The 54,614-nt window shown below is 63.8% G+C and carries 56 protein-coding genes, 1 tRNA gene and 2 pseudogenes (1 of these 59 running past the window's edge); 30 read left to right on the top strand and 29 right to left on the bottom strand.

Going from position 1 to position 54,614, the window contains the following annotated elements:
- Positions 1 to 79, top strand: the 3' portion of a protein-coding gene (locus tag HY852_RS24345) for a globin-coupled sensor protein (RefSeq protein WP_291607450.1). 1,271 nt of this gene lie to the left of the window's left edge; the window shows 79 of its 1,350 coding nt (coding positions 1,272-1,350); its start codon lies off the left edge, out of view; its stop codon occupies positions 77 to 79.
- A gap of 8 nt (positions 80 to 87) precedes the next feature.
- Here HY852_RS24345 and HY852_RS24340 read toward each other — a convergent pair whose 3' ends face one another.
- The 3 genes from HY852_RS24340 to HY852_RS24330 form a co-directional block, all read right to left on the bottom strand.
- Positions 88 to 1,347: an arsenic transporter gene (locus HY852_RS24340; RefSeq protein ID WP_291607449.1), complete on the bottom strand. Its 1,260-nt coding sequence runs from the start codon at positions 1,345 to 1,347 to the stop codon at positions 88 to 90.
- A 90-nt stretch (positions 1,348 to 1,437) separates the two neighbouring features.
- A complete protein-coding gene (locus tag HY852_RS24335; RefSeq protein ID WP_291607448.1) occupies positions 1,438 to 3,897 on the bottom strand; it encodes a PAS domain S-box protein in 2,460 nt (819 codons plus the stop codon).
- Positions 3,894 to 4,031 (bottom strand): hypothetical protein, encoded by a 138-nt coding sequence (locus HY852_RS24330; protein WP_291607447.1) that lies wholly within the window; start codon positions 4,029 to 4,031, stop codon positions 3,894 to 3,896. The genes HY852_RS24335 and HY852_RS24330 overlap by 4 nt, the downstream gene beginning before the upstream one ends.
- A gap of 394 nt (positions 4,032 to 4,425) precedes the next feature.
- Here HY852_RS24330 and HY852_RS24325 point away from each other — a divergent pair, with 394 nt between their 5' ends.
- The 3 genes from HY852_RS24325 to HY852_RS24315 all read left to right on the top strand — a co-directional run bounded on the left by HY852_RS24325 (position 4,426) and on the right by HY852_RS24315 (position 7,726).
- On the top strand, positions 4,426 to 6,441 hold the full coding sequence (locus HY852_RS24325) for an acetyl/propionyl/methylcrotonyl-CoA carboxylase subunit alpha (RefSeq protein ID WP_291607446.1): 2,016 nt from the start codon (positions 4,426 to 4,428) through the stop codon (positions 6,439 to 6,441).
- A gap of 122 nt (positions 6,442 to 6,563) precedes the next feature.
- Positions 6,564 to 7,430 (top strand): isocitrate lyase/PEP mutase family protein, encoded by an 867-nt coding sequence (locus HY852_RS24320; RefSeq protein WP_291607445.1) that lies wholly within the window; start codon positions 6,564 to 6,566, stop codon positions 7,428 to 7,430.
- Positions 7,427 to 7,726, top strand: coding sequence for an acylphosphatase (locus tag HY852_RS24315; protein ID WP_291607444.1), 300 nt, complete (start codon positions 7,427 to 7,429; stop codon positions 7,724 to 7,726). Before HY852_RS24320 ends, HY852_RS24315 begins: the two co-directional genes overlap by 4 nt.
- A gap of 7 nt (positions 7,727 to 7,733) precedes the next feature.
- Here the strand turns inward: HY852_RS24315 and HY852_RS24310 are convergent, their stop codons facing one another.
- Entirely contained in the window at positions 7,734 to 9,254 is a 1,521-nt protein-coding gene (locus tag HY852_RS24310) for a PAS domain-containing sensor histidine kinase (RefSeq protein ID WP_291607443.1), read from the bottom strand.
- Between the two features lie 396 nt (positions 9,255 to 9,650).
- Positions 9,651 to 10,397, bottom strand: coding sequence for a lipoyl(octanoyl) transferase LipB (lipB, locus tag HY852_RS24305; protein ID WP_291607442.1), 747 nt, complete (start codon positions 10,395 to 10,397; stop codon positions 9,651 to 9,653).
- A gap of 64 nt (positions 10,398 to 10,461) precedes the next feature.
- Between lipB and HY852_RS24300 the strand changes: the two genes are divergently transcribed.
- Positions 10,462 to 10,704 (top strand): FliM/FliN family flagellar motor switch protein, encoded by a 243-nt coding sequence (locus tag HY852_RS24300; RefSeq protein ID WP_291607441.1) that lies wholly within the window; start codon positions 10,462 to 10,464, stop codon positions 10,702 to 10,704.
- Between the two features lie 124 nt (positions 10,705 to 10,828).
- Positions 10,829 to 10,913 (top strand) — tRNA-Leu (locus HY852_RS24295).
- A gap of 54 nt (positions 10,914 to 10,967) precedes the next feature.
- Here HY852_RS24295 and HY852_RS24290 read toward each other — a convergent pair.
- The gene (locus tag HY852_RS24290) at positions 10,968 to 11,225 is read right to left on the bottom strand and encodes a hypothetical protein (protein ID WP_291607440.1); all 258 of its coding nucleotides are present in this window, start codon (positions 11,223 to 11,225) and stop codon (positions 10,968 to 10,970) included.
- 326 nt (positions 11,226 to 11,551) lie between these two features.
- On the opposite strand from HY852_RS24290, the gene HY852_RS24285 reads away from it, so the two are divergent.
- The gene (locus HY852_RS24285; RefSeq protein ID WP_291607439.1) at positions 11,552 to 11,926 is read left to right on the top strand and encodes a hypothetical protein; all 375 of its coding nucleotides are present in this window, start codon (positions 11,552 to 11,554) and stop codon (positions 11,924 to 11,926) included.
- Here HY852_RS24285 and HY852_RS24280 read toward each other — a convergent pair.
- The gene (locus tag HY852_RS24280) at positions 11,907 to 13,313 is read right to left on the bottom strand and encodes a polysaccharide deacetylase family protein (RefSeq protein ID WP_291607438.1); all 1,407 of its coding nucleotides are present in this window, start codon (positions 13,311 to 13,313) and stop codon (positions 11,907 to 11,909) included. The genes HY852_RS24285 and HY852_RS24280 overlap by 20 nt on opposite strands.
- Before the next feature lie 168 nt (positions 13,314 to 13,481).
- On the bottom strand, positions 13,482 to 14,279 hold the full coding sequence (locus HY852_RS24275) for a polysaccharide deacetylase family protein (RefSeq protein WP_291607437.1): 798 nt from the start codon (positions 14,277 to 14,279) through the stop codon (positions 13,482 to 13,484).
- 83 nt (positions 14,280 to 14,362) lie between these two features.
- On the opposite strand from HY852_RS24275, the gene mgtE reads away from it, so the two are divergent.
- The 4 genes from mgtE to HY852_RS24255 all read left to right on the top strand — a co-directional run bounded on the left by mgtE (position 14,363) and on the right by HY852_RS24255 (position 17,904).
- Positions 14,363 to 15,784, top strand: coding sequence for a magnesium transporter (gene mgtE, locus HY852_RS24270; RefSeq protein ID WP_291607436.1), 1,422 nt, complete (start codon positions 14,363 to 14,365; stop codon positions 15,782 to 15,784).
- Positions 15,785 to 15,847: 63 nt separating this feature from the next.
- Complete coding sequence (locus HY852_RS24265) at positions 15,848 to 16,147, top strand: helix-turn-helix domain-containing protein (RefSeq protein WP_291607435.1); 300 nt, start codon at positions 15,848 to 15,850, stop codon at positions 16,145 to 16,147.
- An 86-nt stretch (positions 16,148 to 16,233) separates the two neighbouring features.
- Positions 16,234 to 17,052: an aldo/keto reductase gene (locus tag HY852_RS24260; RefSeq protein ID WP_291607434.1), complete on the top strand. Its 819-nt coding sequence runs from the start codon at positions 16,234 to 16,236 to the stop codon at positions 17,050 to 17,052.
- A 51-nt stretch (positions 17,053 to 17,103) separates the two neighbouring features.
- Entirely contained in the window at positions 17,104 to 17,904 is an 801-nt protein-coding gene (locus HY852_RS24255; RefSeq protein WP_291607433.1) for a hypothetical protein, read from the top strand.
- 64 nt (positions 17,905 to 17,968) lie between these two features.
- Here HY852_RS24255 and HY852_RS24250 read toward each other — a convergent pair whose 3' ends face one another.
- Complete coding sequence (locus HY852_RS24250) at positions 17,969 to 18,646, bottom strand: DUF599 domain-containing protein (protein ID WP_291607432.1); 678 nt, start codon at positions 18,644 to 18,646, stop codon at positions 17,969 to 17,971.
- 120 nt (positions 18,647 to 18,766) lie between these two features.
- On the opposite strand from HY852_RS24250, the gene HY852_RS24245 reads away from it, so the two are divergent.
- From HY852_RS24245 to HY852_RS24230, 4 genes are all read left to right on the top strand, one after another.
- The gene (locus HY852_RS24245) at positions 18,767 to 19,426 is read left to right on the top strand and encodes a glutathione S-transferase family protein (protein WP_291607431.1); all 660 of its coding nucleotides are present in this window, start codon (positions 18,767 to 18,769) and stop codon (positions 19,424 to 19,426) included.
- Positions 19,427 to 19,863: 437 nt separating this feature from the next.
- Positions 19,864 to 20,055, top strand: coding sequence for a hypothetical protein (locus tag HY852_RS24240; RefSeq protein ID WP_291607430.1), 192 nt, complete (start codon positions 19,864 to 19,866; stop codon positions 20,053 to 20,055).
- 154 nt (positions 20,056 to 20,209) lie between these two features.
- Positions 20,210 to 21,196 carry a hypothetical protein gene (locus HY852_RS24235; protein WP_291607429.1) on the top strand — a complete coding sequence of 329 codons (987 nt, stop codon included), beginning with the start codon at positions 20,210 to 20,212 and terminating at the stop codon, positions 21,194 to 21,196.
- Between the two features lie 39 nt (positions 21,197 to 21,235).
- Complete coding sequence (locus tag HY852_RS24230; RefSeq protein ID WP_291607428.1) at positions 21,236 to 21,676, top strand: DUF1489 domain-containing protein; 441 nt, start codon at positions 21,236 to 21,238, stop codon at positions 21,674 to 21,676.
- On the opposite strand, the gene panC is transcribed toward HY852_RS24230, so the two are convergent.
- Positions 21,673 to 22,524, bottom strand: a complete 852-nt coding sequence (gene panC, locus HY852_RS24225) for a pantoate--beta-alanine ligase (protein ID WP_291607427.1) — start codon at positions 22,522 to 22,524, stop codon at positions 21,673 to 21,675. The genes HY852_RS24230 and panC overlap by 4 nt on opposite strands.
- Before the next feature lie 397 nt (positions 22,525 to 22,921).
- On the opposite strand from panC, the gene HY852_RS24220 reads away from it, so the two are divergent.
- From HY852_RS24220 to HY852_RS24205, 4 genes are all read left to right on the top strand, one after another.
- Positions 22,922 to 23,845 (top strand): division plane positioning ATPase MipZ, encoded by a 924-nt coding sequence (locus HY852_RS24220; protein ID WP_291607426.1) that lies wholly within the window; start codon positions 22,922 to 22,924, stop codon positions 23,843 to 23,845.
- A gap of 293 nt (positions 23,846 to 24,138) precedes the next feature.
- Positions 24,139 to 24,999 carry an alpha/beta fold hydrolase gene (locus HY852_RS24215; protein ID WP_291607425.1) on the top strand — a complete coding sequence of 287 codons (861 nt, stop codon included), beginning with the start codon at positions 24,139 to 24,141 and terminating at the stop codon, positions 24,997 to 24,999.
- Between the two features lie 117 nt (positions 25,000 to 25,116).
- Positions 25,117 to 25,875 (top strand): VWA domain-containing protein, encoded by a 759-nt coding sequence (locus HY852_RS24210; RefSeq protein WP_291607424.1) that lies wholly within the window; start codon positions 25,117 to 25,119, stop codon positions 25,873 to 25,875.
- A 293-nt stretch (positions 25,876 to 26,168) separates the two neighbouring features.
- Positions 26,169 to 26,894, top strand: a complete 726-nt coding sequence (locus HY852_RS24205) for a DnaJ domain-containing protein (protein WP_291607423.1) — start codon at positions 26,169 to 26,171, stop codon at positions 26,892 to 26,894.
- Between the two features lie 223 nt (positions 26,895 to 27,117).
- Here the strand turns inward: HY852_RS24205 and HY852_RS24200 are convergent, their stop codons facing one another.
- Complete coding sequence (locus HY852_RS24200) at positions 27,118 to 28,917, bottom strand: serine hydrolase (protein WP_291607422.1); 1,800 nt, start codon at positions 28,915 to 28,917, stop codon at positions 27,118 to 27,120.
- A 393-nt stretch (positions 28,918 to 29,310) separates the two neighbouring features.
- Here HY852_RS24200 and HY852_RS24195 point away from each other — a divergent pair, with 393 nt between their 5' ends.
- On the top strand, positions 29,311 to 29,655 hold the full coding sequence (locus HY852_RS24195; protein ID WP_291607421.1) for a phasin family protein: 345 nt from the start codon (positions 29,311 to 29,313) through the stop codon (positions 29,653 to 29,655).
- Positions 29,656 to 29,739: 84 nt separating this feature from the next.
- Here the strand turns inward: HY852_RS24195 and HY852_RS24190 are convergent, their stop codons facing one another.
- Both HY852_RS24190 and HY852_RS24185 read right to left on the bottom strand, forming a co-directional pair.
- Entirely contained in the window at positions 29,740 to 31,395 is a 1,656-nt protein-coding gene (locus HY852_RS24190; RefSeq protein WP_291607420.1) for a TadE/TadG family type IV pilus assembly protein, read from the bottom strand.
- A gap of 139 nt (positions 31,396 to 31,534) precedes the next feature.
- Positions 31,535 to 31,813: a hypothetical protein gene (locus tag HY852_RS24185; protein WP_291607419.1), complete on the bottom strand. Its 279-nt coding sequence runs from the start codon at positions 31,811 to 31,813 to the stop codon at positions 31,535 to 31,537.
- A 64-nt stretch (positions 31,814 to 31,877) separates the two neighbouring features.
- Between HY852_RS24185 and clpS the strand changes: the two genes are divergently transcribed.
- Positions 31,878 to 32,210: an ATP-dependent Clp protease adapter ClpS gene (gene clpS / locus HY852_RS24180; protein WP_291607418.1), complete on the top strand. Its 333-nt coding sequence runs from the start codon at positions 31,878 to 31,880 to the stop codon at positions 32,208 to 32,210.
- Positions 32,211 to 32,471: 261 nt separating this feature from the next.
- On the top strand, positions 32,472 to 34,874 hold the full coding sequence (gene clpA, locus HY852_RS24175) for an ATP-dependent Clp protease ATP-binding subunit ClpA (RefSeq protein WP_291607417.1): 2,403 nt from the start codon (positions 32,472 to 32,474) through the stop codon (positions 34,872 to 34,874).
- 60 nt (positions 34,875 to 34,934) lie between these two features.
- On the opposite strand, the gene HY852_RS24170 is transcribed toward clpA, so the two are convergent.
- The 4 genes from HY852_RS24170 to HY852_RS24155 all read right to left on the bottom strand — a co-directional run bounded on the left by HY852_RS24170 (position 34,935) and on the right by HY852_RS24155 (position 37,583).
- On the bottom strand, positions 34,935 to 35,384 hold the full coding sequence (locus tag HY852_RS24170; protein WP_291607416.1) for a PEGA domain-containing protein: 450 nt from the start codon (positions 35,382 to 35,384) through the stop codon (positions 34,935 to 34,937).
- 118 nt (positions 35,385 to 35,502) lie between these two features.
- Positions 35,503 to 36,924, bottom strand: a complete 1,422-nt coding sequence (locus HY852_RS24165) for an MFS transporter (RefSeq protein ID WP_291607415.1) — start codon at positions 36,922 to 36,924, stop codon at positions 35,503 to 35,505.
- A gap of 129 nt (positions 36,925 to 37,053) precedes the next feature.
- Complete coding sequence (locus HY852_RS24160; RefSeq protein ID WP_291607414.1) at positions 37,054 to 37,389, bottom strand: c-type cytochrome; 336 nt, start codon at positions 37,387 to 37,389, stop codon at positions 37,054 to 37,056.
- 32 nt (positions 37,390 to 37,421) lie between these two features.
- Complete coding sequence (locus HY852_RS24155) at positions 37,422 to 37,583, bottom strand: hypothetical protein (protein WP_291607413.1); 162 nt, start codon at positions 37,581 to 37,583, stop codon at positions 37,422 to 37,424.
- Between the two features lie 187 nt (positions 37,584 to 37,770).
- Between HY852_RS24155 and HY852_RS24150 the strand changes: the two genes are divergently transcribed.
- From HY852_RS24150 to tsaA, 4 genes are all read left to right on the top strand, one after another.
- Entirely contained in the window at positions 37,771 to 38,730 is a 960-nt protein-coding gene (locus HY852_RS24150) for a lytic transglycosylase domain-containing protein (RefSeq protein ID WP_291607412.1), read from the top strand.
- 202 nt (positions 38,731 to 38,932) lie between these two features.
- The gene (locus HY852_RS24145) at positions 38,933 to 39,670 is read left to right on the top strand and encodes an AzlC family ABC transporter permease (protein WP_291607411.1); all 738 of its coding nucleotides are present in this window, start codon (positions 38,933 to 38,935) and stop codon (positions 39,668 to 39,670) included.
- Positions 39,667 to 40,011, top strand: a complete 345-nt coding sequence (locus HY852_RS24140) for an AzlD domain-containing protein (RefSeq protein ID WP_291607410.1) — start codon at positions 39,667 to 39,669, stop codon at positions 40,009 to 40,011. The genes HY852_RS24145 and HY852_RS24140 overlap by 4 nt, the downstream gene beginning before the upstream one ends.
- A 327-nt stretch (positions 40,012 to 40,338) precedes the next feature.
- Positions 40,339 to 40,815 (top strand): tRNA (N6-threonylcarbamoyladenosine(37)-N6)-methyltransferase TrmO, encoded by a 477-nt coding sequence (gene tsaA / locus HY852_RS24135; RefSeq protein WP_291607453.1) that lies wholly within the window; start codon positions 40,339 to 40,341, stop codon positions 40,813 to 40,815.
- A 121-nt stretch (positions 40,816 to 40,936) separates the two neighbouring features.
- Here tsaA and HY852_RS24130 read toward each other — a convergent pair whose 3' ends face one another.
- The 4 genes from HY852_RS24130 to HY852_RS24115 form a co-directional block, all read right to left on the bottom strand.
- Positions 40,937 to 41,365, bottom strand: a complete 429-nt coding sequence (locus tag HY852_RS24130) for an HIT family protein (RefSeq protein WP_291607409.1) — start codon at positions 41,363 to 41,365, stop codon at positions 40,937 to 40,939.
- 51 nt (positions 41,366 to 41,416) lie between these two features.
- On the bottom strand, positions 41,417 to 42,658 hold the full coding sequence (locus tag HY852_RS24125; protein WP_291607408.1) for a GNAT family N-acetyltransferase: 1,242 nt from the start codon (positions 42,656 to 42,658) through the stop codon (positions 41,417 to 41,419).
- Between the two features lie 301 nt (positions 42,659 to 42,959).
- The gene (locus HY852_RS24120) at positions 42,960 to 43,712 is read right to left on the bottom strand and encodes a glycerophosphodiester phosphodiesterase (protein WP_291607407.1); all 753 of its coding nucleotides are present in this window, start codon (positions 43,710 to 43,712) and stop codon (positions 42,960 to 42,962) included.
- Between the two features lie 16 nt (positions 43,713 to 43,728).
- Positions 43,729 to 44,196 carry a RidA family protein gene (locus HY852_RS24115; RefSeq protein ID WP_291607406.1) on the bottom strand — a complete coding sequence of 156 codons (468 nt, stop codon included), beginning with the start codon at positions 44,194 to 44,196 and terminating at the stop codon, positions 43,729 to 43,731.
- Positions 44,197 to 44,437: 241 nt separating this feature from the next.
- Between HY852_RS24115 and HY852_RS24110 the strand changes: the two genes are divergently transcribed.
- Positions 44,438 to 45,304 (top strand): cell envelope integrity EipB family protein, encoded by an 867-nt coding sequence (locus tag HY852_RS24110; protein WP_291607405.1) that lies wholly within the window; start codon positions 44,438 to 44,440, stop codon positions 45,302 to 45,304.
- Positions 45,305 to 46,372: 1,068 nt separating this feature from the next.
- On the opposite strand, the pseudogene HY852_RS24105 reads toward HY852_RS24110, so the two are convergent.
- The 3 genes and pseudogenes from HY852_RS24105 to HY852_RS24095 all read right to left on the bottom strand — a co-directional run bounded on the left by HY852_RS24105 (position 46,373) and on the right by HY852_RS24095 (position 48,454).
- Positions 46,373 to 46,660: pseudogene (locus tag HY852_RS24105) on the bottom strand (GIY-YIG nuclease family protein).
- A gap of 196 nt (positions 46,661 to 46,856) precedes the next feature.
- On the bottom strand, positions 46,857 to 48,158 hold the full coding sequence (locus tag HY852_RS24100; RefSeq protein WP_291607404.1) for a DNA polymerase IV: 1,302 nt from the start codon (positions 48,156 to 48,158) through the stop codon (positions 46,857 to 46,859).
- Entirely contained in the window at positions 48,155 to 48,454 is a 300-nt protein-coding gene (locus HY852_RS24095; RefSeq protein WP_291607452.1) for a DUF3572 domain-containing protein, read from the bottom strand. The genes HY852_RS24100 and HY852_RS24095 overlap by 4 nt, the downstream gene beginning before the upstream one ends.
- 234 nt (positions 48,455 to 48,688) lie before the next feature.
- Here HY852_RS24095 and HY852_RS24090 point away from each other — a divergent pair, with 234 nt between their 5' ends.
- Together HY852_RS24090 and HY852_RS24085 are read left to right on the top strand one after the other, a co-directional pair.
- Entirely contained in the window at positions 48,689 to 49,054 is a 366-nt protein-coding gene (locus HY852_RS24090) for a response regulator (protein WP_291607403.1), read from the top strand.
- Between the two features lie 13 nt (positions 49,055 to 49,067).
- The gene (locus HY852_RS24085; protein WP_291607402.1) at positions 49,068 to 50,441 is read left to right on the top strand and encodes a PleD family two-component system response regulator; all 1,374 of its coding nucleotides are present in this window, start codon (positions 49,068 to 49,070) and stop codon (positions 50,439 to 50,441) included.
- Between the two features lie 149 nt (positions 50,442 to 50,590).
- Here HY852_RS24085 and HY852_RS24080 read toward each other — a convergent pair whose 3' ends face one another.
- Positions 50,591 to 51,196, bottom strand: coding sequence for a TetR/AcrR family transcriptional regulator (locus tag HY852_RS24080; protein ID WP_291607401.1), 606 nt, complete (start codon positions 51,194 to 51,196; stop codon positions 50,591 to 50,593).
- 159 nt (positions 51,197 to 51,355) lie between these two features.
- On the opposite strand from HY852_RS24080, the gene HY852_RS24075 reads away from it, so the two are divergent.
- Positions 51,356 to 52,582 (top strand): MFS transporter, encoded by a 1,227-nt coding sequence (locus HY852_RS24075; RefSeq protein WP_291607400.1) that lies wholly within the window; start codon positions 51,356 to 51,358, stop codon positions 52,580 to 52,582.
- A gap of 49 nt (positions 52,583 to 52,631) precedes the next feature.
- On the opposite strand, the gene rpmG is transcribed toward HY852_RS24075, so the two are convergent.
- The 4 genes and pseudogenes from rpmG to HY852_RS24055 all read right to left on the bottom strand — a co-directional run.
- Positions 52,632 to 52,799, bottom strand: coding sequence for a 50S ribosomal protein L33 (rpmG, locus tag HY852_RS24070; protein WP_283035833.1), 168 nt, complete (start codon positions 52,797 to 52,799; stop codon positions 52,632 to 52,634).
- A 277-nt stretch (positions 52,800 to 53,076) separates the two neighbouring features.
- Positions 53,077 to 53,829, bottom strand: coding sequence for an NUDIX domain-containing protein (locus HY852_RS24065; protein ID WP_291607399.1), 753 nt, complete (start codon positions 53,827 to 53,829; stop codon positions 53,077 to 53,079).
- Positions 53,830 to 53,863: 34 nt separating this feature from the next.
- Positions 53,864 to 54,304, bottom strand: a complete 441-nt coding sequence (locus tag HY852_RS24060) for a DUF983 domain-containing protein (protein ID WP_291607398.1) — start codon at positions 54,302 to 54,304, stop codon at positions 53,864 to 53,866.
- Positions 54,292 to 54,614, bottom strand: a pseudogene (locus HY852_RS24055) (ribonuclease R); the annotation flags it as partial. The gene HY852_RS24060 and the pseudogene HY852_RS24055, both read right to left, overlap by 13 nt.

Below are 54,614 nucleotides of genomic sequence, written 5' to 3'. Positions count from 1 at the left end.
CGCCGGCGAACTCTCCAAGCAGTCCGAGCATCTCCGCGCCGAAGTGCACAGGTTCCTGGAGACGGTTCGCGCCGCGTAAGGGCGCCCCTACCAGATCGCCGCGGCGAGCGCCGCGATCAGCGCCGGTGGCGTCACCAGGAGACCGAGCTTCAGGAAGTGCCAGGCGCCGACTTCGAGCTTTTCGCGGCGAAGCGCCACCAGCCAGAGGATCGTCGCCAGCGAGCCGGTGACCGACAGGTTCGGCCCGAGGTCGACTCCGATCAGGATGGCGCTGACGACCTGGGGCGGCAGGTGGTCGCTGGCCGCGACCGAACCCGCAATCAGGCCGACTGGAAGGTTGTTGGCGATGTTGTCCACGATTGCGGTGGCGAGGCCGACGCTCCAGGCGGCGCCGGGAACGGACTGCGCCACCGCCCCCTGCAGCATCTCGCTGAGATGTCCGATCACGCCGGTTCGCGCCAGCGCCTCCACCATGACGAACAACCCAGCGACGAGCGGCAGCACACTCCAGGACACGCCCTTCAGGACCGGCCTGGGTGATTGTCCGCTGAGGAAAAGCACGGCGGCCGCGGTAATCGTGCCGCAGAGGAAGGTCGGCAGGCCAAGCTGCACGTCGAGCGCCGAGGCCGTGACCAGCACGACGCCGATGGCGACGATGCCGTAGGCGGTCAATCGGCCGCCGCGGCTGAGTTTCGGCCGCGGCACGCTCCGCTCGATGCTTTCCTCTTTCAGAGCGCGGCGCTGGGTCAGGCGCAGCAGGGCGTAGGTGAGGAGGATGGAGGCGAGCGAGGGCAGCGCGAACTGGCGCAGCCATTCGAACAGGGGCGGCATGCGCGCGCCGAACACGACCAGATTGGCCGGATTGGATATCGGCAGGACGAAACTGGCGGCATTGGCGATGAACGCGCAGACGAACAGATAGGGCAGGGGCTTTGCGCCCGCGGCGCGCGTTGCGGCATAGACCGCTGGCGTCAGCACGATCGCGGTGGCATCGTTGGAAAGCAGTACGGTGACCAGCGTTCCGACCAGGTAGACCAGGAGGAACAGCCGCTGCGGCGAGCCGCGCGCGTGCTCGACCGCGAGCGCGGCGAGGTAGTCGAACAGGCCCTCGCGCCGGGCGAGTTCGGCGATCAGCATCATGCCGATCAGGAACAGATAGACGTCAACTCCCTTGCGCGCGCCCTCGATCGCATCGCGCCAGGGCAAGAGGCCAAAGGCGACCAGCGCGGCGGCGCCAAGCAGGGCCCAGACCGCTTCGGGCAGGCGGAAGGGCCGGATGATCACGCCGGTGGTCGACAGGGCGATGATGCCCCAGGTAAAGGCGGCGTCGTGTGGCGCGAATGGCACGTGTTCTCCCGGCGGTTTGCCCGTGACTATCGCATCGCGCTTTGCGATGGCAAGTTCACGAGCGGCACCGCGCCGAGAGCAGGTGTCGGATCAAGGTACGGCCGAGACCTTCCGCGCCATCGCCTTTCGCAGGATTCGCGACAGCGATTCTACCGAATAGGGCTTCTGGATCAGTTCGAAGCCACGATGGGCGTTCTCCGCAAGCACGTTGCTGTAGCCGCTGGTCAGCACCACCGGCAGCCCGGGATAGCGCTCGCGGATGATGCCGGCAAGCTCGACACCGTTCATGCCGGGCATGATCACATCGGAGAACACGAGGTCGGCGGCAAATTCGTCTTGCTCGAGAATGGCGAGCGCGGCGCTTGCATTGGGGACGCGGCGCACGACGTAGCCGAGATCGTCGAGAAGCTCGGTGGAGAAGCGGCCGACGTCGTCATTATCCTCGACCACCAGGATGCGACCACGGCCGGTCGTTGCCGGCTCGCTCAAAATGGCTGCGGGTACCGCTTCGCCCGGCCGGCTCGTCGCCTGCGGAAGGTAAAGGGTGAACGTGGCCCCCTCACCGGGGATACTCTTCACCTCGATGTCGCCTTCGGACTGCTTGGCGAAGCCGAAGGCCTGGCTCAATCCGAGCCCGGTCCCTTTGCCGACTTCCTTGGTGGTGAAGAACGGCTCGAAGATCGCTTCCAGGATTTGCGGGGCGATGCCGCTGCCGGTGTCAGTGACCGAGACGGCAATGAAGTCCCCGCTGCGGGCGGACTGCGCCCGCAGGCTCGGGATGCCATTCACCTTCCTGACCGATATGTTCAGCCTGCCTTCGCCATTCATCGCATCACGCGCATTGATGGCGAGATTGATCAGCGCGGTCTCGAATTGCGCGAGGTCGGCGATGGTGAAGCAGTCGGGATCCTTGAGGTCGATCTCGATCTGAATGCTGCCGCCAGCCAGCGGCCGCACCAGTTGCGCGACGTTTTCAACCTGCGTGCCGACGTTGAAGATTTCCGGCTTCAAGGGCTGCCTGCGGGCAAAGGCCAGGAGTTGCGCCGTCAGTTTGGAGGCGCGCTCGACCGTGTCGGAAATCGCATCGACGTAGCGGCGGCGCCGCTCTTCCGGCAGGTCGCGGCGGCGCAGGAAATCGGTCGCCGAGCGAATGATGGTCAGGAGATTGTTGAAATCGTGCGCGACGCCGCCCGTGAGTTGCCCGACCGCCTCCATCTTCTGCGACTGGCGCAACGCTTCCTCGGCTCTGCGACGCTCGGTGATGTCGACGGCTTCGGGTACCGCGCCGGAAATCCGGCCATGCTGGTCGTGCAGGGGGCGCATGCTGAAATCGAAGTAGCGTTCACCGGTGGGAAGCTGAAGCCGCCTCTCGATCCGGACCGCTTCGCCCTTCATGACATTCTCGAAGGCGTCACGAACAGCGTTGGACGCGCCTTCGGTCGCGGTGAACCATGGCGTTTCCCACAGCGGCCTTCCGATCACCTCGTCCGGCCGGGCCTTGATTCCGGCCAACGCCGCCTTGTTGGCGTAGAGCAATTCGCCCTTCAGGTTTACCAGACCCTGGTACTGGTTGCTGGTCTCCAGGATCGCGCGCAGCCGCGCCTTGTTGATCGCCAGTTGGGCCGTACGTTCCCTGATGCGATCTTCGAGCGTTTCGTTGAGCCGGCGCAGATCGATCTCGGCGTGCTTGGCGGCGGTGATGTCGTGGGCAACCCCGATGAACCCGATATGCCTGCCGCTTGCGTCCCAGCGCGGTTGCGATTCAGAGCGCAGCCACCGCCACTCGCCGTCGGCGCGCCTGTAACGGGCTTCCAGCACGAACGGCTTGAGCGAGCTTTCGCCCTCGATCTGCTCTTTTAGAATGCGCGGCAGGTCGTCGGGATGAAGGGCCTCGCGCCAGTCGAAATCGAGCGCTTCTTCATAGGGAAGACCGAGAAAATCGACATAGGCCTGGTTGGCGAAGGAGCGCCGGCGATCCAGCTTGGTGACCCAGATCGGCACCGGCGCGCTATTGGCGATCAGGCGGAAGCGCTGCTCGCTTTCACGCAGCGTTTCCTGTGCCACCATCTGGTCGCTGACGTCGATATGCGCGCCGACCAGGCGGAGCGGGCGACCACCGCGTTCACGCTCGATCTTGGCGACGACGCGGATCCAGCGCGTCTCGCCGTCACTGGGCCGGATGATGCGATACTCGGCAGCATAGTCCTCGCTTTGACCGGTCAGCGCATCGAGGAAATGCTTGACCGTAGCCTCGCGATCCTCCGGATGGATACGTTTGATCCAGTCCTCATGGCTCTCGTGGACGGCGTCGGGCGGAAGCCCGTGAATGATCAGGTATTCGGGCGAACGGCGGTTCTTGAACCCATCGCGCAAGTCGACATCGACTCCGCCGACCTTGCCGATGCGCTGGATGCGGGCGAGCTCTGCCTCGCGTTCCTGCAATGCGTGATAGGCGTTGTCCCGCTCGCGCGCGATCTTCTCAAGGTATCGACGCAGGCCTTCGGCGGCAATCGTCTCGTCGATTGGATAACTCGCGTCTGGGCTCGTCATTGATGCTCACACCTGCCAGCGCGATCCGCGCTTCGACCGTAGCCGGTGAACTCGAATGCCGGATCGGTGTAGCGCGAGACGGTGTCGGAGATGGCCACATCAGCCCAGGTCGGCTGTACGCGAAAGAGCGCCATTGCCCGCAATCTCCTGAAACGCCGTCGGAAAGGACCGCAACCAGACCCGCCCCCGCGGAGGGCCTGTTCGACGTCGGGGAGACGCCGATAGCCCAAACTCGCTGGCGGCGAATTTGTTCCAGCCCAGGAACGTGGGGGCCCTGGTTGGCCAATGCCGCGCGGGCGGGGAAGTTGGGTAATAAAACACCGCTCAACTTACTGGCCCCATTTCGGCTGCCAGCGCTCAATCGGCATGCGCGGAGGGGCCGCTTGCCGCGTTCGGGCAGGTTTTGAGACCCGGGAGGGCGGGATTTAGACCGTTGCCTCCGTCGGATTTTGCTGTACGACGGGAGCATTACGGCCCGTTTCCAGCCTCGCGGCAGGGGTGGGTCCCGCCCAGGGTCGCAAGAAAAGCATGTTCAAACGAATTCTGATCGCCAATCGCGGCGAAATCGCCTGCCGGATCATCAAGACTGCCCGCCGCATGAGGATTGAGACGGTGGCCGTCTATTCCGAGGCTGACCGCGACGCCTTGCACGTCGAAATGGCCGACGAGGCGGTCCCGATCGGGCCGCCGCCGGCCGCGGAAAGCTATCTCTTGATCGACAAGATCGTCGACGCCTGCCGCAAGACCGGCGCCGAAGCGGTCCATCCCGGCTACGGCTTCCTGTCCGAGCGCGAGGCGTTCCCGCGGGCGCTGAAGGATGCAGGCATCGTCTTCATCGGTCCCAATCCGGACGCGATCGCCGCCATGGGCGACAAGATCGAATCCAAGAAGGCGGCAGCCAAGGCCGACGTCTCGACCGTGCCGGGCTTCCTCGGCGTGATCGAGGACGGAAGGCATGCGGTGAAGATTGCGGACGCGATCGGCTATCCGGTGATGATCAAGGCCTCGGCCGGCGGCGGCGGCAAGGGCATGCGCATCGCCTATTCGACCAAGGAAGTCGAGGAAGGCTTTGGCCTCGCCAAGGCCGAGGCCAAGGCCTCCTTCGGCGACGACCGCGTGTTCATCGAGAAGTTCATCGTCGATCCGCGCCACATCGAAATCCAGGTGCTGGGCGACAAGCACGGCAACGTCATCTATCTCGGCGAGCGCGAGTGCTCGATCCAGCGCCGCAATCAGAAAGTCATCGAGGAGGCGCCGTCGCCGCTGCTCGATGAGACCACGCGGCGCAGGATGGGCGAGCAGGCGGTCGCACTGGCCAAGGCCGTGAACTACGATTCTGCGGGCACCGTCGAATTCGTCGCCGGCCAGGACAAGAGCTTCTACTTCCTGGAGATGAACACGCGTCTTCAGGTCGAGCATCCCGTGACCGAGCTGGTCACCGGCATCGATCTCGTCGAGCAGATGATCCGAGTCGCCGCCGGCGAGAAGCTCTCGATCGCGCAGAAGGACGTGACGTTGACAGGCTGGGCGATGGAGTCGCGCCTTTATGCCGAGGATCCGTTCCGCAACTTCCTGCCCTCGATCGGACGGCTGGTGAAATACCGTCCGCCGGCCGAACAGAGCAAGGACGACATCACCGTGCGCAACGACACCGGCGTGCAGGAAGGCGGCGAAATCTCCATCCACTACGATCCGATGATCGCCAAGCTGATCACGCACGCCCCGTCGCGGGCGGCGGCGATCGAGGCGCAGTCGACCGCGCTGGACGCGTTCTATGTCGACGGCATCCGTCACAACATCCCGTTCCTGTCGGCCCTGATGCACCATCCGCGCTGGCGCGCCGGCGCGCTCTCGACCGGCTTCATCGCCGAGGAGTTTCCGAAGGGATTCTCGGTGCGTCCGCCGGAAGGCGAGGTGGCGCGCCGGATTGCGGCCGTCGGTGCCGCGATCGACCACGTGCTCGGAGAACGCAAGCGGCAGGTCTCCGGCCAGATGGGCGGGCGCGTCGTGCAGCGCGAGCGGCGTCGCGCGGTATGGCTCGATCGCGAGGAGATCCTGCTCGAGATTGCCCGCGAGGGCGAGGCGATCGCGGTCCGTTTCCTTGACGCGGGAGGCGCGCTCGGAACGCCGCACCTGTTGCAGTCGACCTGGAAGCCCGGCGATCCGGTGTGGCAGGGTACGATCGACGGTCACATCACCGCGGTCCAGGTTCGCCCGATCCTGAACGGCGTCCGGCTCTTCCACCAGGGCGTCGAGGTTGCGGTGTACGTCTTCACCGAGACGGAAGCCGCCTCCGCCCGCCTGATGCCCGTTACCGTGGCGACCGACACCGGCAAGAAGCTGCTGTGCCCGATGCCCGGTCTCGTGGTGTCGATCGCGGTGAGCGAGGGACAGGAGGTCAAGGCCGGCGAGACGCTGGCCGTCGTCGAAGCTATGAAGATGCAGAACGTGCTGCGCGCCGAGCGCGACGGCATCGTGAAGAAGATTCACGCAAGCCCCGGCGCAACGCTCGCGGTGGATGCCCTGATCCTCGAATTCACCTGAGCGTTTGATTTGCACCGTCATTGCGGGCGAAGCGAAGCAATCCAGAGTCTTGCCGCGGAAATAGTCTGGATTGCTTCGTCGCTTCGCTCCTCGCAATGACGGAGAAATTGTTGAGGAGCGTCATGGCTTTGCGCAAGCGCCGTGAAAAATTGCGTTCGATCCTGGCGGGGTCTGCCTGCCTGCGTCCCGCCTCGGTCTACGATGCCGTCTCGATCCGCATCGCCGAGGATCTCGGTTTCGAGCTCGGCATGTTCGGCGGTTCGGTGGCCTCACTGGCGATCCTCGGCGATCCCGATATCGCGCTGATCACGCTGACCGAGCTCGCCGAACAGGTGCGGCGCATGTCGCGCGCCGCTAGCCTGCCGTTCGTGGTCGATGCCGACCATGGCTATGGCAACGCGCTCAACGTCCGCCGCACCGTGCAGGAACTGGAGGCGGCCGGCGCCGCAGGCCTGACCATCGAGGACACGCTGCTGCCGCAGGCCTTTGGCGAGAGCAAGACGCAGCTCATTCCGCTCGAAGAAGGCGTCGGCAAGCTGAAGGCGGCGCTCGAGGGGCGCAGCGATCCGTCGCTGGTGATCATGGGCAGGACCGGGGCGGCTTCGGTCACTTCCATCGACGATGCGATCGGGCGGGCACAGGCCTATGAAGCAACCGGCGTCGATGCCCTGTTCTTCACCGGCGTCAAGTCGCGCAAGGAGCTCGAAGCAATCTCCGCGGCGACGCGATTACCGATCGTGCTGGGCGGGGCGCCCGAAGAATTGGAGGCGCCGGACTATCTCGCCGGCCAGAGGGTGCGCATCGCGCTGCAGGGACATGCCCCGTTCGCCGCAGCGACGGAGGCGGTCTACGCGACATTGAAAGCGCTGCGCGAGGGAACGTCGCCGAAAAACCTCAAAGGTCTCGCATCCTCCGAGCTGACGAACCGCGTCATGCGCGAGGCCGTCATGAAAGCGCGCAGTGCGGACTTTCTCGGGCTGAAGAAGTGAGCGAGGTCATCCTGCACGTCACCATCCGCGGCCGGGTGCAGGGCGTCGGCTACCGCGCCTGGGTCGAATATCAGGCGACCAACAGCGGGCTCGAGGGCTGGGTTCGCAACCGTCGCGACGGCAGCGTGGAAGCGTTATTCGCAGGTCCCGGGCATGTTGTCGCGAGCATGGTTGCGCTATGCCGGAAGGGTCCGCCGTCGGCGCGCGTCGACAATGTCAGCGAGGTCCCGGTCGATGGGCAGCATCTCGACCTGCGCCGGGCAGGCGAGATCTTTTCCGTGCTGCCGACGATTTAGCGATCTCTCACCGCGGCAGCTTGGCGATGGCCGCGCTCAGTTCGTGGATTTCGTAGGGCTTGCGCAGGATCGGGAATTCGCCGCGCGCATGTGCGGCGGCATCGCTGTAGCCGGTGGCAAGCAGGACCGGCAGTTTGGGCCGCACCTCCTTCAGATGGTGGGCGAGCCGAAGGCCGTCCATCTTTCCGGGCATGACGATGTCGGTAAAGACGAGATCGATGCCGTCCAGCTCCACTTCCCTCAGTGCGGCGTCGGCATCGGCCACGCGCCGGACACGGTAGCCGAGCTGCTCCAGAAGGCTGATGCTGACGGAGGCGACATCGGGATTGTCCTCCACCAGCAAGACCGTCCCGGCGCCTCCTGAGATGGAGGGATCGGCGGTCTCCCGCATTGGTTTGGCGTCCTCCCGCGGCAGCAGAATGGTGAACCTCGTCCGCTTACCGAGATCGCTCTCCACCTTCACCGTTCCGCCGGCCTGGTGGGCAAACCCGTGGACCTGCGACAGACCCAGACCCGTCCCTTTGCCGACCGGTTTCGTCGTGAAGAACGGGTCGAAGATCTTTCCGACCACGTCGGGCGGAATCCCGATCCCGGTGTCCTCGATGCTGATCGCAACGAAGTCGCCGACATGGGGCGGCTCGGATACGATGACATTGCGCGCGCCGATTGTGACCGTTCCGCCAGCCGGCATGGCATCGCGGGCGTTGATGACGAGGTTGAGCAGCGCGGTTTCAAATTCGGCGATGTCGACCTTGACCGGCCAGAGATCGCGATCAATCTCATAAGCGAGCCTCCCGGCGCTGCCGATCCCGGCGCCGAGCACCTCGCGCAAGCCTTCGATCCGTTCAGTGAAACGGATCGGTTGCGGGTTGACGCTTTGCCGGCGCGCGAACGAGAGGAGCTGGCTGGTGAGCGCGGCTCCGCGGCGCGTGGCGGTCTCGATCGCGGTGATCGCGCGCTGGCGTTTCGCATCATCAGTGGCGTTCTTCTTCAGCGTGTGAAGGCTGCCGCTGATGATCATCAGCAGGTTGTTGAAATCGTGCGCGACCCCGCCTGTGAGCTGGCCCAACGCGTCGAACTTCTGCGATTCGGCGAGCTGCTTCTGCATCTGCTCTAGCTTGAGCTGCGCGTCTCGGCGCTCGGTGATGTCGCGGGTGATCTTGGCGAAGCCGACAAGCTTGCCGTTCTCGTAGATCGGATCGATGACCACGCTCGCCCAGAAGAAGTGTCCGCCCTTGCGGACGCGCCAGCCTTCGTCCTCATAGCGGCCCTGTTCCCTGGCGATCTGCAGCGCACGCTGCGGCTTGCCGTTCGCCCGGTCGGCATCGGTGTAGAAGCGCGAGAAATGCTGGCCGACAATTTCGCTGGGTGAATATCCCTTGATCCGCTGGCCGCCGATGTTCCAGCTGGTGATCATTCCGGTTGGGTCGAGCATATAGAGCGCGTAGTCTGCAACTCCCTCCACCAGGAGCCGGAAACTTCGCTCACTCTCGAATAAATCCCTCTCCTGGTTGCGTTTTTTCTTCATGAAGGGCCCTGCCTTAGTTGCGCGCTTTTTCATCATGGAGGGCCCTGCCTGATGCGGCCAAACGCGCAAGGCGGGATTTCGTTCCGGTTCCGTAGCTGAGCGCCGCATCGCTGGTGTCACGATGCCTCTCAAGCGCTCGGCCATCGATCCGATCAAGGCTGTCCGCAGGATTGCAGGGGCGAGCGTCGGCTTTCGCCGTGGTGCAGCGTCCGGCCTAGGAACCTAAGGACAGTGGCCGGGAAGGGCGCTCTCGATCGGGTTGTCGCCGACAAGGACAACCACTCGTTGATCGCCGTGGCGGTCCCGGAAATGCCGAATACGCTCCAGCGGTGGTATCCGCCGATGCATGAAGAGGTGTGTCAGGCCGAGGCGGACGAGTCCCGCGAATGCGAGGGCCTAGGCCTTGCGCAGCGGTTCACGATACGGACTCGACGGCCAGAGCATGAGAGTCGGGCCGAACACCTCCTCAAATCCCTCGCGCAGCGCGACGTCAACGTCGGCCATGCTCACGGGATGGCCGAGATCGACGAGCGAGGTGACGCCGTAGCGCCGGTCGGCGACGCCGCAGGGCACGATCCCGGAGAAGTGCGACAGGTCCGGCTCGACATTGATGGCGATGCCGTGGAGCGACACCCAGCGCTTCAGCCGCACGCCGATCGCGGCGATCTTGTCCTCGCAGCCTTCGCCCTTGTCGGGACGCTTCACCCAGACGCCAACGCGATCCTCGCGCCGCTCGCCGCGCACGTTGAAGGCGGAGAGCGCGCGGATGATCCATTCCTCAAGGCCCGCCACATACGCCCGGACGTCCGGCCGCCGGCGCTTCAGGTCGAGCATCACATAGGCCACGCGCTGTCCCGGACCGTGATAGGTAAGCTGGCCGCCGCGGCCGGTCGCAAAGATAGGGAACCGGGCCTCCAGGAGGTCGGAGGCCTTGCCGCTGGTGCCGGAGGTATAAAGAGGCGGGTGCTCGAGCAGCCAGACCAGTTCCGGCGCCCGTCCGGCCGCGATCTCGGCCACGCGGGCCTCCATGGCCGTCATCGCTTCCGGGTAGGGCACGGGCGAGTCCGAAATCCGCCATTCCGCAGGCCGGGCATCGGCCACGGAAAACGGCGTCAGATCGAGGCTTTGGCGGTCATTAACCATTGGCTAACCATAACGTGGTGATCTCCGGGGCAGCAATTCCGGTCCAAAGTAGCGCGGTGCCGACGTGTCCACCCTCGATAAAGTCTCCGTGGATCTGATGGTGGTCCTCGGTACCACCAGTATGCCCATCCATCAGGTATTACGCCTTTCCCGCGGCGCCATCATCGAGCTGGACGCGACCGAGGCCGACGAGGTCAAGGTTCTCGCCAACAACCTGCCGGTCGCCAGCGGCGTCGTGCTGATTGATCGCAATCGGATTGCCGTGGAAGTCAAGCAAATGCTGCCACGGTCGCCGGACAGCCGCTAGGGAGCTGGAACCAGGTTGCGGATGCCTTGCGATTCCGGGCGTCGGCAGGCTTGTCCCCCCATGATCGATTTGTTACATCGGCCCCGTTGATCCGGCCCGGCGCAAGCCCGAGCCGGCCTCCCCAGCGCTCGTGGCGGAACTGGTAGACGCGCTGCCTTGAGGTGGCAGTGAGTAAAATCGTGGGGGTTCGAGTCCCTCCGAGCGCACCAAACCGCAAGTCCAATCTCGAAGCTGCCCGGTTCGCCGCCGGATGCGGCTGCGCGTCAGCCATATTCCTCGCCGATGCCATACTCCTTGTAGATGGTGAGCGGATCGACATCGGGAAACAGCCGGCACTTGGCCTGGGCCAGGTGCAGGCTGACGGCCGCGGGTTCACGGCCGTTGGCCAGAAGTTTTCGGATGTCTTCCATATGAGCCCGCGGCTGGTGCTTGGGATCAAGCTGTTCCAGCGCGACCAGGGCCGTTGCCAAGGCCTCCGTGACAACCCATTCGTCGTGGCCGGTGATTCCCTTTTTCGGCATCGGCAACCCCACATCGCTGGCTGACGTAGTCTAGCTGCAACCGATGCGAATCGCCATCGAGCAGCCTGCGATCGGGTCGCATTGGCCGCAAATCAATCGGCCTGTTTTGAGGCAGTCGCTTGCAATGCAAAGATGTCCAGCCTAATGCCCAAATGGCGTCGGTTGGGGGAGAGGCCGCCGCGTTCTTATGCTTCCTGCAAACAATGTTGGGGTTGACCGAACGTCGGTGGATAGACTTCGATCCGATTCGGTTGAGCGAGATTCGACCGGCGCGGAATCCCGCAACTTACTGCCAGGTCGGTTGCCCTTAATTGGCGGAGCCAAGCATGATCTTTCTAAGCTTCGCGTACCGGTTCCTGGTCAACTTCACCTTCCTGGCGATGGTCTACTTCAGCCTGAACTTCATGGAGAAGTACCAGCACCGGGCGATCGTCGCGATCCTGGTGCTGGTCTACAGCGCCATGCGGGCCGCCTCGACGCTGCGCTCATTCTATTTCTTTCAGAAGGTCGAGCGGCTGGAGACCGAGGCGCGTCGGCTTCAGTCCCTGACTCACCAGGGCACCGGTGAAGCGGGGACGCGCAAGCAGCTCGTCGCGGAAACGGCCAAGCTTCGTCACGACGGCGAGCTGAAGTCCTATATGGACCTGTTCTTCCTGGCGCTGATCGTGCTGCTTTGCGCCGTCAAGATCGTGACGCAGTGAACGGCGTGTAGCGCGTTTTCAGCTGGCGATGCGCGTCGGATGCCGCGCGCCTTTCTTTGACATGCCGTGCCGGTTGCTTCCCCGCGACATGGCCGCCGTGGATGCCTTTTCCGACCCGGCGCTTCGCGGACAAATATGCGTGGCGCCTTGCCGCCGCGGCGGCCTGGGACTGGGGAGGCCCATCATAGCCGGGATAGGCGGATAGCAGCCTTGTCTGCTTCTCGGGCCTGATCACTTGTCCGGCGCGGTGCGGCTGCGCCGCAGCGACCCGCAGCGCGGCATAGGTCTGAACGTCGAACAGGTCCAGGCCCGGGATCGGCAGCGTAAGAGCGGCGTTCTCTTGCGGAAGTGCGCCCGGCCGCGGCCAGGGTGCCCCGCGCGGCTGCGGTGCGGTCTGCGCGTGTCCGGCCCGATCTAACGACAGCTCCGGCTCCATCACCCGATCATTGGACAGGCTGAGACTCCACCATGCCGGGGCAGGGAGGGCTTCAGCGCTGGCGAAGACAAAATGCGGCACCTTTGGCCACTGCGCCACCGAAACCTCTTCCGCGGGCGGATGCAAGCGCCATTGCAATGGGTCCGTCGGCGTTGCCGGCCGCTCCGCGGTCGCCGGTACCACATGCACGATGTGATAGCCGCGGGCCTTCAGGTCGCGGAGAATCTTTGGCAAGGCCGCGACCGTGCGCGACTGGATGTCATGCAGCAGCAGGATGCCTTTGCCCTTCGCCTCGATCCGCTGCATGGCGAGCTGGTACACGCGAGCAGACGAGACATGCCGCCAGTCGTCGGCGGGAAAGTCGGCGCTCCACACCTGGATGCCGCGCGCGGCGAGATAATCCTCGACTCCCTGCGCGCGCAGCAGGCCCGGAATTCGGAAGAAGGGTGTGAGTGTGCTCGGGTCCGTGAGCGCAGCCGAGGTCGAGGCAATGCCGTCGTTGATCTCCTGCTCGGCCTTCTCGATCGGCATCTTCTGGAACGTCAGCGGATGGTTCTGGCTGTGCGTGCCGATCGTATGCCCGGCGGCGGCGAGCTTGCGCACGCCGTCCGGATTGGCCTGTGCCTGCGTGCCGATGATGAAGAAGGTCGCCTTGATGCATTCGGCGGCAAGGATGGCGAGCACCTGGTTGCTGTACTTCGGCAGCGGCCCGTCGTCGAACGTCAGCACCACCTCATGGTCCCGGAGCGGAAGCGTCTCCGGATATTGCATGGTGCCGATGCGCGGGTGTTCGCGGGGGTCGACCACGATCGTTCGCGACGTGCCCAACGCGTCCGGATGGCCGGGGCAGTCGGCGGCGGGGGCCGCACCCACAGTGGAGGACGCCGCGAGTCCAATGCACAAGCCGATCCAGGATCGCGTCTGGAAACGAGCCCATCCGCTACCGGTCATGAACCACCGTCTGCATTAGACCTCCGCCTGTGCTTCTTCCAAACTTGGTCTCGGATCGATCCGCGACGGTTCAGAACCGGCACTCTCGAAGAATGCATGCCGTATCATGAACGGAGGGTCAACTGACGGCCCGTCCCCCTGTTTTTGCGGCGGCGTGGCTTTCGCGCATCAATGCGCGTCTGCGCTTTCTTGCTGTGCCGCCGGCACGATGTGCACCACGCGATAGCCGTTTTCGCGGAGGTAGCGCAGGAAGGCGGGCAGCATGGCGGCCGTCCGCGCCTGCGCGTCGTGCAGCAGGATGATTCCCTTTCGTGCGACCTCGAGCCGCTGAGTCACCACCTTCAATTGCTGCCGCGGCGTCATGTCCTCCCAGTCGCTGGCCCACAGGTCGGCTCCGAACACGACGATGCCGCGCGACTGCAGGAGGTCGAGCATCGCCGGCGTCGAATCGAAGTACGGGAAACGGAAGAACGGCGTTGAGGGGGTCTTGCTCGAAACTCCGCGCAGCGCCATTTCGTCCGCCGCGATACCGCGCTCAATGTCCTCCCTGGCTCGATCGAACGAGATCCGCGACGTCATCGGGTGCGACCAGGTGTGGTGCCCGATGGTGTGGCCTTCGGCCGCCGTTCGCCTGACGAGTTCCGGAAAACTGGCAGAGTCCTTGCCGACGAGGAAGAACGTGGCGCGGACACACTCGCGCGCGAGCGCTGCCAGCACCTTCTGTGTGTTCGGCGGACGTGGCCCGTCGTCGAAGGTGAGCACGACCTCGTGGTCGGCAAGCGGCAACGTCTGCGGGAAACTCTTCAGTCCCACGCGAGGATAGGCCGCCCCATCGACCGCGAGAATGCGCGAGGTGCCGAGCGCGTCCTTGCGCGGGCAATCGGCAGCCTGCGCCGCCGCCATGCCTGTCAGCACTGCTGCCGCGGCAAGCATCCTCGTCCATTTCTGCCGATTCATCTTTATCATTGCGCTTGGCGTTGCCTTGTGGGTATTGCGGGAGCCCATAGCTCAGACGAGTTGATCCAATCTGTCAAACGGCGAGGCGCGCCATGGACGAGCATTTGGACGTTGCCCCATCCGCCGAGCCCTCGGTACTCGAGCATGTTCCGATGCGAAACGAAACGGGCGAAATTCGTCAAGAATTCGTCCAGGAGATTGCCAATGCGATCGGGGCCAACGATGCAACGCTTCTGCGCACGATCGTGGCCGAGCTTCACGAGGCCGATCTCGGCGATTTGATCGCCGCGCTCGAACCGGACGACCGCGTTCGCCTCGTCGAGCTGACCGGCAGGGACTTCCACTTCTCGGCGCTGAACGAGGTCGACGACACCGTCCGCGAGGAAATTCTCGAGGAACTGCCACCGGAGACGGTCGCCGAAGGCGTTCGCGAGCTGGAATCGGACGATGCGGTCGAGCTGCTCGAAGGGCTCGACCAGGAGGACCAGGACGAAATCCTGGAGAAGCTGCCCCTTTCCGAGCGCGTCGCGCTCGAGCGCAGCCTGCTTTATCCGGAAAATTCGGCCGGGCGGCGGATGCAGACCGAGTTCATCGCGGTGCCGCCGGACTGGAACGTGGGGCAGGCGATCGACTACATGCGGGAGACGCCGGATCTGCCCGATCGCTTTTACGAGATCTACGTGGTGGGCAAGGATCGGCACTGGCAGGGTGCGGTGTCGCTGGACGTGCTGCTGCGCGCGCGCCGGCCGGTCCCGCTGACCGACTTGACCGACGAGAACCGCCGCCGGGTTTCCGTCCTGGACGACCAGGAAGAGGTCGCGCGCATGATCGGCAAGTACAATCTGGTCGCCGCTCCCGTCGTCGATACCCAGGATCGGCTTGTCGGGGTCATCACCGTCGACGACGTGGTCGACGTGATCGAGGAGGAGGCGGACGAGGATTTGAAGGCGCTGGGTGGCGTCACCCGCCGCGAAGAGCTGTCCGATAACGTCCTGACCATCGCGCGCGGCCGTTTCAACTGGCTGCTGGTCAACCTCGCGACCGCCTTCCTTGCCTCGTCCGTCCTGGGCCTGTTCGAGGGCCAGTTGGAGAAGATGGTCGCGCTCGCGGTCCTCGCGCCGATTGTGGCGAGCCAGGGGGGGAACGCGGCGACCCAGACCATGACGGTCGCCGTGCGGGCGCTGGCCACGCGCGAACTTGGCTCGTTCAACGCGATGCGCGTCATTCTGCGCGAAAGCCTGGTGGGCCTTGTCAACGGTGTCGCCTTTGCCGTCATCACGGGTGTTGCCGCGGTTGCCTGGTTCAAGATCCCGGGCCTCGGCGTCGTAATCGGGCTCGCGATTATCTGCAACCTCCTGGCCGGCGCCCTCGGGGGAATCCTGATCCCCATGGCGCTTGAACGGGTGCGGGCCGATCCCGCGGTGGCGTCGGGAACCTTCGTCACCACCGTCACCGACGTCGTGGGCTTCTTCTCCTTCCTCGGGATCGCCACGATGTGGTTCGGGCTGAAATAGCCGCGCGCCATCGTTAATCGCGCCTTAATTGGCTTGGCCGATGATTTGCGCATGAGGACCAACATGCGGGTGCGGCTGAAGGCGGACGGACGGATTGTCGAACTGCGGGACGGCAAGGAGTTTCCGCTGCAGCCTGAAACGTTCGGCGCGTCGGCGGAGCCGATGGCCGCGCCGGAGGTGCGCGACCTGCGCCGGCGCGCCTGCATGACCCAGACGGAATTCGCCGCCCGGCTTGGCGTGCCGGTCGAAACCATTCGCAATTGGGAGCAGGGCAAGCGCGCACCGCGCGGGCCGGCTCGGGCGCTGCTGGCGGTGATCGCGCACGCCCCGGAAACGGTGTTTGCGGCCCTCGCCAAGGCTTGAGGCACCTTGACGCAGCACGTCATCAGACGTGGTTGGCAGCGATGTGCGGCAGGGACATGATACGACACAATCGATCGGAGAGCCCGATGCTGTTCGTCGAAGCCAATGGTGCGAACATCCCGGCGCTTGGGCTGGGGACCAGGGAATTGCGCGGCCGGGCCTGCGCCCGTGTCGTCGAACAGGCGCTCAGGCTCGGCTACCGCCATCTCGATACGGCGCAAATCTATGAAAACGAACGCGACGTCGGGGAGGGGATCCGGGCCTCAGGGGTCAGGCGCGACTCCATCTTCCTGACGACCAAGATTTGGACCAACCATTTTGCGCCAAATGATCTGGAGCGCTCGGCCAAGGAAAGCCTGTTCAAGCTGCGATTTCCCGAAGTCGATCTCTTGCTGCTGCACTGGCCCAACCCGCATGTGCCGCTCGCCGAAACGCTGGGCGCGCTGGCGCATGCCAAGGAGCTCGGGCTGACCAGGCATATCGGCGTGTCGAATTTCACGGTGGCACTGATCGAGGAAGCCGTCGTCCTGTCTCGCGCGCCATTGGTCTGCGATCAGGTCGAATACCATCCCTATCTCGATCAGTCGAAGGTGAGGTCGGCGTGCGCGCAGCATGGCCTTGCCATGGTTGCCTACAGTCCGATTGCGAACGGCGGCATCAAGAACGACGAGACGCTGGCGCGGATCGGGAAGGCGCATGGCAAGACCCGGGCACAAGTATGCCTCAGATGGGTTGTGCAGCAGAACGTCGTGGCGCTCCCGCGCGCCGCGCGGATCGAGTGGCTCTCGGAGAATATCAACATCTTCGATTTCGAATTGTCGGACGAGGAAATGGACCAGATCTTCGCCCTGGCCGACCCGAACGGCCGGCTTACCGACTACAGCTTTGCGCCGAAATGGGATTGAGGCCGCTCTTCGCCCCGCTATGCTAGGGACATAGCTGCTAGAAGATGGGCGATGGAAGCGCGGCGGATCATACGGACGGACGTTGCGGCCTCGGCCATCGCGCATGTGTCGGTGGTCGCGTTCATCATTTTGCTCAGTGAGGTGCATCCGTTCCGTGCCGCTCCGACCCAAACGGTTGCGGTCGACATCGTCACGCCGGATGACCTCAAGGAAACGCCGGAGCCGCCGCCCGCACAGCAGATGCCGGCACCCGATCTCATCGCCATGGCCAAGACGGAGGCTCTGAGTCTGCCGACGCCGCCACAGCCGGCGCCCCAAGCGGCGCGCCCGCAGGAGCAACCGTCATCCGCTCCGGGCCGACGCGAGGCCAAGGCCGCGCCTCAAACGCAGCCAGCGCCCCCGTCGCCGAGCTACGCGCCGCCGCAACCCGACGTCACGGTCAAATACGGTGTCATGCTCGGGCTGCCCGAAGAACTGCCGCCCCTGGTGAAAGATGCCGACAAGGGGAGCGACGGCGGCGACGCCAAGGCTTCCACCGCCGCCGACCTTTCGTCGAGCGTCATCGCTGAATTCCGCCGCCACTTGCGCAAATGCGCAAAATTGCCCGCCTCGGTCGCGCCGTCAGACAATGTCATGATCAAGCTGCGTGCCGTGATGAACACCGATGGCAGGCTCGCCACCGATCCGATCCTGATCGAGGCCAGCGCGTCCGCCAAGGGGCCGATCCTGATGCAGTCGGCAAAGAGCGCTCTTGAGGCCTGTCAGCCCTACACCATGCTGCCGGCTGACAGATATGGCGAGTGGAAGGTGATTGACCTGATCTTTACGCCGCTAGATTTCGACGCCTCCTGATTTCGGTGCTTATCCTCATGGTTCGAGACGGCGCTGCGCGCTCCTCACCATGAGGGCAGACATCTCACGGCGCCATTGCGCGCCAGGCGCTTGAGGCAAATTGCCTCCGCCAGGTGACGACCACCACCGCGGCTGTCGTGACGAACAGCACCCATGGACTGATGAACCAGCCGAGATAGCCGAGCGCGAAGAAGAAAGCGCGCTGGCCGCGGTTGAAATGCCGGCCTGCGGCCTCGAACAGGCGCGCCGTGCGGATGACGTGCGCTTCGGCCAGCGCGGTGTCGCGCTGGCAAGCCGGCGGCATACCGCCGAACAGGATCGCGACATAGTTGAACAGCCGGTAGGCCCAGGCAAATTTGAAGAAGGCGTAGACGCAGATCAGGACCAGGCCGACGCATTTGAGTTCCCACAAGGCCGGCGAGGGGCTGAGGTCGATGGGTAATTTGCTCAGGATGATGAGTGCATCGTTGGTAGCCCGCAGCAGGGCCAGCGCGCCGCCGAGCGCGATCAGGCTCGTGGAGGCGAAGAACGCCGTGCCGTTCTGGAGCGAGGTCATGATCTGCATGTCGACCATGCGCGTCTCGCGATCGAGCAAGCGGCGGACCCAGACCTCGCGGTAGCTGTTCATGCGCGCAGACAGGCTGTCGCGCCCATAGGCGGTATGTTCGAGCGTGATCGCGTAGACCAGCCATTCGAGAATGAAGAACCCGACCGCCGCGATGTCGACCCAATACTCGCTCATCTCGTCTTCCCCCTTGCGACAAGCTGCCACGTCAAGTCCAGCCGCGGCAACGACGTATTGGTGCCGGTTGAAGCCGCGACAGGCGCCGTGGCATGATGGAGCCAGAAAGGGAATGTTCCTATGGCTGCGCTGAAGCTTGCGATCGGCAACAAGAATTACTCGTCATGGTCGATGCGGCCCTGGCTCGCCTTGCGCGCGAGCAACATCGCCTTCGACGAAGTGTTCATTCCACTTTACACCGGCCCGGCGGACAAGGATCGCATCCTGGCCCTCACTCGCTCCGGCAAGGTGCCGGTGCTGATCGATGGCGACATCACGGTCTGGGACTCGCTCGCAATCATCGAGTATGTCGCCGAGCGCTTTCCGCAAACCAGGCTCTGGCCGGAGGACCGGGCCAGCCGGGCGCATGCCCGCTCGATCTGCGCGGAAATGCATTCCGGCTTTCTGCCCTTGCGCAACGAATGCGGTATGAATTTGCACCGGCCGGTTCGCCCGGTCGCGTTGTCGGCCGATGCCCGCGCCAATATCGCGCGCATCGAGCAGATCTGGCTGGAATGCCGAGAGCGCTACGGCGCGGTGGGGCCGTTCCTGTTCGGGGCCTTCGGCGCGGCGGATGCGATGTACGCGCCGGTCGTGCACCGTTTCCGCACCTACGCCATCGAGGTCGCACCGGAGGCCAAGGCCTATATGGAGACGATGATGGCGCTGCCGGCATTCCGGGAATGGACCGAGGCCGGACGCGCCGAAAGCCTTGTCATCGAGAAGTTCGAAAATCTCTAGCGCAGGTCGCACGGCGCTCGACGACATGCCGAACGTGCGCCAATCGAGACCGGCTGAACGCGACCTGCAGTCGGGGCTTCGGCAAGCCGCTAGTTCTGGCTCGGCACCGGCTAGAGCCTGCCGATCACAGCCGAGAGCTGCAGCAGGTGCCGGGGGAGACGGTGGGGGCAGCAGCTGCCGAAGGCGGTGGAACATGCCCGGCCGAACGGTAAGCTGCCGGATACCGCCGAACGGTGCAGAGGAGGTATTCCGGGCGGTAATATCGGCGGGGTACCTTGAGGCTATCGCACTGAAAAACCAGCAAAATTAACCCGTGTGCGGCGGTATCGTGCTGGCCAAGACGGCCAGCCGCGTGCTATACCCACGCCATGTTTCTGGCCGGGCGTCGCAGCGGGACCGTGGGCACGAACCGGCTTTCTTGCGTAGGAGAGAGGGCGTTGAAACACAAGTACTCTGTGGGAACGCGCGTCTATTTCACGGCGAGCAATGTTGCGCGCCCGGCTGCGAGCGGCACCTATGAGATCATCCGCCTGCTGCCGACCGACGGTGACGACTGCCAGTACCGGATCAAGAGTTCGACCGAAGCCTTTGAACGGGTTGCCAAAGAGAGCCAACTCGACCGTTCCTGAGGTTGCAACAACGCGCATCGACCGGATGAGGGGAATTTTATTTCTCCCGGCCGTCAAAAGGCCCGGTTCGCGGAAACATGTTGCGCAAGGTAGCAGCTGAGTCTCCGCTGCCTTTCGCTGAAATCGCTCTTTGCTGCGTGAGGGGACATCGCGCATGAATTGGGCTTGGGCTAGTTCGCTCGATCATCTCTGGCGCTCGCCGGCCTTTCCGATGTGGCTGACCTTGGCTGCGGCCGGATTTTTCGCGATCATTGCGCTGATTACGCTGTTGCGTGCCGAGAAGTCGGTAGCCAACGGCGCGTTGGCGGTCATTGCGCTGCTCGCCGTCGGAATTGCGGTCGCCTCCACGGTTCGCGACGGCCCAGGGGGCCAGAGCCTGACGGCCGACAACCGCCCCGCATCCGTTGCGCCGGCAGGCCTGCCCGCCTTGTCCTGCATTGACGAGCTGGCCGGCGATGTGGTTCTGGCGGCGTGCGAAAAGGCGCTGTTCGGCTCGCCTGAAAGCGTCGCAGCCGCGGTCAGTTATGCAGCCTCCCAGATCACGCGCCTGACGGCGCTGGGCGAGGTCGACACCGCGAACAAGAATGTGACGCCGGAGCTTCAGTTGCTGCGCCGGGCGATCGAGCACGATCGTTACGGCTTCGTGGCGCATGTGCTGGTCGCTCGCGACAATTGTACCCCCGCCGATTGTGCCGCATTCGGTGCGCTGGCCGATCGGCAACATGTCGTCGCCAACATGGACGCCCATCTCTATGAGAGCCTGATCGCGCGCTACTCGCCGTTTTGGAATGCGCCGGGCGCGATGACTTCGGGTCCCATGGCGTCGGTCCCGACCGCGACCCTTCCCGTCTCGCTGCCGAGCGGCAAGCCGACCAACGCAGAATTTCCGAGTGCCGCATCGACGCCCGCGGTCAGCATCATGAACCCGGAGCCCGGGACGGGAACCGCGACGGGAGCCACGACGCAGCGTCCACCGACGGCGCCGGCAGCGGCAGCGCCAAGGCCGCCGACAGCTTCCGTCCAGGCCTCGGCGCCGCCTGCGCCGAAAAAAACCGCACCCAAGCCGCGTGCGCCGGCTGCTGCGGCACCGATCCAGATCGCGCCGGACCAGGCGCAGCCCGCAGCGGCGGCGAACGAGTGATGCTTTCAAAGTCGACGGCGGCTCGCTATTGCTAACGCCATGCCGCTTCACCTGATCAAGCTTGCCGTTGGTTGCGATTCCGTCAAAGAGCTGAAGGGCTGGATTGCGGAGCGGATGCGGGCCTTGAAGAAGAAGGGGCAGCCGCAACGACATGTCCACGTCACGCGCATGACGCCCAAGCGCGTCGAGGAGATTCTTGCCGGCGGCTCGCTATACTGGGTGATCCGAGGCGAAATCGCCGCGCGCGAGAAGATCATCGCCATCGAGCCGTTCCGGGACCGTGATGGTATTGGAAGGTGCCGGATCGTGATGCAGCCGAAGGTGGTCGCGGTGTCGCCACGGCCGATGCGTCCGTTTCAGGGCTGGCGCTATCTGACCGAAGATGCCGCGCCGCCGGATCTCGGCAAGGCGGCAGCCGGCAGCATCGCGGCCATGCCGGAACCGCTGCGGCGCGAGCTGCGCGAACTTGGACTGCTTTAGACGGCGATATTGTCGATCAGGCGCGTGTTGCCGAGTTTCGCCGCTACCAGGATGCGCAGCGGCCCGTCCTTCGTTGATGCGATCGGCCCCAGGGTCTCGGCATTGCGGACTTCGAAGTAGTCGAGCGTAAAGCCCGCGGCGCGGATGATTTCGGCTCCGCCTGCCATGGCCGCTTCGGTATCCTCGCCCGCCCGGATCCTGCGGGCGCACTCCTTCATGGTGCGATAGAGCGTCGGTGCGACCTGGCGCTCCTCGGCCGACAAGTACACGTTGCGGGAGGACATCGCGAGCCCGTCGCGCTCGCGCACGGTAGGCGAGCCGATCACCTTGACGCCGAGATCGAGGTCCCGTGCCATCTGCATCACGACCCGCAACTGCTGAAAGTCCTTCTCCCCGAAAATCGCAATGTCCGGGCGGCATTGCGTGAACAGCTTGCCGACGACCGTGGCCACGCCGCCGAAGAAGTGCGGACGGAAGCGATCCTCCAGACCGACGACCGCCGGCCCCTCCGGAACAATCCGCGTCGCAAAGCCCTGCGGGTACACGGCTTCGACCGCGGGATGCCAGATCATGTCGACATTCTCGGCGGCGAGCTTCGCCACGTCGGCTTTCCAGGTACGGGGGTAAGAGCCGAAATCCTCGGTCGGTGCGAACTGGGTCGGATTGACGAAGATCGAAACGATCACCCGGGTGGCGCGCCGCTTTGCAGCTCTTACCAGTGACACATGCCCGTCATGGAGGGCTCCCATGGTAGGCACCAACGCGATGGTGGCCTTCCTCAGGCGAAGACTGTCGATGGCGCGGCGCAGGGCGGGGACCGTGCGGGCGATCATGGGGCTGCGGGGCATTCTGGCTCGGGGGGCTGGAGGTCGGGCTAACCGCGGTTTTCCGACGTCGAGGAGGAGGCACCGACCTTACCAAGCCTCGCGCGTCCGCGCCAAGCAGGTACCAGCGACAGAGCGCTCCAGCCTTCGGAGCGCGATGAGACTGGATGCAATCACCTCGCGTTCAGGTTTCTGATCTAGCTTAATCCTCCGGGAAGCACGGCGCCTGGTTTGTGCTCACATCAGCTGCGGCGAAATGCGGTGCGTTGTGTGGGATTCGTCACAGACATCGCGAAAGAGTCACGCATCATTCATGGTCATTCAGATCAAGGCTGAACGTTTGAGGATTTGAACGCGTCAGCGCGCATTTTACTTGACCGCAGCGGCGCTCAACTCGAAGATATTTTTGAGGGGTTTGCAAATGCTCGTGCAGGCTAGCCAAGGCCAATCCGGCTCGGCGCACGTCGTGGTGCTGGGCAACGAGAAGGGCGGCTCTGGAAAATCCACCATTGCGCTGCACATTGCGGTTGCGCTCCTGAAGGCCGGCCAGCGCGTTGCCACCATCGACCTCGATTGCCGGCAGCGGAGCTTTACCCGCTATGTCGGCAACCGCGCCGCCTGGGCGCGGCGCACCGGACTTCCCCTCGAGCTTCCCGTTCACAGCTGCATGAAACTCGGCGAGACCATGCAGATCGCCGACAACGAGAACTCGGAATTCCAGCAGTTCGTTGATGCGGTAGGCTCGGTCGAGCGGGAGTTCGATTTCATCGTCATCGACACGCCGGGTTCCGACAGTTACCTGATGCGCCTGGCGCATTCCATGGCCGATACCCTGGTGACACCCATCAACGACAGCTTCCTGGATTTCGACGTGCTCGGCACGGTCGACCCGGAGACCTATGCGGTAACGGGCGAAAGCCACTATGCCGAGATGGTGCGGGATACCCGCCGCAAGCGCCGCCAGCTCGATGGCGCGACCAGCGACTGGATCGTGGTGCGCAATCGACTGTCGATGCTCGGCTCCCGCAACAAGCAGCTCGTCGCGGATGGTCTGAAGGAGCTTTCCCTGCGGCTCGGCTTCCGTTCGGTCGACGGCTTTGCCGAGCGCGTCGTCTATCGCGAGTTCTTTCCGCGCGGGCTTACCGCGCTTGATGATCTCGACGAGGTTACGCTCGGCACGCGCCCGAACCTCGGTCACCTCACCGCCCGGGAGGAGGTGACAAGCCTGCTGCGGCAGCTGAAGCTTCCGCTCGACGAGCGCGGCCGCCGCCGCGCCGCCAATCGGGCCGAATGGTTCAGCCAGATCGATAAGCCGCTCGAAGTCCACGACATCATTGGCGCCTGAGGTCTGCGGTAGCACCAGTATTGTCCCGCCGGCGCTCTGCTCGCCGACGACGGCTTGCCGCCGGCTGCCGGTCCGGAAAATACACCTGGTTCCAAGTTCCGCATCCAAGCCTTGGAGGAACCTTCCGGCTCATTACGGGTGCGCCGCACAACGAACGGGCGGTAAAAATCACAACATTTGATCTTCCTGTCACGACGCCGTGACATATATTAGCGACGAACATGAAGGCCGGAATGGAACGACTTCCGGACACCAGAGATTGCAAGGCCAGAACGGCCGGATTGAGGACGAACATGAAGCGCGGAATTGCAGTTCTGGTTTCGGTTGGAGCCCTCTTTGCCGTCGCCTATGTCACGGCGAGCAAGTGGGCCATTCGCCACGAGACCGTGACCTTCCACGACGCATCCCGCGACAATCGTCCCGTGCCGGTGCATGTGGCGATCCGGTGGGACAAGGAGATGCAGGCCAATGCCGGCATGATCAAGCTGCCGGTCGCAGTGCTCAATCACGGCAATACCGTCAAGAACACCGAGTATTCGTTCCTGGCCAACGTCTTTGCCGCGCGCGGCTATCTGGTGCTCAGCCCCCAGCACGATCTGCCGACCGATCCGCCCATGGTGACCAAGCCAGGCGAGCTCTATGTCGGGCGTCTGCCGCAGCTTCTGCGGGGCGTGGCCAACATTCATTGCGCCATCCGGGAAATGAAGCAGGTTCAGCCGAATGCCGACTACAAGAGGGTGACACTGGTCGGACACTCGATGGGTGGCGACATTTCGGTGTACTTCGCCAAGCAGTATCCGGACGAGATCAAGAAGGTTGTTACCCTCGACAATCTGCGGGTGCCCTTCACCAGCAATGGCAGGTTCAAGATTCTCTCGTTCCGCTCCAACGACCCGCAGTTCAAGACCGATGCCGGCGTGATCCCTTGCGACCACGACTGCGAGAAGGCCGGTATTACCGTGGTGAAAACCGACTTCCAGCATAACGACATGCGCGATACCGGTCCTGAAGAGGCCAAGGCCTCGATCCAGGGCATGCTCGACAAGTTCCTGAGCGATACCGACAGCGAGCTCGCCCCGGCCGACACCGGCACGAATGCTCCCAAGGTGCTCGAGCCCGGTCCGGTCAGCCTGATGGGGCAGGCCAAGAGCTGACGCTTCGTTGATCCGGTTTTGGTTTTCAAGCCCCCGCTGCGATATGGCGGGGGCTTCTTATTGACCGCCATCCGAATGCCCTCCACATAGTGATGGCATCCCGATGAGCGAACGCTGATGTCCGGCGAACCGACCAAACCCAGAACCGGCGACGTCAAACCGGCGCAAGAGACCGGGCAGGGCGGCGCGCTGCCGGAAGCCACGCGATCCACCGGGGATGACATCGCGGCGTTCGTGGCAAGGGCCCGCGCGATGTCGCCCCATGCGGCCGGTGCGAAGGGCAGGCTGATTTTCGCGCTCGATGCCACACTCAGCCGGCAGCCGACCTGGGACATGGCCTGCGCGCTCCAGGCCGACATGTTCCGCGAGGCGGGCGCGCTCGGCAGCCTGGATATCCGTCTCGTCTACTATCGCGGTTATAACGAGTGTCGGGCCACCGGATGGATTTCCGACAGCGCCAAGCTGGCAGGCCTCATGAGCCGAATCGATTGCCGAGGCGGCAACACCCAGATCGGCAGGGTACTCTCCGAGGCAAGGCGCGAAGCTGCGGCGTCAGGGGTGCGGGCTGTCGTGTTCGTCGGCGACGCCATGGAGGAGAATGTTGACAATCTCTGCGCCACGGCGGGCGAGCTCGGCATGTTGAAGGTGCCGGTCTTCGTGTTCCAGGAAGGCCATGATGTCGCAGCCGAGCAGGCGTTCCGGGAAATCGCGCGCCTCACGGGCGGCGCATGGGTCAGGTTCGATCCCGGGGCAGCGGCTCAGTTGCGCGAGCTCTTGCGGGCGGCGGCGGCCGATGCCGCCGGCGGTCGCGAGGCGCTGCTGCGACTGTCGAAAACGGCAAGCGGCGCGGCCAAGCTGATCGGCCAGATGCGATAGCCATCGATTGCCATGTCGGGGGCCGGGCGAGGTGGTCCGCTGCCAACGCCCGCGGATCTTATGTCGCAAACCATCTTGAGCGCGGTATCGGCGGCAATGATACGCTCCGGGAGGGTGGTCATGCTCTCGGTGTCGAAGCGGTCGGGCTCGAGGACCATGTGGCCTTGCGTGCCGTGCGCCTGTCACGCCGCCTTTAAGGGTTCCTGACGGAGCAGCCGACAATCGGGCTGAATCTGCCGGGGGGGGCGGCAACACGCCATGTTTTTTGCGGCGGGCCGGACTATATTCCCTCCATGCCGACCCTCATCGCCGGCGCTGTCGCCGTTATCGTTCTGTATTTTCTGTTGCAGATGCTTCGTGCCGCTAATCCGGTCATGCTGGCGCGCGCGATCAAGATTGTCGGCGGCGTGATAGCCTTGGCGGTGGCCGCTTTCACCGGTTTGCGGGGTGAGCTGGCGGTCGCGATCCCGCTCGGCATTTTCGGCGCGGGGTTGCTGGGCTGGTCGCCGTTCGGCACGCCCGGGTTCGGCAATATCGGCGGACTGTTCGGAGGCGCGAGCCGCTCGGCGGGACAGAGTTCGCGCGTGCGCTCGCAATTCCTGGAGATGCAGCTCGACCACGACACCGGGCAGCTAGCGGGTCAGTTCATCGCCGGCCCCAATGCCGGCCGCCTTCTCGACGAGTTCGAGCTTGCCCAGTTGGTCGCAATGATCCCGGCGTTTGACGCCGAGAGCGTGTCGTTACTTGAAAGCTATCTGGACCGCCGGTTTCCCGCTTGGCGTCAGAACGCACAGGGAAATGCGACAGGGGGGCAGAGCCGCGCGGCGTCGAGCGGCAAAATGACGGACGAGGAAGCCTATCAGATCCTTGGCCTGCAGCCGGGCGCGGGACGCGACGAAATCGTCCGAGCCCACCGCACCCTCATGAAGAAACTGCATCCCGACCAAGGGGGGTCGACGTACCTCGCTGCCCGTGTGAACGAGGCCAAGGATACTCTGCTTCGCACGCATAACGGATAACTCCGGCAACGCAACCAACGCCACGACCGCGAAGCTTCCGTCGCTCTGTCCGTTCGCCCGTTCCGCCCGCCGTTTTCCGGCGTGGTCGAATGCCCTGTCGACAAAACTTTAACCGTAATTCCTTGACGAGAGGTTGTTGCGGAGCTGGCGCGCGAACGCGCAGCGCCAAAAAAAGACCATGCCCGCACCGGGCGGGCATGGTCAGCACAAACTTGGATGAAGATCAGTTACGTACGGTAATGCAGGAAATGTCGGCACGCTTCAGCGTGCGACAGACTGCTTCCGCCTGGTCGCGTTCCAATCCAGCGAAGCGCGCGCGGAAGAGTTTGCGGTTGTCCCTGGCAACGACGGGCTCCGTGAAGGGATCCGCCTTGCTGAGCAGGCCGCGGGCGGAGCTGCGCGCCGCTTCGATGCGCTGCTGCGCTTCGCCTTCCGTTTCCAGTGCGCCGACCTGCACGATCCATCCGGTATGAACGGCCGGCCTGGTCGGGACGGGTTCCTGAACGGGCTGGGGCCGGGGGGCTTGGTCGACAGAGGCCATGGCTTGCGCAACGGACGGCTTGGGGCCGTTCGCCGCTGACGCAGGCAGCACGCCCAGGATACCGTTGCCAGTGCCGTGGCCGGGCGGCTGCGGCGGCAATTCGGCGCGGGCGCTCTCGGGCCTGCTCGGTTCGCTTTTTGCGGCTTCAGCCTTGGCGACCACGGCTCCCGAGGTTTCTGCAACTTCCGGTCGGCTCGGAATCGCGCTGGTAACCGGCGGCGCAACCGGCTGGACCGTCGTGGCCGAGGCAAGCTTCACCTGTCCGGCCTTGACCTGCACGGTCTTCACCTTCACGGGCTTCATCGGCTCGGACGAGCCCGGGATGATCGAGAGCGGCTGACCCTGGATGACGCCGTTGGTGAGCGGCGCAGGTTCGACCTTCTGGGCCGGCGGCACCGCAGCGGTTGCGGCGGCGAGTACGCGCGAGGCGGCCGAGGCCGGGCGCGGCGGGGTGGCTTCTACCGAAGGCGCCTGGACTGCTGCCACCTGCGCGGGACGGGGCTGGGCGTCGGCCGCCTTTGCGACATCGGGGGCGGTATCGGAGGAGTTGCGCTCGGCGATCGCGGCAACGGTGCGCGTGGTCGAGGCCCTCTCGAGGTTCTCTGCAAGCAGGTTTCGCATGATCGCATCGCGCGAACCGCCGCTACGGCCGCCCAGCACAACGCCGATCAAATGGCGGTTGCCGCGGCGCATCGAGCTCACGAGATTGAAGCCGGAAGCGCGGGTGTAGCCGGTCTTGATGCCGTCCACGCCCTCGACGTTGCCAAGCAGGCGGTTGTGGTTGCGGATCGACTGGCCGCGGAAGTTAAACGAGGTAGTTGCGAAGTAGCGGTAGTAGCGCGGGAAGCGATCCTGGATCGCGCGGCCGAGCGTCGCCTGGTCGCGCGCCGTCGTCACTTGTGCGTCGTCGGGCAGGCCCGAGGCGTTGCGGTAAACGGTCTTCGTCATGCCGAGCGAGCGCGCCTTGCGCGTCATCATCGAGGCGAAGTCCTCTTCATCGCCCGCGATGGCTTCCGCGATGACGACCGCCGCATCATTGGCCGAGCGCGTTACGAGACCCTTGATCGCATCTTCGACCCTGATGGTTTGGCCGGGTCGCAGCCCGAGCTTGGTCGGAGCCTGATCGGAGGCATGCTCGGAAACCTGCAATTCGGTGTCGGGCTTCATCTTGCCGGTTTCGAGACGCTCGAACAGCAGGTAGAGCGTCATGATCTTGGTGAGGGAGGCGGGGTGGCGGATCGCGTCAGGGCTGGTGGCCTGCAGGGTCGCGCCCGAATTGCCGTCAACGATGATGGAGGAGAAAGACGGGCTGTAAGTGTCGGCCGCCTGGCGGTGATGGATGTGCTGGCGGGCGCTATGCCGATGCCGGTAACGGCGCGCATCGGCGCTGTCGACGGTGAAGATGACCGCAGCGGTGATGGTGAGAACCCCGAAAACCCCAACCCGCGCCCAGCGCGAGGAAGCAAAGTTTTTTCGAAGCATGAAACCCCGTCCCCGTTTCTGACTTGATCACCGGTCCGTGAGGCAAAATTGTGCCCATCTGGCCCGTGATCTTCCTGTCTGACCCCTCCGATACGCGTTTCGCTCGCGCCAGAGGCCGAAGGCTCAAGCCGCGGCTCTCGCTAAGCTTATGTTCCAGAGCGGCTTTTGACCGCGTGTCGGAAGGTAACCACGTCCGGGAATCAGGGTACGGGGCGCGAGTTTCCAAAGCCTTAAGGAACCCTTGCGTAAATCCCCGGGGTTTTCTGCTCATTTCGATTGCATTTGTGCGATGCACAAGATTCTTGACTTTTTTGTGCAGTGCACTAAATAGGCAGCGTCAGGGAGCCGGGACCTTCCCGGCCGATCGGCACGACAGTCTGGGAAAGGATCCACATGTTCAAAGTTGACGACATTCAGAATTACGGCAAGGAGCAGTTCGAGACGGTCCTCGCTTCCGCCACCTCGGTGCAGAACGGCATCCAGGCGATCGCAAGCGCCTATGGCGACTTCACCAAGAAGTCCTTTGAGGACACCAAGTCCTTCGTCGAGAAGCTCTCGAGCGTGAAGTCGCTGGACAAGGCGCTCGAAGCGCAGTCGGACTTTGCTCGCTCGGCCTACGAGACCTTCGTTGCCGAGTCGCAGAAGATCGCGGGCCTCTATGGCGACCTCGCCAAGCACGCCTTCAAGCCGGTCGAGACGCTGGTTTCCAAGTTCGCCCCGACCGCGACGACCCACTAAGACTTCCTGACGGAAAACTTCCAAGCAAAAAGACCGGCTGATGCAGCCGGGCTTTTTTTATCTGAGTTCGTTCGTCGTTTCCGTCTACTGCGCCACGTGCAACCGGCTGATCTGTGTCGTCACGTTCTGGAACGCGGCTGCGGTCTGGCCGGCCGAGGTGATCATCTGGAAGTAGGCCGGGCTGCTTGCGCAGTATTGCAGTACGGCCGAAGTCGGATCGGGGCTGCTCGTGCTGGTATTGATCTGGATGGCGAAGATCTGGACGTTGGCCTTCTTGATGTTGTCGCAGAGAATCTTCTGGCGGGCGTCGATCGTGTTTTGATCAGAAGTCCAGCGATTTTGCGTGTTCATGCCGTCTGACACGAGCACGAGATAATCCTGGTAGCTGTAACCGTTTTCCTTTGACGGAGCCGACAGTGGGGCGGTCTGACTTAGCGAGAACCAACCCCATGCGGCGCCGATAGCCTGGTTGGTGTTGCCCGCCGGGTAGAGGCCGTCGATGCTGGACTTCAGCGCGCTCCAGGAGTTGCTCATCGCGGTCAGGGCGGGGGAGCAGGAGGCGTATTGTTCGGCATAAAACATCTTCGCGGGATCGCCGAGTGTCGGCACGTCTTTCGTGGTGTCGTAGTTCTGATCGCGGTCGATCACGCAACCGTTCCAGGTGCTGTGATCGTTGATCACCCAGTCGTGCTTGTAATTGCGAACGGTCTCCGTACAGGTCTTAGTCCAGTTAACAGTGTTGCAGGAGCACGTGCTGCCGGTTCCACCGATCATGCCCTTGTCGAAGCTGCAGCTGCAGCTTCCGCCGGTGCAGAAGGTGCGAGTCGTGGTCGTGCCCAGGTCGACGCTGCTATAGCAGCCGTTGTAATAGTTGCGGCTGGAATTATCGAGGCCCGGGCAGATGTAACCCTTGTAAGTGCCGCTTGAAGGGATCGTGCTCGTCGAGGCGCTGCCGTTAACCGGCGTGGTCACACAGCGAAAACCATGGGATTGACTACTGAACGGGCATTTCGAACCGGGACCATAATTCTGCCAGTTCGCGGGCTTCGTCGTCTTGATGTTGGCAGGCTCGGATTCCCACTTGTCCCAGTTGACATAGGTGGTGTTGCCAGAACCGATATTCACGTCCCGCGAGAACGGGATCAGCGAAATGTAAACGTCGCCGGTTGTGTGGTTCAGGTTGCTGAGCTGATCGACCATGGTCTTGGCGGCGCTCTTCAGGTTCGGCATCTTCTCGTCTGACGACATCGATCCGGTGGTGTCGAGCGCCAGCGCCACGCGCAAGCGCGTGTCGCCCCACTTCGAGGTTGATTTCGTGCTGAACTCCATCGTCTGGAACCCGGTCAGCTTCATGAATTCGGTGTAGATGTATCCGGACGCGTTCATCACGATATTCGAGGCGCCCTTGTCGTCTTTCGCCGTATAGGTCGCGCGGATATCAGCGGTTGAGTAGATGGCGTCCTTCGGCACGTAGAGACCCTGGAAATAGAGTCTTGCCTTGCTCTCGATGTCCGCCTCCGTGATCGTTCCTGCATTCAAGTCCTTTGCGACCATCAACGCCGCGGAGTCGAGCGCCGACTGCATTGACGTGCGGGCCCTGACCGCGCGGCTATAGTCTATCGCCGCGCCGATAAGAGTTAGGACCGGTATCAGCGCGATGGCGAAAATGACGGCAATATTGCCGTGTTCGGCCGATGCGAACCGGGCGAGGAGAGAACGCGGGACGGAAACGCGGGGCATGAGGATCTCCGGATTTCTACCGTTCGGCGAGTTGTCGCGCCGGCGGTTGAACGCTCGGTAAATCTGATCTCATAAACTCGGGGGAATCCACCCATCGGGAGATCCAGCCTCGAAAAGCGGGTTCCCTTGTCAATTTGGCCTAAATCGCACCGCTGAAGTTTTTGTCAAACCGGTCGGGATTGATTAACCTTGCCCCGGATCGCTGAATGGGAATCGGCCGTTGCTGCCGCATCGGATGGTGCCTTTGCACGCTTGCGGCGAGCCGGTGGCCGGCCCATATTCTGGCCATCGACCCGGCTGCGCCGGATCGGTCGGGAGCGGCGATCCGCAGATAGCGCGCCTGGGGAGGCTCCGGAAGGAGGGGCAGCGCCGGGATGGCTATCCTCGCTTCCGTGGGGAATTTGAACGCCTGTGCCATGCCGCAACTAACTTCCAGCCTTGATCTACCGGCGTCAGCCGCCGTTTCAGTCACCGGATCCCGGATGGGGCAGGACGACCGTCGCTCCGGCGGCAGTTCGGGGCCGACCACTTCGGTGATCACCAAGGTCAAGCCGAAAGCCAAGCGGCCCAACCTGTACCGGGTTCTCATCCTGAACGACGACTACACGCCGATGGAGTTCGTCGTTCATGTGCTGGAGAGGTTTTTCAACAAGGACATCGAGTCCGCGACCAAGATCATGCTGCACGTCCACCATCACGGGATCGGGGAGTGCGGCATCTTCACCTACGAGATCGCCGAGACCAAGGTGACGCAGGTGATGGATTTCGCGCGCAAGCATCAGCATCCTCTCCAATGCGTGATGGAAAAGAAATAGCCGCGCGCTGAAGGCCGATTTGACCCATCCCGATCTGAAGTGGCCGCGAGCAGGCGGACAGCCGCTCGCGAGCATTAAGAATTTGGCGTCGGCATGACATCCCGCCCAAATAGGAACGGGTTTTGCATCGAAAATGGCGTCGACGGTATGAGTCGCGGAACCGGTCTTTCGCCGCGATCTTGTATAACTATATTTGACAAAGGTTGTTGTTGCCTGACCGGGCAACGGCGATCATGATGGCGGGGGCCACAGAGGACGCGAATGCCGACTTTTTCCCAAAGCCTTGAACAATCCCTGCATCGTGCACTGGCGATCGCGAACGAACGTCATCACCAATACGCGACGCTCGAACATCTCCTGCTGTCGCTGATCGATGACTCGGATGCGGCTGCCGTCATGCGTGCGTGCAGCGTCGACCTCGACAAGCTGCGTTCCAGTCTCGTCAACTACCTCGAGACCGAATTCGAAAATCTCGTCACCGACGGCGCGGACGACGCCAAGCCGACCGCCGGCTTCCAGCGCGTGATCCAGCGCGCGGTGATCCACGTGCAGTCCTCCGGCCGCGAGGAGGTGACTGGCGCCAACGTCCTGATCGCGATCTTCGCCGAGCGCGAAAGCCACGCCGCCTATTTCCTGCAGGAGCAGGACATGACGCGCTACGACGCGGTCAACTACATCAGTCACGGCATCGCCAAGCGGCCCGGCGTCTCCGAGGCGCGGCCGGTGCGCGGCGTCGACGAGGAGACCGAGAGCAAGGGCAACGAGGACTCCAAGAAGAAAGGCGAGGCGCTCGATACCTATTGCGTCAACCTCAACAAGAAGGCGCGCGACGGCAAGATCGATCCGGTCATCGGCCGTAATTCCGAGATCAACCGCGCGATCCAGGTGCTGTGCCGCCGGCAGAAGAACAACCCGCTGTTCGTCGGCGAAGCCGGCGTCGGCAAGACCGCGATCGCGGAGGGGCTGGCCAAGCGCATCGTCGACAGCGAGGTTCCGGAAGTTCTGGCCACCGCCACCGTGTTCTCGCTCGACATGGGCACGTTGCTAGCGGGCACGCGCTATCGCGGCGACTTCGAAGAGCGATTGAAGCAGGTGTTGAAGGAACTGGAGGCGCATCCGAGCGCCATCCTGTTCATCGACGAGATCCATACCGTGATCGGGGCAGGGGCGACCTCCGGCGGCGCGATGGACGCTTCCAACCTCCTGAAGCCGGCGCTCGCTTCCGGCACCATCCGCTGCATGGGCTCGACGACCTACAAGGAGTATCGTCAGCACTTCGAGAAGGACCGCGCGCTGGTGCGGCGGTTCCAGAAGATCGACATCAACGAGCCGACGGTCGAGGACGCGATCGCGATCCTGAAGGGACTGAAGCCCTATTTCGAGGATTACCACCGGCTGAAATACACCAATGAGGCCATCGAGGCCGCGGTGCAGCTGTCCTCGCGCTACATCCATGACCGCAAGCTGCCGGACAAGGCCATCGACGTGATCGACGAGTCGGGCGCGGCTCAGATGCTGGTCGCCGAGAGCAAGCGCAAGAAAACGATCGGCCTCAAGGAGATCGAGACCACGATCGCTTCCATGGCGCGGATCCCGCCCAAGAGCGTGTCCAAGGACGATGCCGAGGTGTTGAAGCATCTGGAGCAAACGCTCAAGCGCGTGGTGTTCGGTCAGGACAAGGCGATCGAGTCGCTGGCTGCCTCGATCAAGCTGGCGCGGGCAGGCCTGCGCGAGCCCGAGAAGCCGATCGGCTGCTACCTGTTCTCCGGACCGACCGGCGTCGGCAAGACCGAGGTCGCAAAGCAGCTCGCCGCGTCGCTCGGCGTGGAACTGCTGCGCTTCGACATGTCCGAATACATGGAACGACACACCGTGTCGCGCCTGATCGGCGCCCCTCCCGGCTATGTCGGCTTCGACCAGGGCGGTCTGCTCACCGACGGGGTCGACCAGCACCCGCACTGCGTGGTGCTGCTCGATGAAATCGAGAAGGCGCATCCCGACCTTTACAACGTGCTGCTGCAGATCATGGACCACGGCCGGCTCACCGACCACAACGGCAAGCAGGTCAACTTCCGCAACGTGATCCTGATTATGACCACCAATGCCGGCGCGGCTGATCTCGCAAGGCAAGCCTTCGGCTTCACCCGCACCAAGCGGGAAGGCGACGACCACGAGGCGATCAACCGGCAGTTCGCGCCCGAGTTCCGCAACCGGCTGGACGCCATCGTCTCCTTCGCCCATCTGAATGCCGACGTGATCGGCATGGTGGTGGAGAAGTTCGTACTCCAGCTTGAGGCCCAGCTCGGCGATCGCGACGTCACGATCGAACTGTCGGAGTCCGCCAAGGCCTGGCTGATCCAGCACGGATATGACGAGCAGATGGGCGCGCGGCCGATGGCCCGCGTGATCCAGGAGCACATCAAGAAGCCGCTGGCGGACGAGGTGCTGTTCGGCAAGCTGAAGGGTGGCGGCCATGTCCGCGTCGTCCTGGTCAAAGACGAGGCGGATCCGACGGCGGACAAGATCGGCTTCGAGTTCGTGGAAGGGCCGGTCACGCCGAAGCCGGAGAAGCTGCCCGGTGCGCGCAAGCGAACCCCGCCGCGCAAGCCCAAGTCGGGTGGCTCGAAGGGCTCACCGTCCAAGGGGCCGCTGGTCAAGGTCTGATCCGAATACCGCCAAAATCAAAGGGCCGGCCGAAGAGGCCGGCCTTTTTGTTTGCGAGACTTAACTGCCTGCCTCGGGGGCACGCGCCGGACGCTTCTTGCGCGGTGCGACCGGAGGCGGAGCCGAGGGTTGCAGCGTCACGATCACCGGGTTCGGCTTGTGGTCGGTCGCCGCGCCGGTCGCGGCATCGACGCCCATGCCCACCAGACCGCCGAGGAGGAGATTCCCCGCAAAGCCGGCCGCGCCGCTACCGGGTATCTCCTTGGTGAGTTGCACGGTCTGCGACGCGTATCCGTCCTTCTGGAAGGTCACGGAGATGTCGGCATTGCGTTTGGCCACGACCGCGCAGGGCGTGACGCACGTCGTCGGCGCATCGAGCCCGGAAACGATGGCCTCGGCGCCTGACGGCGTCGACGAAATGGCGATGTTCTCTGTCGTGCCGCGCGTGACGGACGCGCAACCAGCGAGCGTGACGCCAAGCGTCACGACCAAAAAAACTCGAAACTTCATCCGGATGTCCCCCAACCGGCTGTAGTGAAGCGCAACCGTAGCGCGAGAGCAAGGGGGCGGTTGTGAGGGATGACAGAATAGAACGATGGTTGCTCCGGGCCCGGAGGTTCTGAACCCATTAATCCCCCTTCATCCGCTGCCCGTCATGCACCCGGACATGTTCGGCGCCGCGAGCCGCGGCCGGCGACAGCCGGAGCATGCTCAGCGTGGCCCCGCAGAGGGCAAAACCGACGGCAGCAAACAGGGCCATGCGGGTGCCATCGGTCGGGTAGCGCCCCAGAAACAGCGCGACCAGCGCCGCGCCGGTCGTCTGCCCCAACAGGCGCGCCGTGCCGAGCATGCCGCTGGCGCCGCCGGCGCGCTCGCGCGGGGCGGCTGCGATCATGGTGCGGTTGTTGGGTGTCTGGAACAGGCCGAAGCCCAGCCCTGCGAGCGCCATGCGCCAGATCACGTCGAGCGGCGAGGGGCTAGCCGGCAGCAGCGCCAGGGCGGCGAGGCCTGTGGCAAACAGCAAGAGGCCGATCCCGCCCAGAAGGCCCGCCGGATAGAACTCGACGAGGCGTCCGGCGAGCGGCGCGGCAAAGGCCAGCGCGATCGGCCACGGCGTGATCAGAAGGCCCATCTGAACGGCGGAATAGCCGAAACGGCTCTGAAGGTAGAAGGGGATCGCGACAAAGGCCAGCATCTGCCCGCAGAACGAGGCGATCGAGGTCGCGATCGACAGCGCGAATACCGGACTGCGCAGCAGGTCGACCGGAAGCAGCGGCGACGAGAGATGGGTCTCGCGATAAATCAAAAGAGCGCCAGCGACGATGGCGATGCCGAACTCGATCAGGCAGGTGAGGGGCGGCTCGCCATGTCCGACGCTGTCGATCGCAAAAATGCCGACCCCGAACGTGATGGCGGAAAGACCTCCGCTTTGCCAGTCGAAGGCGCGGTCGGCTCTCCGCGTGTGGGGCAGGCAGTGCCACCCGAGCGCGGCGGCGAGGATGCCGATCGGCATGTTGATCGCGAACAGATATGGCCAGCTGCCGACGGCCAGAATGCCTGCCGCAAGTGTCGGCCCGATGGCGGCGGAGACGGCGACCACGAGCGCATTGAGGCCGATGCCGCGGCCAAGCAGGGCATGCGGATAGGTGAAGCGCACCAGCGCGGCGTTGACGCTCATGATGCCCGCCGCGCCAAATCCCTGTGCGATGCGCGCGATCGTCAACAGCAGCAGCGTGTCCGACAGCGCGCACAGGGCGGAAGCCAGGGTGAACAGCACCAGACCGGCGAGATAGACGCGACGGTAGCCGATGATTTCGCCGAGCGAGGCCATCGGCAACAGCGAGATCGTGATCGCGAGCTGATAGCCGTTGACGATCCAGATCGAGAAGGCGGGGCTGGCGTCAAGGTCAGCGGCGATGGTCGGCAGCGCCACGTTGACGATCGTGCCGTCGACGACCGACATGATGATACCGAGTGCTATGGTAAGGATGGCCCAGCGGCGTTGCGGCAGCGGCAGACCATCGGCATGCTCGGTCGTGACGGAGGACATCGTGAACGCAGGTTTGTCCCGGCAGCACCAAGCCGCCGCGGTCATGAATCAGCTGACATGGCGCAACTTGGATGCGCCACGATGGTTCCAGAGCGCGCGCCACTGGCTCGGCCGCGCTCAAGCCGCAGCCTATTTCGGCTTTCGCCGCTCCCGAATCGCCTTGATGTAGTTGACGGCGGCCTCGGCATCCTCGCGGTCGAACCGGAAGGTCGGCATGTCCGGGTGTATGGTGCTCAACCCGTCCTGCAGGCGCTGGGCGAAGTCATTGTCGTACAGCTTGTCTTCGCCGAAGCTGCGAAACGGAGGCGCCAAGCTGTTCGGGCTCGCGCCGGTCGAGCCCACCGCGTGGCAGTGCCCGCACATCTTCCGCAACAGCTCCTTGCCGTGCTGCTGCTCGGCGTCGAGCGCGTGGCTCGCGGCGGTGAAGCAGCCGATCATCAGGACGGCAATTCCGGACCTTCGCATCGGACGTCTCTCGTGGTGCGACACCTCGCTCCTTACCAGCGGGAAGTCACCTTGCCAAACACATAGAGTGCAACGAGTCCGATCGTGACGGCGGTCGAGAAAACCAGCACGCGCCGCTCCCAATCGAGCCGCGCCCTCTCGGCCCTGCCGAGGATGAAAAAGGTGAACAAGGCCTTGAAGGCAGACTTGTGCATCGGGGGCCTGTCGAATTGCCATACGATTTCACGGCCTTGGGAAGGGCGCTTGATGCACGTCAACGGCTGAGCGACTGTGCGGGCGAGCGGGCACGTGCCGCCGCCACGATCTTCGCTTGGCTAGGTGGTTTGCCCGGGGTCGAACCGGCTTCCTGGAACAAGGCCTGCTTTGCGGACTTCTGTCGCCATGCGTCGCGCGTTTTGCATCATCGCCGTACTCCTGCTGGTGTCCGGACACGCCGCCGCGGATGGCACGCGCGCGAGCAATGAAGGGGTGCCGCCAAGCGCTCAGGAGCCCGCCGCCAAGAACGAGCCGACCAAATCGCCCACCGATCCCGGACGTGAGAACGATACGCGCGAGGCGATCTGTTTGATGATTGAGTCGGCGGCGCGGGCGGCAGACCTGCCGCTGGAATTCTTCGCCCGCGTGATCTGGCAGGAAAGCCGCTTCCAGCCCGATGCTGTCGGGCCGGTGACCCGCAACGGTGATCGCGCGCAGGGCATCGCGCAGTTCATGCCGGGTACGGCCAGTGAACGGCGGCTGCTCGATCCCTTCGATCCGGTGCAGGCCTTGCCGAAATCGGCCGAATTCCTCAACGAGCTGCGCCACCAGTTCGGCAATCTCGGCCTTGCGGCTGCGGCCTATAACGCCGGTCCCCGGCGGGTGCAGGAATGGCTCACTGGTACCGGCGTGATGCCGCAGGAGACCCGCAACTACGTGGTCGCGATCACCGGCTCGACCGTCGATGACTGGGCGGCGGCCGGCAAGAAAGGCAAGATGCCGCAAAGCGCGCCGCCGACGAGCTGCCGCGACTTGATGGCATTGCTCAGGCGCGCGCCCAACCCGTTCATCACCCAACTCGAGGAGCACGTGAGGCTGGCTGCCGCAAAACCGTGGGGCGTGCAGCTAGCCGCCGGCTTCGACCGCAACAAGGCGCTGGCGATGTATTCCCGCGCGATCCGACGGCTGAGCGGCGTGATCGGCGATCGCGACCCGAGCTTATTGTCGTCGGTCATGCGCAGCCGCGGCTCGCGACCCTTCTATCAGGTGCGGATCGGTGCCGAGACACGTCCCGAAGCCGACGATCTTTGCAACCGCATCCGCCGCGCCGGCGGCGCCTGCTTCGTGCTGCGGAATAGGGTGTGAGGGGGGCGCACGCCATTCCGGGACGGTCCGAAGGACGGGACCCGGAATCTCGATCCAAATCTCCCGGTTCCGGGTTCGATGCTTTGCATCGCCCGGAACGACGGTGATGTAGCGCGCATGCCAGCCTTGATGCACGCTTCCTTGACGGAAGCTGCTTCATCGCCCGTTATGCCCGAGCAAGATTCCCTTCCTCCGGCTTCCCGTGGCGCTTCCTCCGCTCGATTCACACAGATGGCATGGACCCCTGCGCGCCTTCGCGTGGGGGCTGAGCTCGGTTACCAGAACGGTGCTGACGCTGGTGCTGTTCGCGACCTATCTCGGCGTCGGCGCGCTTGCCCACGATACGCATTTCAGCCTGGGCTGGGTGCTCGCGAGCACGATCCTCGTATGGGCCGGTCCGGCGCAGATCATCCTGATATCGACGCTATCCTCAGGCGCTACCATCATCCAGGCGGCCCTTGCCGTGACGGTAAGCGCGATCCGCCTGTTGCCGATGGTCGCATCCGTCCTGCCCATGCTGCGCGGGCCGAAGACACGCCGGCGCGAGCTGGTGCTGGCGTCGCACTTCATCGCGGTCACCTTATGGGTAGAGTGCTTTCGTTTGTTGCCGCAGGTGCCCCGCGAACGGCGGCTTGCCTTCGTGTTTGGTCTCGGCATCGGATTGGTATCGATCTGCCTGCTCGCCAACGTCATCGGCTACACGCTGGCCGGCAGCCTGCCTCCAATCTTCGCTGCCGCAATGCTGCTGCTCACGCCGCTCGCGTTCCTGCTATCGACCGCGCGCAATTGCCGCGAGTTGTCCGATATCCTGGCCTTGGTGCTCGGCCTCGCGCTGTTCCCGGTGATCGGACTGCTTCACACCGGAGTAGATATCCTGATCAGCGGCATGACGGCGGGCACCATCGCCTTCGCCGTTCATTGGTGGCGGGAGAGGGCATGAGCGATTTTATCGGCGATTGGCATGCGCTGTTCGTGCTCGTGATCGCGGGCTTCCTGCCCAACGAGATCTGGCGGCTCGCCGGATTCTGGCTTGGCGCGGGCGTCGACGAAGGCTCGGACCTCCTGGTGTGGGTGCGGGCGGTCGCGACCGCGATCCTTGCCGGCGTCATCGCGCAGATCGTGGTGCAGCCGCCGGGTGCGCTCGCGACGGTGCCGGACTTGCTGCGCTATGGTGCAGTTGCTGCGGGCTTTCTTGCCTTCATGCTGACGCGCCGCTCCATCTTCGCCGGCGTCCTTTTCGGCGAGCTGGTCATGCTGGCGGGGAAATGGTGGCTGGGGTAATGCCAATCCTCATGGTGAGGAGGCGCTTAGCGCCGTCTCGAACCATGAGGCCCGGGCCTCATCCTTCGAGACGCTTGCTTCGCAAGCTCCTCAGGGGGTGTGAATCTCTTGAGGTTGCGACGTTCCAACCCTCATGGTGAGGAGCGCCGAAGGCGCGTCTCGAACCATGAGGCCCGGACCCGGGCCTTCATCCTTCGACACGCTTGCTTCGCAAGCTCCTCAGGATGAGGAGATACGGCTCGCGCCTCAAGGATGAGCTGACAAGGCTGGCATTGCGGTACGAGACCAATCGGCTAGGCTCGCATGGATTTTTCAAGGGACCACATCATGCCGCAGGAAGCTGAACTCCGCGAGGGCGAGGTCGCCATCGAACTGCCGCCGCCGCGCGATGCCGCCCTCATCTTCATCGGGCGCATCCGCACGCCCTGGACCTCGCGGCTAGAGACGCCGCGGCAGGGCCGGCAGGACGGGCCCATTTGCCGGCTGGAGGTGTTCGAGCCGTTCGTGCCGGCGATCAAGGGGCTCGAGGAGTACGGCAATCTCGAAGTGCTGTACTGGCTCCACGAGTCGCGCCGCGACCTCGTCATTCAAAGCCCGAAGCACCATGCGTCGACACGCGGTACGTTCGCGTTGCGCTCGCCGCAGCGGCCGAACCCGATCGGCACATCGACGGTCAAGCTGGTCGGCATCGAGGGCAACACGCTCTTGGTACGCGGGCTGGATTGCCTGGACGGCACGCCGCTGCTCGACATCAAGCCCGACCGTTGCGAATTCTCGCCGCAGCCGGAGGCGGGCGAGAGCTAGACGGGTAGGGCTGTCACTGCAATTTCGTCATTGCGAGCGAAGCGAAGCAATCCAGAATGTCTCCGCTGCGGCAGTCTGGATTGCTTCGTCGCTTTGCTCCTCGCAATGACGGGAGAAAGGCTCAACTCCCCTCCAACGCCGCGATCAGCTTGGTCGCGTTGTCTTCGAGGGCCTTGCTATCTTCCTTGCGGCTGGCCGGCGGCAGCAGCGCGATGCCGTTGTGGCGCGGCAGGACGTGCATGTGCAGGTGGAAGACGACCTGTCCGCCCGCCGGCTCGTTGAACTGCTGGATGGTGATGCCGTCGGCTGCGAAGGCTTTCATCGCGGCCTTGGCAATCGTTCGCGCGGCACGCGCAACGTGGGCGTAGTCCTCTGCGCTGATGTCGAGGATGTTGCGGGCAGGGGCCTTGGGGATGATCAGCGTATGCCCGGGCGTGCGCGGCATGATGTCGAGGAAGGCGAGCACATGCTCGCTCTCGTAGACCTTGTAGCAGGGGAATTCGCCGCGCAGGATCTTGGCGAAGGGATTGTTGGGATCGTAGGCGGTCATGGCGACACTCCTGAAAAAGGCTGTCCTACTGTCACCACTGCACGCTACGCGTCAAGGCGCCTCGTCCGCCGCTTTCCGGAACGGGCCGAGCTCGGCCAGCTCGCGCCCGGCTTCGGCCACATAGGCGCGCTCGCGCTGCAGATAGTCGTCGATGGCGCGGCGCAGACTGCGGTCGGCGATGTAATGCGCGGAATAGGTGGTTTGCGGCAGGTAGCCGCGGGCGATCTTGTGCTCGCCCTGCGCGCCGGCTTCCACGATCCTCAGGCGGTGCTTGATCGCGAATTCCATGGCCTGATAGTAGCAGACCTCGAAATGCAGGAAGGGATGATGCTCGATCGCGCCCCAGTTGCGCCCGAACAGCGTGTCCGAGCCGATGAAGTTGATGGCGCCGGCGATCCAGCGGTTGTTGCGGCGGGCCATGACCAGCAGCACGTCCTCGGCCATGCTCTCGCCGATAAGCGAGAAGAACTCGCGCGTCAGATAGGGCCGGCCCCATTTGCGCGATCCCGTCTCCATGTAGAAATTGAAGAAGGCGTCCCATGCCTCCTCGGTGAGCTCGCTGCCTGTGAGCCAGTGGATGGTGACGCCGGCCGCAACCGCTTCGCGCCGTTCGCGCTTGATCTGTTTGCGATGGCGCGAATTCAGCGTGGCGAGGAAATCGTCAAAGGAGGCAAAGCCCTGGTTGTGCCAGTGGAATTGCTGGTCCGTGCGCTGCAGGAATCCGTGCTGCGCGAGAAGCTTCCACTCCTCCTCGCGCGCGAAGGTGACATGGACCGACGAGGCCTTGCTGACGCCGCACAGCGCGATCAGTCCGCTGGCGAGCGCGGAGCCAATGCGCTCGCGATCAAAGCCGTCGCGCACGAGGAGGCGCGGGCCGGTTGCGGGCGTGAAGGGCACGGAGACCTGTAGCTTCGGGTAATAGCGCCCGCCCGCGCGTTCAAAGGCGTCGGCCCAGCCGCGGTCGAAAACGTATTCGCCGCGCGAGTGGGATTTCAGATAGCAGGGCACGACGCCGGCGATCTTGCCGCCGACCCTGGCGACGAGGTGTCGCGGCGCCCAGCCGGTGCGCGCCGTCGCCGAGCCGGAGCCTTCGGCCGCCGCGAGAAACGCGTGGGAAACGAAAGGGTTGTACGCCGATTTTGAACCGCCGGCGGAGTGCGCTGCGAGCTTGGGGGAGTCGGATCTTCCAGTCCCGCTGGTACATCCTTGCGGATTGGAGCAGGCGTTCCAGTCCTCAGCCGGGATATCGCTGATGGAGGATACGGCTTCGAGCGTGATTTCGGATGATGCCATCGAGTGTCTTTGAGAGCCCAACCTGAAAGATCGTGCATCGCGTTGGCGACTTCAAGGGGCTGCGGAAACTCCGAACGGCCCACAAATTCCGTCATTCCGGGGCCCGAGCGCAGCGAGGGAGCCCGGAATCCATAACCACCGGCTGTGGTTATGGATCTCCGATGTGCAATTGCACATCGCAGCTCGCCGCTTCGCGGCGCCCCGGAATGACGATGACTTGATTACACGTCAGAGACACGACACCAGGATGCTCCCGCGCATGGGTGGCTTCTTGCGATGATGATGGGGAGAATGGGACCGGTTACAGTTCCGGCACGAAATCTTCGAAGATCATCTGGTCGGCGTAGCGCGCGGCGCGTTGGCGCTGCTCGGGCGTGCGCACGGTCCAGGTAAGAAGCGGGCAGCCGAAGATATTGCGCGCAATCCAGGGCGCCGGCGCCGGCAGTTGGTTGATCCAGAAGGCAACGAAGTGCGGCTGGGTGCGGAAGCCGTGGCGTAGATGGAGCATGCCGTCGCGCTGTTCGGGCCTGAGCTTGTTCCAGTAATCATCGTCATAGCTGCGCTGGGCGACGATGCCGCGCGGGCGCGAGGGCAGCAGATCGCGCAGCGCCACCACCTGGTCCGGGTCGAAGGACATGCCGACGGCCGGCCCGTCATAGGACGACAGCACCTCGGCCATCCGTTTCACGAGGCGACGGTCGCCGTCGAAATGGCTCTTCACCTCGATCACGAGCGGGACGCGGCCGGCGACGAGCGTGCAGAGGTCGCCCAGCGACATCATTTTTTCCGTGGTGTCCCTGAAGGTAACCGCCTGGAGCTCGGCCGCGGTCTTGTTGATCAGGAGACCTTCGCCGTCGGTGAGGCGGCCGAGCGCATCGTCATGGTGCACCATGGCTTCGCCATCGGAGCTAAGCTGGATGTCGACTTCGATCGAGAAATTGCCGGCGATGGCGGCGTTCACCGCGCCGGGCATGTTCTCGACGATGCCGCGGACGCTATCGTGCAGGCCGCGATGGGCGACCGGCCGCGCCGTCAGCCAGGAAGGTGCGCGCACGCCTGGAGCTTTCGCGTCAGGCGACTTCGAACAGGCCTTCGACTTCCACGGCGGCATCCGCGGGCAGCGCCGCGACGCCGACCGTGGTGCGGGCATGACGGCCCTTGTCGCCAAATGCGGCGACCATCAGGTCGGAAGCGCCGTTCAGCACCTTCGGCCCGTCGAGGAAGTCGGGCGCGGAATTGATGAAGCCTCCGAGGCGGACCACGCGCGTGACCTTGTCGAGGTCGCCGATTGCCGCCTTGACCTGCGCGAGCAGGTTGATGGCGCAGCCGCGCGCGGCCGCATTGCCTTGCTCGAGCGTGACGGTCGCACCCAGCTTGCCCTTGGCGATCAGTTTGCCCTGAGCGTCGAAGCAGACCTGGCCGGACACGAACAGCAGGTTGCCGGTGCGCACGAAGGGGACGTAGTTTGCCACGGGAGCTGTGGGCTCGTGCAAGACCACGCCCTGAGCCGCCAGTTTCTGTTCGACCGTACCCGCCATGATTCATCCCCGTGTGTTTAAGAAGGACCCGGCCCGGTTTCGAGCGGCCGGAGCGCGCTTGTTTCGCCGATTGCGCGCCCGCATGCAAGCGAGCGAGGCCCGGCCGGGCTTCAGGCCAACTGCATTTCCCTAGCAAAACCAACCGGTTCGACGGAGAATTCGCAATTTTCCATGAAGCTGCCTCAGTTGTGGCGCAATGGAACGGCCATTAATGTGACGAATCTTCTCTCAAGGATCGGACATGATGCAAGGTTTCCGGATTTCGCGCGGTGTGATGGCGCTCGGCGCGGCCGCGCTTGGCATCGCGGCTCTTGGGACGGGCGGCGAGGCGGTTGCCGCTGCAAGCGGGCCGTTCCTGTCGCATCAGGCGCTTTATGACCTCCGCCTGCTGAAGTCGCGCACCAATTCCATCAACAGCGCCCGCGGGCGCATCCTTTACAGCTTCTCCGGGAATAGCTGCGAGGGTTACACCTCCGACTTCCGCCAGGTTTCCGAACTCGACAGCGGTGAAGGCAAGATCACCCTGAGCGACCTGCGCTCGAGCTCGTGGGAGGACGCGGCGGGGAAGAGCTATCGCTTCAAGATCGATGCGCGGATGAACAATTCCGACGCCAGCCCGGTCGACGGTATGGCGGAGCGCGACGGCGACCATATCAAGGTCAAGCTGAAGCAGCCGGTTGCGAAGACGTTCACGCTCGACGGTTCGGTCGTGTTTCCGACCGAGCAGATCCAGCGCATCATCGCCGCCGCAAAGCAAGGCAAGTCGGTGCTTGAGCTTACCGTCTATGACGGTTCCGACAACGGCGAGAAGGTCTACAACACGCTTTCGGTGATCGGTCAGGCGATTCCGCCCGATCGGACCATTGCCTCGCCCGATCCGTCGACCACCGACGAGCGCATGAAGTCGATGACACGGTGGCCCGTCACCGTCAGCTATTACGACCGCGACTCACAGAACAAGGAAGGCGAGCAGACCCCGATGTACGCAATGTCGTTCGAGCTGTTCGAGAACGGCGTGTCGCGGTCGCTGGTGCTCGATTACAATGATTTCGTCATCGCCGGCGCGCTCGGCAAGTTCGATGTCAGGGATACCAAGCCCTGCAATTGATCGGGGCCTGCTACTGACTTCGCCGTCATTGCGAGCGAAGCGAAGCAATCCAGAATGCCTCCGCGGTGACAGCCTGGATTGCTTCGTCGCTATCGCTCCTCGCAATGACGACGTTGAGATAATGTGCGCAATGCCTGCATATTGTTGAATTTCGCGAATTACGTTGACAGTGCATCTAACTGTGCAACGCCACCGTTGCCGATTTCGTCATCACGTTAGAATTAGTGCACTGGCACCGTAATTCCGGGCCTCTGATCGCAAAACTGCCGCCTGTCAGGCAAATCAGGCAAAACCTGTCAAGCCCCTGCCACAAAAATAATTCTCTTTATCCGAATTCGGATTTTACGTATACGTGGTTCGTCCCACCCACTGAAGGGGCGGTCGTACGTCGTCACGAACGCGGGTTGGGATGCGGTGGACGCGGCAGCGTCGGCGCGAACAGGTGATTGCAGGGCGGGCAGAGGATTGAGCCGAACCCCGTGAGCGATCCCCTGGCGCGCAGGACGAACGGCGCTGCAAGTTCGTCTCGCTGATCCTTCGAGGCGTGTGCAATATCCTCGAAAGCTCTTGGCGCTGACGAATGCCGCGTGCGGTGAAAACGTGTGGTCCTGGCTGCCGTTGCTGCAGTCAAGCTTCGCGGAGGCGTCTTGGCCCAACCGGGTGCGAGGCGTCGTCAATCTGCGGGGTGACGGTGACAAGCAAGAATTCGTCGCCGAGGAGAGCGCGCCATAAGCCGTAAAGCCACTGCGCAGGGAAGGCCGGGTGTTGCGGAGGTACCTGTATGATCGTGTGCGATTTCTAAAGCGTGTGCGCACACGAGACCGCGGGTGCAGCGGGCACCCGGTCTTCCCTGCGCCCTCTGTTTGAGAAGAGGGCGTGGAAGTGAAGCAAAACTCGGGCAGAACATGCCGCGAGAAGGCGAACCTATGTCCCTCGGGGTTCTTGAAAATTTGCGTCGGCAACGGTTGTTTGACTCGTCATTGCGAGCGAAGCGAAGCAATCCAGGATGCCTCCGCGGGGGCAGCCTGGATTGCTTCGTCGCTATCGCTCCTCGCAATGACGGGGTCTCTATGCCAGTGTCCCAAAGAGATCTTTCCAATCAGGATTCAGACTCTCAATCAATGCAAGCTTGTTTGCGCGGCTTCCGGCCTTGATCTGCTTCTCACGGGTGATGGCATCATTCATGGTAGCGTGCAATTCGTACCAGACGAGCATCTTGCATCCATATTTGAAGGAGAAGCCCTTCACCAATCATTCGCGGTGCTCATAAGCACGGCGCGGGAGGTTGGACGTAACGCCAGTGTAGATCGTCCCATTCCGGCGATTGGCGACCATGTAAACGCAAGCCTGCTTCATCGCAGTTCGCCCGCTTCCAGTTCAACGAAAGGTAGCATTATTGACCCGTCATTGCGAGCCAAGCGTAGCAATCCAGAATCTTTCCGCGGAAAGACTCTGGATTGCTTCGTCGCTGTCGCTCCTCGCAATGACGACGTTGAGAAAATGTCCGCAATGCCTGCCACCGTCATGCCGGGGCGCGGCAAGGGATCATCGCTCAGTCGTGTTCCGCCTTTTCCGGTCCGTCATAGGCGATGCCGCGGATGACCGCGGCATCCCCGAACTTCTTCCGCAAGCTGTCCATCGCGCGTTCGGCATTGGCGGAGCGGCGGTCGAGCAGGTCGGTATCATCGGCCTGCAATCCCGGCCGCAGCGCGCTGACGCCGGCGCCCATCAATCGGAAGGCCGTGCCGTCGATCTCCCTGGTCAGCAATTCCCGGCACACCGTGAAGATCTTCGCGGCCAGCTGCGTCGGCGCGCCGATCGATTGCGAGCGCGTGCGCTGACGGAAATCGGCGGTCTTCAGTTTCAGTGTGATGGTCGAGCCGGCGAGCTCGCTGTTTTTCAGGCGCGAGGAGACTTTCTCCGAAAGGCGCCACAGCACTTTCTCCAGCGTGACGAAGTCGCGAATATCGGTTTCGAACGTCGTTTCGTTGGAGATGGTCTTGGCGCCGCGGTCCGGCACGACACGGCGGTCGTCGATGCCGCGGGCGAGGCGCCACAGCCTGCGGCCGTCGGTCGGGAACTGCCGCATCAACTCGATCTCGTCGGCGCGCTGCAGGTCTCCGATCGTTCGGAAGCCGCGCTGGACCAGCCGCTCCTGGGTGGCAGGGCCGACGCCGAAAATGAAGCCGACCGGTTTCTCCGCGAGCATGACACGGGCCTGTTCCTGATCGAGCGTCGCAAAGCCTCTCGGCTTGTCGAGGTCGGAGGCGATCTTGGCCAGGAACTTGTTACTGGAAAGCCCGACCGAAACGCTGATGCCGATGTCGCGCTCGACCTCGCGTGCAAAGCGGGCCAGCACCTTGGCCGGAATGGCGCCGTGGACGCGCTCCGTGCCGGACAGGTCGAGGAAGGCCTCATCGATCGAAAGCGGCTCGACCAGTGGCGTCAGCGCCTGCATGGCTTGGCGCACCTCGCGTCCGACCCGGACATATTTCGCCATGTCGGGACGAATCACGGTCGCGTGCGGGCACAGCGCCAGGGCCTTGAACATCGGCATGGCCGAGTGCACGCCATAGGTTCGCGCGATGTAGCAGGCCGCCGACACCACGCCGCGCTTGCCGCCGCCGATGATCACCGGCTTGTCGGCGAGTTCCGGGTTGTCGCGCTTCTCGATGGTGGCGTAGAACGCGTCGCAGTCGATATGGGCGATGGTGAGGGTTGCAAGCTGCGGATGACGCGCGAGGCGAGGGGAACCGCACCGGGAGCAACGCCGCGCGCCGATGTCGAGATCAGCCAGGCAGTCGCGGCAGAAGCACGTCGGTCCGCCGGCTCCGCCTGGTGGTGAGGCGCTCACGGCGCATCGCGCTCCCACTGCGGATCGCCCAGCAATTGCCGCGCCGCCGCGATATTGGTTGGATGGAGTTGCGATACGCTCGCAAAAGCCTGTACGGTGGCGTCGTCGCGCATCACGAAGTCGAGAACGCTGACGAGGAAATTCGGGTCGCTCGCCGCGTTGCGCAGGGTGTCCGGACCAATGCCTGTTTCAGCCAGGAATAACCCCAGCCGTTCGGGGTCGCCGGCGACGAAAGAAAGGGCCTGAATCGCAACGATTTCAGCCACTTCACGGGGGTTTTGAACAGGCTTTTTCAACGGGGCGGTTTGCCTTTCCATTAACTTATGGTCTCTAATTTGGGATGATCATGCCCGAGTCTGGGGAGTGCGTTCAAGCAAGCGGAAACCACATCGCAGAAAGTTGGCCCTTCGGTTTAACGGGTTAGAGCGAATCTGCGGCTAGTTTGAATTCAGTTTTTCCAAGCGCGGCCCAATGGCGCGCCCGGGACATGAAATGTCGGAATCGTCTTCGTTGGAAAGAGGAGGGACGGGATGGGAAAGACCGTCCTGATCGTCGAGGACAACGAGCTGAACATGAAGCTCTTTCGCGATCTTCTGGAGGCGCACGGCTACCAGACCTCAGGCACCTCCAACGGGTATGAGGCGCTCGATCTCGTTCGCAAGATGCGTCCCGACCTCGTGCTGATGGATATTCAGCTGCCGCAGGTGTCCGGGCTCGAGGTCACGCGCTGGATCAAGGACGATCCGGAGCTGCGCGCCATTCCGGTGGTCGCCGTTACCGCATTCGCCATGAAGGGCGACGAGGAGCGCATCCGCGAGGGCGGCTGCGAGGCCTATCTTTCCAAGCCGATCTCGGTCGGCAAGTTTATCGAAACGGTTCGCCGTTTCATCGGGTAGGGAGTGAGTTTCGGTGTCCGCGCGTATTCTGGTCGTCGATGACGTCCCCGCCAATATCAAGCTTCTGGAAGCAAGGCTGTCGGCCGAATATTTCGATGTGCTGACCGCGCCCAACGGCACCGAGGCGCTGAAGATGTGTCAGCGTGCCGAGTGCGACATCATCCTGCTCGACGTGATGATGCCGGACATCGACGGCTTCGAGGTGTGCCGGCGGCTGAAATCCGATCCGCTCACGCACCACATCCCCGTGGTCATGGTCACGGCGCTCGACAGTGCGTCCGATCGCGTGCGCGGACTTGAGGCGGGCGCTGATGATTTCCTGACCAAACCGGTATCCGACGTGGCGCTGATCGCACGGGTGCGTTCGCTTACGCGGCTCAAGATGATGACCGACGAGCTGCGCATGCGCGCCGTCACCTCGTTCGAGATCGGCGTGCAGGCGCCGGAGCGCAGCGCGATCACCGATACCGGGAAGGGCGGGCGCGTACTCCTGGTCGACGACCGTTCGTCGTCCTACGAGCGGCTGGCGAGCCTGCTCGCCGCCGAGCATGCCGTCGACGTCGAGCCCAATCCGGCCGAGGCGCTGTTTCATGCCGCCGATGGCAATTACGATCTCCTGATCGTTTCGCTCGACCTGCACAACTACGACGGCTTGCGGCTTTGCAGCCAGGCCCGGTCGCTGGAGCGGACGCGCCATGTGCCGATCCTCGCGATCGCGGATCCCGACAGCAACACGCGCCTGCTGCGCGGACTGGAGATCGGGGTCAACGACTATTTGTTGCGTCCCATCGACAAGAACGAGCTGCTGGCACGCGCCCGCACCCAGATCAGGCGCCGCCGCTATACCGATCATCTGCGCGACAACGTGCAGAATTCCATCGAGATGGCGATCACGGATGCGCTGACGGGGCTGCACAATCGCCGCTACATGGAAAGCCATCTCGCCACGCTGGCGGAGCAGGCGTCGACACGCGGCAAGCCGCTGGCGCTGATGATGCTCGATATCGACTACTTCAAGTCGATCAACGACGGCTACGGCCACGATGCCGGCGACGACGTGCTGCGCGAGTTCGCGGTGCGCGTGCGCAAGTCGATCCGCGGCATCGATCTCGCCTGCCGCTATGGCGGCGAGGAATTCGTGATCGTCATGCCGGAAACGGATCTGCATGTCGCGGGCATGGTCGCAGAGCGCGTGCGTCGCTCGATCGCCGGCGAGCCCTTTGCGGTCAACAACGGCAGCAAGCGCATCGACGTCACGATCTCGATCGGGCTGTCGACGCTGGAGACGAAGGGTGAAGCGGTCGCCGACGTCCTGAAGCGCGCCGATCAGGCGCTCTATCGCGCCAAGCATGACGGCCGCAACCGCGTGGTGGCGCAGGCGGCCTGATTGTAGTCGCGCGTTGCAGACGCATCGTCTTCCACATCGTTGGTCGTCATGCCCCGCGAAAGCGGGGCATCCAGTATGCCGCGACCTCTCGACTGGATCATGCTGTCTCTGGAAAACTGGATCACCCGCTTTCGCATTGACGACAATATTCACTCAGGAGAGCGCTTTTTTGATTTTAACGGCGTCTTCCCCGGTGCCGCATCATCTCCCACATCCACGCCCGCATTCCTCAGCAGCACCGTGGCGGCTTCCTTGGCCGCACGCGCCATCGCCGGATCGTCGCGCACGAGGTCCTGCGCGATGGAGCCGTCGACCAGCAGAACGAGCTGGGTTGCGAGCGCGTCTGCGTCCGTGACCCCGAGCGCCGTCAGGCGGTCGCGGAACCACAGCCTGCGGCTTTCCTTGAACGCCTTGGCGATCCTCTTCACCGCGCGGTCCTCTTCGCCGAGCTCCGCCACCGCGTTGACGAAGGGGCAGCCGCGGAAATCGCGCGAGGCAAAGCGCCGCTCCAGCGAATCGAAGGTCGCCAGGATCTGCTCGACGGCAGTCCTGGCCGAGGGCCTCGGCTCCGATGGCGGCGGGCGGACGAAGCGGCGCTCGAGATAGGCCGTTATCAACGCATCCTTGGACGGGAAGTGGTTGTAGAGCGTGCGCTTGCTGATGCCGATCTCGGCCGCAATCGTGTCGACACCGATGGCGCGGATGCCCTGCAGATAGAACAGCCGGTCGGCCGTCTCGAGGATCCGCTCCTTCATATCCGTTTTCGTGCCGGCAGCCATTACACAGACCTGTGTACTCGGTGCTTGACAGCGTGTGTCGCTTTCATTCTTAATTACACCGACCTGTGTAATCAAGCCGGATGCGGCGGCAGGCCGCGCCCCTGGGCGGCGTGAAAAATGGGGAGAACCACAACCATGCCGCTGCTGCAAGCGCTCCGTCCCACGCTCCCGATCCTGATCGGCGCCTCGGTGATGCTGACGCTCAGCATGGGCCTGCGGCAGAGTCTCGGGATCTTCCTGCAGCCATTGACCCAGGATGTCGGCATCAGCGTCTCCGACTTTACCCTTGCCATCGCCGTGCAGAACCTCGCCTGGGGATTCCTGCAACCGCTCGCAGGCGCGCTGACGGTGCGCCACGGCTTTCGTGCCATCATGATGGCAGGCGCGCTTCTTTACATCGCAGGGCTGGCGCTGATGGCGGGCGCCCAGGGCATGATCAGCTTGATGCTGGGGGCGGGAGTCCTGATCGGTACCTCGCTCGCCTGTACCGCGGCCGCGATGGCGATGTCGGTCGCGGCCCGCGCGGCGCCCGAGGGCGTGCGCAGCACGGTGCTCGGCATCGTCTCCGCGGCGGGCTCGCTGGGCGCGCTGCTATCGGCGCCGATAGGCCAGGCGCTGAGTGAAGGCTATGGCTGGCGCATCGGCCTCGTCGGTTTCCTCATTCTGTCGCTCTTCATGCTGCCGGCGGCCTGGTTCGCGGGCCGGGTTGACCGCGTTCCATTGCCGAAGGTGAAGGGCATCGGCGATGTTTCGGCGACTGAAGCGACGATGACCGCATTCGGCAACGCCTCCTTCACCGTGATGACGGCGGCATATTTCGTCTGCGGCATGCAGCTCGTGTTCATCACGACACACCTGCCGTCCTATCTTTCGATCTGCGGCATGGATCCGATGCTGAGCGCGCAGACGCTCGGCGTCATCGGCGGCTTCAATGTGCTGGGCTCCCTGTTCTTCGGCTGGGCAGGCCAGCGCTGGAACAAGCTTGCGCTGCTCGGCGGCATTTATGTTGCGCGCTCGCTGGTGCTCGCCTGGTATTTCATGGTGCCGCCGTCGCCGACGTCGACGCTGGTGTTCGGCGCGCTGATGGGATTCCTGTGGCTCGGCGTTGGCCCCCTGGTCGCCGGCGCAGTCGCGGAAATGTTCGGCCTGCAATGGCAAGCGATGATCCAGGGGCTGGCCTTCATGAGCCACCAGGTCGGCAGCTTCGTCGGGGCCTATGGCGGCGGGCTGATCTATGACGCGCTCGGCTCCTACACGCTGGCCTGGCAGATCGGCGTCGCGGTGGGTTTGTCGGCAGGGATCGTCCAGGTCGCCTTTGCGCTGATCCGGCCAACGGCGCCGCCGCTATTGCGGACGGCGTAAATAAAAACGGGGCCGCCAGGGCCCCGCCGAAGTCGGTAGGTATCCGCCCTTACTTGATCTTGGCTTCGCGGAATTCGACGTGCTTGCGCGCGACCGGGTCGTACTTCTTCTTGACCAGCTTCTCGGTCATGGTGCGCGAATTCTTCTTGGCGACGTAGTAGAAGCCGGTGTCCGCCGAGGACACGAGTTTGACCTTGATGGTGACCGCTTTGGCCATGTTCAGGACCTCTGGAAATGGTGGGGTATCGGGAGCCGGCCAATCGGCCCGCAGTTGGCCGGCAACCTAGCCGCAAAACGCCCAAAGTCAAGGTTTTGGAGGTAAACGACCGCATTTTCCGCCGTTAAGGGCTGAAAGAAGGCTTTTCGGGCCGTGGGAGGCCCTTTCGCGTCTTTCCGGGCCGCGCGTGAGCGCGAACCCGGAATAATCTCGCACCATTCCAGTTAGGGGTTCATTGCTGTGCGATGCCGCGGAAATGACGAACGACGCGGAGGCGCTAGCCCCCCAGAATGTCCTTGTGCATCTTGCCGCCGTAGAAGTGGAAGAACGGCACCGGCGCATCGTGCCGCAGCGGGCCAGTGGAAAGGCGGCGGTCCAGTTCGCCGAGCACGTTCTTGGTCATTGCATGAAGATCGGCGAGCGGCCTGGAGCCGAGTTCTACCCAGACGAGTTCGACCAGTTCCGCATCCGCATGCACCACGCCCTCGACGCGGTGGGTGATGGCGGAGGCATCCGCCGTGAAGAAACGCGTATCGAAACGCCGCACGCGACCCGGCGGGGTGATGGCGCGCGCGATCAGGAACAGGCCGGATGGATCAGGCAACAGGCCCGCATCGGCAAATGGCTTCCACGCGCCATCGAGCTCTTGCGTCGTCCCTTCGATCTTGCGGCCCAGGCACAGGCCGGTTTCCTCGCAAGCCTCGCGGATCGCCGCGATCGCGAGCGACTTGGCCCGCGACGGCGCGATTTTCGGGCTTCCCTTCAACAGATTGGCCTCGAGCTCTTGCGGGATCGGCGCCGCGACCGGCACACGATGGTCCGTCTTGTCGACGCGGCCGCCGGGGAAGACGAACTTGCCGGGCATGAACACCACCTTGTCGTGCCGCCTGCCGACCAGAACCTTGGGAATGGGGCCCCTGCGATCCACCAGGATCAGCGTCGCCGCGTCCTTCGGGCGGAAATACGGATGGTGATCGGCTTCCTTCTCTTCCGCCTTTTCTTCTTTGGCTACCTGCGCCGCTTCCGTCATTTCCAGCCCCAAACTCTCTTGTTGTTTGTTCTCATCATACCGGCGGAATACCATCCGGTGGATTGTCGTCAAAGCCGTGCATGCGCAGCGCCCATTGCAGGCCGACCACCGCGCCCTTGATCGGCTGCAATAGCGCCAGCGATGCGAAGAACGTGAAGGGCAGGTAGGCTGCAAAGGTCAGCCAGACCGGTGTCGTGTAGTTGGTCTCGATCCAGAGCACGGCCGGCACCACGATGTGGCCCACAATCACGATCACGAGATAGGCGGGCAGGTCGTCGGCGCGATGTGGCGTGAAATCGAGCCCGCAGGACGAGCAATTGTCGGCGGTCTTCAGGAAGGCACGGAACAGCTTGCCTTCGCCGCAGCGCGGACAGCGGCCGCGAAAGCCGCGCTTCATCGCGCTCCACACGTCCCGCTTTTCGACCAGCCCGGTCTGCCGAGTCCAGACCCTGGGAGCCATGCTCATCGCTTCCATGACTTGCCTTTCTTCGACTTGCCTGACTTTCGCTTCTCCGGCTTGTGCTTCTTCTCGCCTGCCGCGCGGCCAGGACGGGCCTTGGCTGGCTTCCGTTCGCGAGGAGGCCCCTCGCGGCTGCGGCTGCGCGATGTGGCCCCGGGCTGCGACAACAGCTCGAAGCGCAACGCGCCCGCTACTGGCGCCGCTTCTACCAGACGCACGTCGACCACGTCACCCAGCCGGTGCATGGCACCGCTGCGTGAGCCGACCAGCGCGTGGCGGCTTTCGTCATAATGGAAATACTCCGAGCCAATGCTGCGGATCGGTA

The organism is Bradyrhizobium sp. (assembly GCF_016213215.1).
Classification (GTDB): domain Bacteria; phylum Pseudomonadota; class Alphaproteobacteria; order Rhizobiales; family Xanthobacteraceae; genus Bradyrhizobium.
The sequence above is the reverse complement of the archived record's forward strand: the minus strand, read 5'-3'. Positions and strand labels throughout refer to the sequence as shown.

Excerpts from the sequence above, each read along its gene's own strand:
- HY852_RS24335 (WP_291607448.1), bottom strand. The coding sequence starts at position 3,897 with ATGACGAGCCCAGACGCGAGTTATCCAATCGACGAGACGATTGCCGCC.
- HY852_RS24330 (WP_291607447.1), bottom strand. The coding sequence starts at position 4,031 with ATGGCGCTCTTTCGCGTACAGCCGACCTGGGCTGATGTGGCCATCTCC.
- HY852_RS24325 (WP_291607446.1), top strand. The coding sequence starts at position 4,426 with ATGTTCAAACGAATTCTGATCGCCAATCGCGGCGAAATCGCCTGCCGG.
- HY852_RS24320 (WP_291607445.1), top strand. The coding sequence starts at position 6,564 with ATGGCTTTGCGCAAGCGCCGTGAAAAATTGCGTTCGATCCTGGCGGGG.
- HY852_RS24310 (WP_291607443.1), bottom strand. The coding sequence starts at position 9,254 with ATGAAGAAAAAACGCAACCAGGAGAGGGATTTATTCGAGAGTGAGCGA.
- lipB (WP_291607442.1), bottom strand. The coding sequence starts at position 10,397 with ATGGTTAATGACCGCCAAAGCCTCGATCTGACGCCGTTTTCCGTGGCC.
- HY852_RS24290 (WP_291607440.1), bottom strand. The coding sequence starts at position 11,225 with ATGCCGAAAAAGGGAATCACCGGCCACGACGAATGGGTTGTCACGGAG.
- HY852_RS24285 (WP_291607439.1), top strand. The coding sequence starts at position 11,552 with ATGATCTTTCTAAGCTTCGCGTACCGGTTCCTGGTCAACTTCACCTTC.
- HY852_RS24280 (WP_291607438.1), bottom strand. The coding sequence starts at position 13,313 with ATGACCGGTAGCGGATGGGCTCGTTTCCAGACGCGATCCTGGATCGGC.
- HY852_RS24275 (WP_291607437.1), bottom strand. The coding sequence starts at position 14,279 with ATGATAAAGATGAATCGGCAGAAATGGACGAGGATGCTTGCCGCGGCA.
- mgtE (WP_291607436.1), top strand. The coding sequence starts at position 14,363 with ATGGACGAGCATTTGGACGTTGCCCCATCCGCCGAGCCCTCGGTACTC.
- HY852_RS24265 (WP_291607435.1), top strand. The coding sequence starts at position 15,848 with ATGCGGGTGCGGCTGAAGGCGGACGGACGGATTGTCGAACTGCGGGAC.
- HY852_RS24260 (WP_291607434.1), top strand. The coding sequence starts at position 16,234 with ATGCTGTTCGTCGAAGCCAATGGTGCGAACATCCCGGCGCTTGGGCTG.
- HY852_RS24255 (WP_291607433.1), top strand. The coding sequence starts at position 17,104 with ATGGAAGCGCGGCGGATCATACGGACGGACGTTGCGGCCTCGGCCATC.
- HY852_RS24250 (WP_291607432.1), bottom strand. The coding sequence starts at position 18,646 with ATGAGCGAGTATTGGGTCGACATCGCGGCGGTCGGGTTCTTCATTCTC.
- HY852_RS24245 (WP_291607431.1), top strand. The coding sequence starts at position 18,767 with ATGGCTGCGCTGAAGCTTGCGATCGGCAACAAGAATTACTCGTCATGG.
- HY852_RS24235 (WP_291607429.1), top strand. The coding sequence starts at position 20,210 with ATGAATTGGGCTTGGGCTAGTTCGCTCGATCATCTCTGGCGCTCGCCG.
- HY852_RS24230 (WP_291607428.1), top strand. The coding sequence starts at position 21,236 with ATGCCGCTTCACCTGATCAAGCTTGCCGTTGGTTGCGATTCCGTCAAA.
- panC (WP_291607427.1), bottom strand. The coding sequence starts at position 22,524 with ATGCCCCGCAGCCCCATGATCGCCCGCACGGTCCCCGCCCTGCGCCGC.
- HY852_RS24220 (WP_291607426.1), top strand. The coding sequence starts at position 22,922 with ATGCTCGTGCAGGCTAGCCAAGGCCAATCCGGCTCGGCGCACGTCGTG.
- HY852_RS24215 (WP_291607425.1), top strand. The coding sequence starts at position 24,139 with ATGAAGCGCGGAATTGCAGTTCTGGTTTCGGTTGGAGCCCTCTTTGCC.
- HY852_RS24210 (WP_291607424.1), top strand. The coding sequence starts at position 25,117 with ATGTCCGGCGAACCGACCAAACCCAGAACCGGCGACGTCAAACCGGCG.
- HY852_RS24205 (WP_291607423.1), top strand. The coding sequence starts at position 26,169 with ATGCCGACCCTCATCGCCGGCGCTGTCGCCGTTATCGTTCTGTATTTT.
- HY852_RS24200 (WP_291607422.1), bottom strand. The coding sequence starts at position 28,917 with ATGCTTCGAAAAAACTTTGCTTCCTCGCGCTGGGCGCGGGTTGGGGTT.
- HY852_RS24195 (WP_291607421.1), top strand. The coding sequence starts at position 29,311 with ATGTTCAAAGTTGACGACATTCAGAATTACGGCAAGGAGCAGTTCGAG.
- HY852_RS24190 (WP_291607420.1), bottom strand. The coding sequence starts at position 31,395 with ATGCCCCGCGTTTCCGTCCCGCGTTCTCTCCTCGCCCGGTTCGCATCG.
- HY852_RS24185 (WP_291607419.1), bottom strand. The coding sequence starts at position 31,813 with ATGGCACAGGCGTTCAAATTCCCCACGGAAGCGAGGATAGCCATCCCG.
- clpS (WP_291607418.1), top strand. The coding sequence starts at position 31,878 with ATGGGGCAGGACGACCGTCGCTCCGGCGGCAGTTCGGGGCCGACCACT.
- clpA (WP_291607417.1), top strand. The coding sequence starts at position 32,472 with ATGCCGACTTTTTCCCAAAGCCTTGAACAATCCCTGCATCGTGCACTG.
- HY852_RS24170 (WP_291607416.1), bottom strand. The coding sequence starts at position 35,384 with ATGAAGTTTCGAGTTTTTTTGGTCGTGACGCTTGGCGTCACGCTCGCT.
- HY852_RS24165 (WP_291607415.1), bottom strand. The coding sequence starts at position 36,924 with ATGTCCTCCGTCACGACCGAGCATGCCGATGGTCTGCCGCTGCCGCAA.
- HY852_RS24160 (WP_291607414.1), bottom strand. The coding sequence starts at position 37,389 with ATGCGAAGGTCCGGAATTGCCGTCCTGATGATCGGCTGCTTCACCGCC.
- HY852_RS24155 (WP_291607413.1), bottom strand. The coding sequence starts at position 37,583 with ATGCACAAGTCTGCCTTCAAGGCCTTGTTCACCTTTTTCATCCTCGGC.
- HY852_RS24150 (WP_291607412.1), top strand. The coding sequence starts at position 37,771 with ATGCGTCGCGCGTTTTGCATCATCGCCGTACTCCTGCTGGTGTCCGGA.
- HY852_RS24140 (WP_291607410.1), top strand. The coding sequence starts at position 39,667 with ATGAGCGATTTTATCGGCGATTGGCATGCGCTGTTCGTGCTCGTGATC.
- tsaA (WP_291607453.1), top strand. The coding sequence starts at position 40,339 with ATGCCGCAGGAAGCTGAACTCCGCGAGGGCGAGGTCGCCATCGAACTG.
- HY852_RS24130 (WP_291607409.1), bottom strand. The coding sequence starts at position 41,365 with ATGACCGCCTACGATCCCAACAATCCCTTCGCCAAGATCCTGCGCGGC.
- HY852_RS24125 (WP_291607408.1), bottom strand. The coding sequence starts at position 42,658 with ATGGCATCATCCGAAATCACGCTCGAAGCCGTATCCTCCATCAGCGAT.
- HY852_RS24115 (WP_291607406.1), bottom strand. The coding sequence starts at position 44,196 with ATGGCGGGTACGGTCGAACAGAAACTGGCGGCTCAGGGCGTGGTCTTG.
- HY852_RS24110 (WP_291607405.1), top strand. The coding sequence starts at position 44,438 with ATGATGCAAGGTTTCCGGATTTCGCGCGGTGTGATGGCGCTCGGCGCG.
- HY852_RS24090 (WP_291607403.1), top strand. The coding sequence starts at position 48,689 with ATGGGAAAGACCGTCCTGATCGTCGAGGACAACGAGCTGAACATGAAG.
- HY852_RS24080 (WP_291607401.1), bottom strand. The coding sequence starts at position 51,196 with ATGAAGGAGCGGATCCTCGAGACGGCCGACCGGCTGTTCTATCTGCAG.
- HY852_RS24075 (WP_291607400.1), top strand. The coding sequence starts at position 51,356 with ATGCCGCTGCTGCAAGCGCTCCGTCCCACGCTCCCGATCCTGATCGGC.
- rpmG (WP_283035833.1), bottom strand. The coding sequence starts at position 52,799 with ATGGCCAAAGCGGTCACCATCAAGGTCAAACTCGTGTCCTCGGCGGAC.
- HY852_RS24065 (WP_291607399.1), bottom strand. The coding sequence starts at position 53,829 with ATGACGGAAGCGGCGCAGGTAGCCAAAGAAGAAAAGGCGGAAGAGAAG.
- HY852_RS24060 (WP_291607398.1), bottom strand. The coding sequence starts at position 54,304 with ATGGAAGCGATGAGCATGGCTCCCAGGGTCTGGACTCGGCAGACCGGG.